The sequence below is a fragment of the Flavobacterium sp. FG139 genome (assembly GCF_057809695.1).
Genome location: NZ_JBMDKL010000004.1, coordinates 173,014 through 230,684, shown reverse-complemented (window position 1 = coordinate 230,684; position 57,671 = coordinate 173,014). Strand labels below are relative to the sequence as shown.

Sequence of the window (57,671 nt, the reverse complement as noted above, 5' to 3'; positions counted from 1 at the left end):
GTTTTGAACACCAGCATCAACATAGGGTTTGTAAATTATTTTAGCATCTCCATTCAATGGGGTAATTTCATAATTGATTACTCCTAATTCGTCTAAATCTAGAGAAAGAAAACGACAAACGTTTACGGCAATTTCAGTTCCGTTTTGTAATGTGGCATTGAAAGAACGATTGTACAAACCTTCTTTCATGTTCAATTCGCGTTTGAAATTAGAAACCGATTTACATTGGGCCAAATCTAGAACTTCTCCATTAATTTCAATGTTAATGCCAATCCAACTTGGGGCGTTCAATACTTTGGCAAAATATTCTGGATAGCCATTTTTCCACCAGCCCACTTTGGTTTTGTCTGGGTAATAAATTCCGGCAATATAGCTTCCTTGAAACGTTTTGCCTGAATAGTATTCTTCAAAATTGGCACGTTGACCCATAGCACCGTTTCCGATACTGAATAAACTTTCTGATGACTTTACTCGTTCTACATCAAATCCTTCTTCAATGATCGACCAGTTGTCTGGTTTTATATAATCTTGGTTCATTTTTATTTTTTTTAAAAAAGTTTCAAGTTTCAGGTTATGTCAAATTTGAAACCTGAAACGAAAAATTAATTTATCAGTGATTCGATAAAAGAAACATCAATAAATGTAAAATCTTTAAATATATATTTTGCTTCGTGTAGAATTTTTTCGTCTCCAATTCCTACACTGGTCATGTTAGCAATATTGGCCGCTTGAATTCCGGCAACAGAATCTTCAAATACTATTGAATTTTCGTTTGAAACATTCAAAAGTTGGGCTGCTCTTAAGAAAACTTCTGGATCTGGCTTGGCATTGGAAACATCATTTCCATCTACAATAGCATCAAACAAATGCAGGATTCCAGTTTTTTCTAAAATTGGCCGTGCATTCTTGCTGGCAGAACCTAAAGCTATCAGTTGATTGTGGTCTTTTAAATAGTGTAAAACAGGAAGTACTCCTGGTAAAATTTCACTTTCATCCATATCCACTAAATAGGATAAGTATTCTTCATTTTTTTGGATGAGCCATTTGTTTTTATCTTCTTGAGAGGCTTGGATGTTTCCAAGTTCTAAGATGATCTCAAGAGAGCGAACACGGCTTACTCCTTTTAATTCTTCGTTGTGTTCGGGTGTAAATTCGATGCCAAGTTGGTTGGCTAATTTTTGCCATGCTAAAAAATGATATTTGGCGGTGTCAACAATTACTCCATCAAGGTCGAATAGGAATGCTTTTTTATTCATTTAATTTTTTTTAACCTGAAATAGCGTTTTTATCAGTAATTAATAAGTTAGATAATCCAGCAATTATTAAAGAAATACCAGCTAAAATCATAGCGTTAATGTGAGCTTCTCCAATTAATTTATACAAATAGTTGATGCCGCCTAATGCCGCAATAATTTGAGGAATTACAATAAACATATTGAATAATCCCATCATCATTCCCATTTTTTTTGGGTTTACCGAACTCGATAACATGGCATAAGGCATAGAAAGGATACTTCCCCAAGAGATTCCTATAAGAATGAAGGAAACTAACAACGTTGATGGCGTTGCAAAAAACATGTATATGAATCCTAATCCACCTAGAATTAAAGAACTCATGTGGATGTACTTTCTGTTTATTTTGTTTTTTATTGTATAAAAAGACAATAATAAGGCAAAAGCCATTGATGATAATCCGTATACACCAGTTGAAGAACCGACTAAATCGGCAGCATCGTTATATACTTTATCTTTCGCTTTGTATTCTTCTTCCTTTGCATTGTTTAGAAATAGAACTTTTTGGTTTTCGTCTTTAAGTTCGTTACCCTCTTTGTCAAGTTTTGCATATTCTTTTACATCTGGTTTTGGAGAATTGAACACATGTTCTGTTAATGCTGGCGTAGATAAACTCCACATTGTAAAAAAGGCGAACCAACTGAAAAACTGAATCAATCCTAATTTTTTCATCGTTGAAGGCATTTCTTTTAAACTTGATAATAAGTCTGGAATGAATCTTGATTCTTTTTTTTCTGACAGAAAAGCTTCTAAATCTTGAGGTGGATCTTCTTTAGTAGTAATTAAAGTATAAATAATACTCGTTATAAAAACAAAGGCACCAATGGAGAAGGCAACAACTACAGATGGTGGTATAACCCCTGCAGCAGCTTCGTTGGTAACACCTAATTTAGTGACCAACCAAGGCAAGTTACTTGCAATCCAAGTTCCAATTCCGATAATAAGGGTTTGAACCACAAATCCGTTAGAACGTTGCGATTCTGGAAGTTTATCGGCAACTAATGCGCGAAAAGGCTCCATGCTAATATTAATCGAAGAGTCTAGTATCCATAATAATCCAGCCGCAACCCATAAAACTGGTGAATGAGGCATGAAAAACAAGGTAACTGAGGCTAAGATTGCTCCAATAAGGAAAAAAGGTTTTCTCCGGCCAAATTTTGGACTCCAAGTATTGTCTGATAAATAACCAATTATGGGTTGAACTAAAAGACCCGTTAAAGGCGCGGCAATCCATAAGCCTGGAATGCTGTCAACATCTGCACCTAGAGTTTGAAATATTCTAGACATGAATCCACCCTGAAGAGCAAATCCAAATTGTATTCCAAGAAATCCGAAACTCATGTTCCAAATTTGCCAGAAACTTAACTTACGCTTTTCCATTATCGTAATTTAGTGATTAATACTACGATAAGCGTGATGCTTATCAAAACTTACTTTTGTTTTCGAAGTAAAGATATAAGCTTTGATTGGGTAAAGATATTAAAAGTTTTGAGTTTTGAGTTTTGAGTTTTGAGTTTTTTGTGGAAATGAGTTACGAAAACGTTTTTTTGTTGATAAAAGGAGCGATTTTTGCAATTAAAAAACGCAACTATGTTGGATTCAGTTGCGTTTTTTTAAGGTATGAATTTAATATTAGCAGGTAGATTCTCGCTCTACTAATTCGGTTTCAATGACTTCTGTTTTGTATTGTTCTTCGTAATCTTCTTCTTCAATTTCTAATTTTTCAATAAGCATTTTTGCTGCTTTTTCTCCCATTTTTACTCCGTTTTGGCTAACAGTTGTAATAGAGGGTGATGAATATTTAGAAATAATTCCGTCGGTAAATCCAATAATTGAAATGTCTTCTGGAACTTTTTTTCCTAATTTAGAAGCTAACTTGATAGCGGTTACTGCAAAAATTTCATTAACAGCGAAAATTGCATCTAAGTCGTGATTGCTCAACATCAACTCAATGTGAGATTCAAAATTATCGGTATCTTCAATTTTTACGATTAAATTTTCATCTACTTTGATGTCGTTCGATTTTAGTGCTTTGAGGTAACCTTCTGTTCGAAGTTTTCCAACACTAACGTAGTCAACGGTAGTTACTAGACCTATTTTTTTAAAACCTTTGTCAATAAGGTATTGTGTGGCGTTAAAGGCGGCTAAATTATCATCAATAATTACTTTATCGCATAAAATATCGTTGGTTACTCGATCAAACATAACTACTGGCATCCCTTGGTTGATGACTTCAGTAATGTGATGAAAATCTCTTTTTTGCTGTGTTTCTTTAGATAGTGACATGATAAAACCGTCAATACTTCCGCTGGCCAACATTTCCATATTAATAACTTCTTTGTCGAAAGATTCGTCAGATAAACATACGATTACATTATAGCCATTTTCATTAGCAATGTGTTCAACACCACTAATAACTGTGGCAAAAAAATGATGAATAATTTCGGGAATAATTATGCAAATGGTTTTTGTTTTTTTGTTTTTTAAACTTAATGCAATATTGTTGGGTTTGTAGTTGTATAATTTGGCAAATGCCTGCACTTTTTGACGGGTATCTTCACTGATTTCTGGGCTGTCTCTGAGTGATTTAGAAACGGTTGAAATGGAAACGTCTAATTCTTTAGCAATTTGCTTTAATGTTACTTTTCTTCTCATCTTGCGATTGTGATAAATATTTAATTTTTAATAAAGATATATTTATTTTCTCATACTATCAATTTTGTTCCAAAAAATATGAAATATTGAGAAAGTTTTCAACACGAAAACGTTTTCGGGACTCCATAATAAAGGTGTCATTTTTTTATCCGAGAAATTATCATAAATTTAACGTTCGAAGTAAAATATAAGCTTAAAAAACAATTTATTAACCTAAACAAAATGTATGAAAACAATTTATAACAAGTTGTTATTTTTATTACTATTACTGCCTTTTAGTGTTTTGGCCCAAAGCACAATTGATGGAGTGGTTGTTGATTCTAAAACCAGACAACCAATTTCTGGAGTAAATGTAGTTGTTCAAGGTGCCCAAATGGGTACATCTACCGATATTGACGGTAAATTTAAATTATCCAAACTTAAAGCAGGAGACAAAATTGTCTTTTCTTTTGTGGGATATAAAAATCAGACTATCAATTTCGAAAATCAAAAATCTTTAACGGTTTCTTTGGAAGAAGAAGCTAATGTACTGCAAGAAGTTGTAGTTCAAATTGGTTATGGTAATGTTAAGAAAAAAGACGCTACTGGATCGGTTGCTGCGCTTGGTGCTAAAGATTTTAATAAAGGGCCGGTTACCACTGCGGAGAATTTGCTTAGTGGTCGTTTAGCTGGTGTTACCGTTAATACGAGTGGGGCTCCTGGTTCAGGCTCTGAAATTAGAATTCGTGGAGGTTCTTCATTAAATGCAAGTAATGATCCTTTGATTGTTATTGATGGTTTGCCTGTTGCAAATGAAGGAAGTGCTGGTTCAACATCTGTTTTGGCAGCATTAAATCCAAATGATATTGAGAGTTTTACAGTGCTTAAAGACGCTTCTTCGAGTGCTATTTATGGTTCGAGAGCTTCTAATGGTGTAATTATCATCACCACAAAAAGAGGTGGTAAAAAATTAACCGTAGATTACAATTTTCAGTATGGTTCTGGTAAAAACGTTAAACAAATTAATGTTTTTGGCGCAGATGAATTTAGAAGTATAGTACAACAACAAAGACCAGGTTTAGCTGGTTTATTAGGCACTTCGAATACCGATTGGCAAAAAGAAATCTACAGAAGAACTGACTTTGTGGATAATAACCTTTCTGTTAAAGGTAATTTGTTTGGAACCATTCCGGCGCGTGTGTCGATTGGTAATACGTATCAAGAAGGATTGCGTTTGACTAACTCATTCAATAGAAATACAGTATCTACAACCTTAAATCCTACTTTCTTGAAGGATCATTTAAAATTTAGATTGAATGCAACGTTCGCTAATGAAAACAACCGTTTTGCTGATGGTGTTGAAGGTTCAGCGATTCATTTTGACCCAACTCAACCCGTATATCAAGCCGGTTCTCCTTTTGGGGGTTATTTTGAGTATTACAATCCTTCAAATGGGAACTTAAATTTAGCTCCAAGAAACCCAGTAGCTCAATTGATGCAAACCTATAATACAGGTAAGAGTAATAGAATCTTTGGTAATTTTGAAACGGATTATAAATTCCACTTTTTCCCAGATTTAAGAGCGGTTGTAAATGTTGGTTTTGATCAATCAAATGGTGTGAATACTAGATTGGTTGATGCTGGTGTTGCAACTGGTGGAAATTATACTGATGGTGCAGGTGTTGTTCATTATATTGGAACGGATGCTACGCAAACATCACTTTTGAGAAATAAATTAATTGATACCTATTTAGCTTACAACAAAAAATTTGGAAATTTAAACGTTGAAGCAACTTTAGGAAGATCATATCAAATTTTCAATCAAGAAAGAACTTATTATGGGGATTTAAGACGCAATCCTGCAACCCCACCAAATCCAACGTACTATAGACCACAAACGGATAATGTGTTAATAGGATATTTTTTAAGAACCAATTTAACATACAATGATAAATATTTACTTACGGCTTCTTTAAGAAGAGATGGTTCGTCAAGATTAGCTAAAGAAAATCAATGGGCTTATTATCCTGCATTTGCGTTTGCATGGAAATTGAAAAATGACTTGTTCAAAGATTCTAAAACTGTTTCTGATTTTAAATTGCGTTTAGGATATGGTATTACAGGAAATCAAGGCTTGGATGCCGCTTACAATAATATATATCTACAACAATATGCATTAGGAGGATTAAACTCTCAATATACTTTTGGTTCAACACCAACACCAATTGGAATTTCAAGACCTTACAATGATATCTTGAAATGGGAGACACAAACTACTTACAATGCAGGTTTTGATTATGGTTTGTTCAATAACAGAATTACAGGAGCAATAGATGTTTTTTACAAAAAAACAAACGACTTATTTGCTGTAGCTCCAGTTGCTGATGGTGGAAACTTTTCTAATTCATTGTTGCAAAATATTGGAAGTTTTACTACCAAAGGAGTTGAATTTAGCATCAATGCTGAAGTAATAAAATCGGCTGATTTTAATTGGAATGTGAATTTCAATGCTACAAAATTTGAAAGACGTATTGCTTCATTAGCCGGTGGTGCTGATGTGTATTATGGAGGAACAGGTGCAGGAACAGGTGGTACTGCTCAAATCTATAGAGAAGGTTTTACTCCAGGATCATTCTATGTTTACAAACAATTATATGATACTGCGGGTCATCCTATAGAAGGTGCCTATGCCGATTTAAATGGTGATGGTATCATCAATGGAAGTGATCGATACATCTACAAAAATCAAGATCCAGATTTTGTTTTTGGTTTCTCATCTTCTATGAATTACAAACATCTTGATTTTTCTTTCAACTTGAGAGCTAATGTTGGAAATAGAGTGTACAATGCAGTTAATGCAGGTAATGCTCAATACGACAATTTGCAAAACAGTACTGCTTTAGGAAATATTCCAACTGCAGTTCAAAATACTGGATTCAATACAACTTCTAACGTGGTATTGTCTGATATTTATGTAGAAAATGCTTCTTTCTTGCGTATGGATAACATTACTTTAGGATATACTTTTCCAAAATGGTTGGAAGGAAAAGCTTCTTTAAGATTGTTTTCAGGTGTTCAAAATGCTTTTATAATTACAAAATATTCAGGATTAGATCCAGAAATTACAGGTGGAATTGATAATACAATTTATCCTAGACAACGTTCTTTCTTATTTGGAGCTAACGTAAAATTTTAAAATAAAAAACTATGAAAAAAATTAAGATTAACGCTTTTTTACTTTTAGTAAGTGTACTTGGGCTCAGCTCATGTACCAACGATCTAAATGTACTTCCAAAGGATCCAACGGTATTCTTATCAGAAGATTTCTTTGCACAACCTGACTCATATAAACAAGGTTTGGCAGGAGTTTATGGTAATTTATCATTAACAGGAACTGATGGAGCTGGTTCTTCTTTTCTAACAGGAATTGATGCAGGAACCAGTCAATACGGTAGATGTTTGTGGTATCTTCAAGACTTAACTACAGATGAGGTTATTTGGAGTTATGAAAATGATCCAGGAACTAAAGAATTGCAAAGAAATATTTGGACTTCAAGTAATCCAGTAATTCTTGGGATGTTCAGTAGAACTATGGCTGAAGTGTCTTTTGCAAACGAGTATTTGAAACAAACTACTCCAGAAAAATTAAGTGGTAGAGGTGTTACAGATGCAACGCTTTTAAATGACATCGCATTGTATAGAAAAGAAGTTAGAGTTTTAAGAGCTATGGCTTACTATAATTTGATGGATTTATTTGGAAAAGCTCCGTTTATTACAGAAAATGATCCTGTAAACACAGCGGGTCCAGAATACAACAGACAACAACTATTTAATTTCATTGAAAGTGAATTGACTGCTGTTTTACCTGACTTGAAAGCGCCTAGAACCAACGAATATGGTAGATTAGATCAAGCTGTAGCAAGAATGATTTTGGCTAAAATTTATTTGAATGCTGAAGTGTATATTGGAACACCTAAATATACTGAGTGTGCTGCACAATGTAATGCAATCATCGCAGGAGGTTATACTTTAAATACTAATTATTTAAATAATTTTAAAGCAGATAATCAAAATTCATCTGAAATGATTTTTACCTTACAATCGGATGGGTTAGTAACTCAAAACTACGGACCTACAACAGTTTTTGTTAATGGTCAAGTAGGTTCTATAGAGCAAAATGGTGCTTCTTTTGGAGTAGGCTCTGGAGGATGGGGTGGAGCTTTACGCTTGAGAAAGCAATTTGTTCAAAAATTTGATGGTCCTAATTTTAGTACTGATACAAGAAAAACAATTATTTCAGGTACAAGAAATATTGATATTGCAGATGTTGCCAATAGAGATCAAGGATATATTTTAGCAAAATTCTCTAACAGAACTTCAGCAGGTGTTCCTGGAGTAAGTACTACTTTCGTAGATACTGATTTTCCATTGTTTCGTTTAGCAGATGTTTATTTAATGTATGCAGAATGTGCCGTTAGAGGTGGAGCTGGTGCTTCAACTACACAAGCGCTTACTTATGTTAACGCATTACGTGAAAGAGCTAACAGTGGATCAACAAGTGCTAATATTTCTGCTGGAGATTTAACTTTAGATTTTATATTAGATGAAAGAGCAAGAGAATTACATTGGGAATCTCACAGAAGACAAGATTTAATTCGTTTTGGAAAATATACTGGTGGAAGCTACAATTGGGCATGGAAAGGAAATGGTTCTAATGGAATCTCAATTTCTAATAACTTAAAAGTGTTCCCAATCCCAGCAGCATCATTATCTTCAAATCCTAATCTAACTCAAAATACAGGTTATTAATATTTAATTAAACTAAAAATTTTAAAAATGAAAAATATATTTATAAAGACTTTTGTAGCTCTAGCTATAGTTTCTAGTTTCACATCTTGTACTGATGAGCAAGATTTGATGATCTCAAAACCACAGAGTTCATTCACCATTTTATCGCCTCAATCTGGCGAAACTGTAACTTTAAATCCTACAACTCCTTTAAATCCTGGACTTGCTTTAACATGGGCAGCAATGGATTATGGTTCTCCAACTGAGGTAACATATACAGTTCAAGTAGATAAAAATGGTGATGATTTTGATACACCTATCGCAATTACTTCTACAACAAGTACGTTTGCAAGTATTTCTTCTGACGTATTAAATGGAGCAGCAGTATCTGCAGGTTTAGTACCATTTACTCAAGGTGCATTAGATGTTAGAATTATGTCTACAATTGGAACAACAGGTTCTCAAGTTGCTTATTCAAACACTATTAATTATTTAGTGACTCCATACACTACAGAATTGCCTAAATTGGCTGTTCCAGGAAACCACCAAGGATGGAATCCACCAACTGCACCTACATTGTCATCTTCTGCTTTTGGAGCAACAGATTATGAAGGTTTCGTTTATTTAGATGGTGATTTTAAATTTGTTGGACCGGATTCAGCTGGTAACTTTAACTGGGGAAATCCAGACTGGGGTGATGACAGTAGTTTTTCAGGAGCTTTATTGTTAACAGGTGAAGTAAACTGTACTGCAGCAGCAGGATATTACAGAGTAAAAGCAAATACTACTACATTAACGTATTCTACAGAATTAACTAACTGGGGAATTGTTGGTGCAGCAACTCCAGGCGGATGGGGCGCAAGTACACCATTAACCTATAATTCTTCTACAAAAAAATGGGAAGGTATTGTAACGTTAACTGCTGGAGAATTCAAATTTAGAGCTAACGATGCATGGACAATCAACTACGGTGGTGATCCAGCTGCGATGACTCAAGACGGATCTAATCTTTCTGTAGCCGCTGGTGGTTCTTACAAAGTAGAATTAGATTTATCTCACGCAAGAAAGTATACTTATACTTTAACATTGCAATAATATAATTTAAAAAAATACCAAAAGGGCTTTCCTAATCGAAGGCCCTTTTTTAAATTTTATGCTATGAAAAAAATACATTTACTTTTTTTCCTTTTGCTTTCATCACTTGGGTTTTCTCAAGTATCATGGCAAGGTGGATCTAACCCAGATGCTACTTCATCAAATCCAGTCATTCTTTTTGACAAAACTGGAACAGCATTAGCAACCTATACCGGAACAATATATGCTCATACGGGTGTTACTTTAAACGGAACCGCGTGGCAAAATGTTAAAGGGACTTGGGGCAATAATACCTCACAACCCGCACTAACACCTGTTTCTGGGAATATATATTCCTTAACATTAACACCAACAATTCTAGGATACTATGGTGTTTCTTCTGGGTCGGTAACTAAAATCAACATTGTTTTTAGAAATGCCTTAGGAAATGCTCAATCGGTAGATTTATCTCTAAATGTTGGGGCTTTTCAATCTAATTTGGTAGCGCCTCTAGAAAGTAGTAACACTATTGTTAATAGTGGACAAAGTTTGACAATTACTGCTAATAATACCAATGGGAATGCTAATTATAATTTGTTGGCTAACGGAGTTAGTATCAATACTTCCGTTGGAGCAACTTATAGTTATACAGATTCCAATATAACAGTTAATAAATCATATGAACTATTAATCAATCAAGGAGCAACTACTTTTTCAAAGAAATTTGGGGTAATCGTTAATGCAGGCACCACTTCACAAGCAATGGCTTCTGGATTAGAGGATGGTATTAATTACAATGCTTCCGATCCTACTAAAGCTACGTTAGTATTAACAGCTCCGGGTAAAGATTTCGTATATGTTGCCGGAAGTTTTAATAACTGGGTGCCGGGTACCAACTATTTAATGAAAACGGATCCTTCTACAGGTAAATTTTGGTTAGAACTAACCGGATTAACTTCGGGTCAAGAATATACCTATCAATATTGGGTGGTTGATCAAACGCCTACAACAAACTCACCAGCTGTAGTAAAAACAGCTGATCCCTATTCAACGTTAGTTGCATCTCCTTTCGATGATCCTTATATTTCACCTGTTTCGTACCCTAACTTGCCTGCTTATCCAAGTGGACAAGAAAGAGAGGTTACCGTTTTAAAAACAGGACAAACTCCTTACAATTGGAGTTCAGCTACTACGAATTTCGTCAAACCAAGTAAAGATAATTTAGTGGTTTATGAAGTATTGATTAGAGACTTCGATGCCAACAGAAATTTTCAAACCTTAATAGATAAAATAAATTATTTTAAAAATCTTAAAGTAAATGCTATCGAATTAATGCCTGTTATGGAGTTTGAAGGCAATGAAGGTTGGGGTTATAATCCAGCATTTCATCTAGCTTTAGATAAATTCTACGGAACAGGTGATAAAATGAAAGAGTTTGTCGATTTATGTCACCAAAACGGTATTGCCGTAATTCTAGATGTTGCTCTAAATCATGCTTTTGGAAGAAACCCTTTAGTGCGTATGTGGATGAAAGATCCTGATGGTGATGGTTGGGGCGATGCAGCTTCAGACAATCCCTATTTCAATGAATTTGCAAAACACAGTTATGGAGTAGGAAATGATTTTAATCATGCTTCTGCTTATACCAAATATTACACCAAAAGAGTGATTAAACAATGGGTGCAAGAATTTAAAATTGATGGTTTCCGTTGGGATTTAACCAAAGGTTTTACACAAGCGTGTTCGGCTGGAGATGATACTTGTACTAATGCATACCAAGCCGATAGAGTAGCAATTTTAAAAGATTATGCTGATTATTCATGGAGCTTAGATCCAAATCATTATGTGATTTTTGAACACCTTGGAATTGATAGCGAAGAGCAACAATGGGCCAATTATAGAATTGGTGAAACACCAAGCAAAGGCGTAATGATGTGGGGCGAAATGACCTATCCATACACTCAATTAATTGAAGGATATTCTACTGGTGCCGATATTTCAAGAATGGGATATGTAAGCAGAGGTTTCACAGGAAAAAGATTGATGGGATATCCAGAAAGTCACGATAAAGACCGATTGATGTATTCAGCGATGACCTACGGAAATGGTAGCGGCGCAAGCCCTGTTTATGGAAATTTAAACAATAGTTTGTACAGAATGTCAGCTATCGGAGCCATTTCTTTATTGGTGCCAGGACCTAAAATGATTTGGCATTTCGCCGATTTAGGAATGAGCGATTCTATTTATACCTGTACTGATGGAACCGTAAATACAGAAACGGATACTACAACTGGTGATTGTAAATTGGCTACTAAACCACAGCCACAATGGGTAAATAACTGGTTGGGTGTTGCACAACGTAGTAAAATTTATAACGATTATGCTAAAATGATTGATCTTAAAAAGAACAATCCGGTGTTTAACGGAAGTTATGCTATTAGTCCAGATTCCAATAACATCAGACAAAGGGTTTATGTGTACGACAATTCGTTGCCAGCTTCTCAATTGAAAAACGTAGTTATTTTAGCTAACTTTTCGGTTGCGGCTCAAAATGTTATTCCAGATTTTCCCTATACAGGAACTTGGGTAAACTTGATGGATAATACCACAATTAACGTTACAAGTACTACAGCTACTATTGCTATCGAGTCTGGTGGATTCAGAATTTACGGCAATCAGCCAGCTTTAGCCAACGACGAATTTAGTGGTGTAAACAATTTAAGTTTGTCGCCAAACCCAGCAGCGACTTATTTTACCTTAAATGGTGATGCCGAAAAAGTTGAAATTTTCTCTATTACGGGACAATTGGTAAAATCATTTTCAGATCTTACCATCAACGATCAATACAATATTGCCGATTTAAATCAAGGGTTGTATTTAGTTAGAGTTGTCGATTTGAATAATCGTCAGAAAACAATGAAATTAATAAAAGAATAATTTTTGAGTTAGTTAAAACAGATTCTTTTAAAAAGACCTTTCTTTAATTAGGAAGGTCTTTTTTTATTCCAACAAGTTGTTATAGCTTTGCATACTAAACGATTGAGCACTAATGAAGAAAATACTACTAAAATCACTGAAAATTTTTGGAGGCACCCTTGGTGTAATTCTTCTAATGATGTTTTTGTTCCCTATAGTTTTTCCTGGAAAAATTGAGCAAGAGATTAAAGAATTTGCCAATCAAAAATTGAATGGAGAACTTAATTTTAAAGAAGCTAATCTTTCTTTTTTCGATCATTTTCCGTCGTTGACGCTATCGCTTACCAAGTTTTCATTAAAAGGTTCAGCGCCCTATAAAGAAGAAACTTTAGTCTCTGCCGATGAAATTTCATTTGGTATCAATCTGAAAAGTTTGATTTTTGATAAAACAGTTGCCATCGATAAAATTTTTCTTTCCGATGCTTTTATGAATGTAAAAGTCAATGAAAAAGGTGAAGCTAACTACAATGTATATGTTTCCGACAGTAAAGAAACTGCCAAAGACACGAGTTCAACTACGTCATTGCGGTTGGAAAAAATCTCGATAACCAATACGCATTTGGTGTATGACGATAAATCAACCAAAATTTTGATTGATGCCAAAGGGTTCAATTATGTCGGGAAAGGCGATTTAACTAAAGCTATTTTTCAGCTGGATACCGAAGCCAAAATAGAAGATTTTAACTTCGCTTTTGGTGGAGAACAATATCTTAAAAATAAATCGGTGAATGCTAATTTGATTACCAAAATCAACACCAACTCGCTGTCGTTTATCTTTGAAGAAAATAATTTAAAAATTAATAAGTTGCCTATCGATTTTGTAGGTAAACTCGATTTCTTAAAAAACGGATACGATTTAGATTTTAAAGTAGAATCACAAGACAGCAAACTGAATGATTTTTTTACTGCACTTCCACCAAGCTACGTGACTTGGCTTGAAAAAACTAAAGTAAAAGGAAGCACCGATTTACTACTTACGTTAAAAGGAAAATACATTGCTTCTACCAACGAAAAACCCGATTTGGCGTTCAATATGAAAATCAGAGAAGGCGAAATCAATTACAAAGAAGCTCCACTTTCGGCTACTAATATTTTTTTAAATTTTGACACCAAGTTGCCTGCTTTAAACACCGAACGTCTTAAAGTAAATATCGATTCAATATTTTTCAATGTTGGAAAAGATTATGTTAAAGCCATTATCAAAACCCAAGGATTAAGCAAACCCACTATTGATGCCCGAATTCAATCGGCAATTGATTTAGGGAAATTAGATCAAGCCTTTGGATTGCAGAACATGGATTTGAAAGGAGTTCTAAAGGCAGATGTTAATTCTAAAGGAATTTATGATGCCAAAAACAAAATACTTCCTATAACGAAAGGAGCAATATCGTTTAAAAACGGTTATATAAAAACCGATTATTATCCAAATCCGATTAAAAATATCAATATTTTGGCAAATGTTTCGGATGATTCAGGGTCGTTAAAAGGTGTCAAAATTGCGCTTAATCCAGCTTCTTTCAACTTTGAAGGAAAACCAATCTATGTTAAAGCCAATCTTGAAAATTTAGAAAATGTAAAGTACGATATTACAGCTAAAGGCGAATTGGATTTAGCCAAAATCTATCAAGTGTTTTCTCAAAAAGGATTGGACGTAAAAGGATATATTAAGGCCGATGTTGCTTTTAAAGGAACTCAAGCCGATGCTGTTGCAGGCCATTATCACAAATTGAATAATAAAGGAACGTTGCTGCTAAGAAATATAAAAACCAATTCAGCGTATTTACCAAAGTCATTTGTAATTAAAGAAGGCGAATTTGTGTTCAATCAAGACAAGATGAACTTCAATAACTTTTCGGCAACTTATGGGCTATCCGATTTTAAAATGAACGGTTACATGCAAAACGTAATTGATTTCGTGTTGTCGGATAAAGGCGTTTTAAAAGGCAGTTTCAATGTCGATGCCAATTACATCAACGTAGATGAGTTTATGTCCAATTCGACCAAAAACCAAGCCAAAGCAGAGCCTAATGGTGCTAATGCTTCAGGAGTTGTGGTGGTGCCGCCAAATTTAGATTTGCAATTCAACTGTTTGGCACAGAAAGTCGATTTTGATGAACTTAAAATGCAAAATCTCAAAGGGAATGTAGTCATCAAAAACGGAAAGTTGCAATTGCATAAATCGGGATTTGATATCATAGGTTCTAATGTTGTGATGGATGTGGTGTATGGCAGTGAATCGCCTGAAAAAGCTTCTTTTGAATTTGAAGTTCTGGCTAAAGATTTTGATGTGAAACGGGCTTATAACGAAATTAAAATGTTTCGTGAAATGGCTTCGGCTGCCGAAAGTGCCGAAGGAATAGTCTCGTTAGACTATAAAGTGGCTGGAAGATTAAACAACCAAATGCAACCTATTTATCCTTCGTTGAAAGGTGGCGGAGTTCTTTCGGTGAAAAATGTCAAGATGAAAGGCTTTAAAATGTTTGGAGCTGTAAGCAAAAAAACAGGAAAAGAAGCGATCAAAAATCCAGATGTGTCCAAAGTTGATATTAAAACTACCATTAAGAATAACATCATTACAATTGAGCGATTCAAATTTAAAGTAGCGGGTTTCCGTCCACGAATTGAAGGAACTACGAGTTTTGACGGCCGTTTGAATATCAAAATGCGATTGGGATTGCCACCTTTAGGAATTATCGGAATACCATTGACAGTTACAGGAACCAAAGACAATCCTAAAGTCAAATTGGGTAGAAAAACCGAAGATTTGCAGGAAACGGAAGATACAGATACTAAAACAGAGCCAGTAAAAAGCAATTAATTTAGTTCAAGACCTTCTCTGTCTAGCCCTGATAGAAGCGACCGCCGTGCGGTGCAGATAGCAGGAATAGGGAAAGCAAAAAAGCCTAAGCCATTCGCTACTAATAAAAAAATGCAAATGTATAAAAACAAAAAACCCGAATCCCGAAGCGTCGGGACTATTCGGGTTTTGTGGTACCTCCAGTCCCGACGCTTCGGGAGAACCATGACACATGGATTTATTGTTTTTTAGATAAAATATCAGAAAGAATCTCTGGTTTTGAAATTATTTTTTCAATAAATGCTTTACTTTTCATTCTCTTGATGAAGTTTTCAAGGTATAAGGCATTATTTCTATCTTCACATTCAAATGATAAAACTAATTCCCAATCATTTGCGATTTTTGAAAATGAGTTAGAGTAAGTGTGTTGGTTATGTTTAGAAATTCTCTCTTGAATGTTATGAGTTTCTCCTACATAATATTTTATGCTTGTTTTAGAATATAGTATGTAAAGAAAGTGTGGCATTATAAATTAATAAAAACAAAAAACCCGAATAGTACTATTCGGGTTTTGTGGTACCTCCAGGGATCGAACCAGGGACACATGGATTTTCAGTCCATTGCTCTACCATCTGAGCTAAGGTACCGTTACAATTTAAAGCATTCCTGCTTGTTGATTGCGGGTGCAAATATAGAATGATTTTTAATTTATCCAAAACAATTTTTAAAAAAAATCTATTTGTAACTTTGCCTCACTAAATCAAGAACCATGCTTTTAGCCATCGATGTTGGAAACACACAAATCAAATCGGCTGTATTTGAACAGAATACACTGGTGCAAAAAGAAATCATACCCGTTTCAGACTGGAAAAATTCGGTAAAAAATAGTTTGAAAAATTTTCCAGAAATCACCAATATTGTGATAGCATCGGTTGGAAAACTCCAAAAAGACGATTTTTTAGGGTTTTCAGAAACTGTTAAGGTGTCTTTTATTTCAAAAGAAAGTGCGTTTCCGTTTCAAAACCTTTACAGCACACCCGATACACTTGGGATTGATCGAATGGTTTTAGCAGCAGGATCCGTGTTGCAATTTCCAAATGTAAGCCGATTAGTAATTGACGCTGGAACGTGTATTACTTATGATTTTATTGATGCTAACAACAATTATCTCGGAGGTGCTATTTCGCCGGGAATCCGCCTTCGATACGAATCGTTGCACAATTACACTGCTAAATTGCCGTTATTGACTATAGAAAAACCAGAAAAATTAATAGGCGATTCTACCCAACAATCCATTCATTCTGGAGTTGTTAATGGAGTTGCCATGGAAATCGACGGTTTTATTAACGCTAATTTAGATAGAAATGATAACTTTATCATAATTTTAACTGGTGGAGACTCAGTTTTTTTGGCTGAACGATTAAAAAATACCATATTTGCCAATCCAAATTTTCTTTTAGAAAGTTTGAATCAAACTTTTCAATACAATCAACAATGATTAAAAAAATTATAGTAAGTATTAGTTTACTTTTTTCGCTGGTTTCGTTTGCTCAAGAAGGCACTTCTTCGCCTTATTCATTTTATGGTATTGGTGATGTTCGTTTTAAAGGAACTATAGAAAATCGCTCGATGGGAAGTATGTCAGCCATTCCAGATAGTATTCACATCAATATTCTAAATCCGGCAATGTATTCTAGTTTAAAACTTACGTCGTTTTCTATTGGAGGTACTTTTGCAGCCAACCGATTGAAAACAAACAGTCAAAACGAAAAAGCACAAAGAACAACGCTGGATTATTTAGCGGTTGGAATTCCACTTAAAAAATTAGGGATTGGATTCGGTTTAATTCCGTATTCATCGGTTGGATATAATATTAAAAATTCAACTTTAAATAATACGGTTACAGCAACCAATTTTTATTCAGGAAGTGGAGGTATGAATAAAGTTTTTTTTGGTTTTGGATACCAATTGACCAAGAAGTTTAGTTTTGGTGCCGATGCACAATACAATTTTGGTAAAGTAGATACCAAGAGTGTTGCTGTACAATATGATGTTGATGGCAATCAAATTCAATACGGAACAAGAGAATTGAATTCATCTAACATTAACGGTGTAAATTTCAACACTGGAGTAGCATTTCATTCTAAAATATACAAAGACATTTCAGTTTTTTCAAGCGCAACCTATTCACCTCAGTCGCAACTTAATATTTCAAACAGCAGAAAAATAGCTGTAGTGCAGGTAGTTGGGTCAAATGATGTTGCTGTTGGCGATGAGCTTACGATTGATGTTGCTAATACCAAATTGAAATTGCCTTCAAAATTCACTTTCGGATTGGGAGTAGGTGATGCTAAAAAATGGATTGTTGGTTCGGAACTTACCTTCCAAAATTCGAGTAACTTTGGGAATCGTTTCAACGACATTAATAATGTGTCGTATGAAAATGCTAAAAGATTTACAGTAGGCGGTTATTATATTCCAAATTACAAATCGTTTTCTAATTATATGGATAGAATTGTATACCGTGGTGGATTTAGATATGAAAATACAGGCTTGGTTATTGATAATAAATCCATTCAAGATGCTGCTTTAACCCTTGGGTTAGGATTGCCTTTAAGAGGTACCTTTTCTAATCTTAATGTAGGTTTTGAAGTTGGAAATAGAGGTACTAAAGACGCTGGTTTGGTTAGAGAACACTATATGAATTTTAGCCTTGGATTATCATTGAACGAGCGATGGTTCCAAAAAAGAAAAATTGATTAATTTAATATAAAATACGTATGAAAACGAAATTGTTTTTCTTGTTTGTATTGGTTTTTTCTCATTTTGCAAAAGCACAAGAGGTAAACTGTAATGATAAGGAAAGTCAATTGCGAAAGTATGTTGTTGATCAAGAATATTCAAAAGCATTGGAGGTTTGGAAAGAAGTAAAAATTTCCTGCCCCAAATACAGCGAACAAATCTACCTTTTAGGAAGTCAGGTTTTACAATATAATATTGAAACCGCAAGTCCGGAAAACAAAGAAAAGCAAGCTAGAGAGTTGCTTAAGTTGTATGACTTATACGATAAAAATTTTCCGAACAATCAAAATGGAAATTTTGAAAAAAGAGCGATGGTATTGTATGATAACAAAGCCGGAACCGAAGAAGAAATCTATAATTTTTTAGAGCTAGCGTTTGAAAAACAAAAAACAACGTTCACCAATCCACAGGCCATTTTTATTTATTTTCAATATTATTTCGAGAAAAACAAATCCAATTTGTCTGCTGCAACCATAGACAAGCTGATTGATAAATACAATGCAGTGAATTCATTGCTAGATGTTAACAGTCAAAAAATCCCAGCAAAAAAAGAACAGTATACTTTAGTGGTAGCTGGATTAGATTCTTATATGAACCCTATTTTAGTATGTGACAATTTAGTTCCGTATGCACAAAAAAATTACGAAGCTAACAAGCTGAATGTAGATTGGTTGTATGCGACAGCTAAAGCTCTTTTTGGAAATTGTAAAACATCCCCAATTTTTGGTACCGTTGCAACACAATTACACAGTTTAAAACCTTCTTCAAAATCGGCTTATTATATAGCCAATTACACTTTATACACTGGAGATCAAAATGTAGCAATAGATTTTTTCACCCAATCGGTTGCTTTGTCAACCGATAAAATGGAAAAGGCAAGTACTGCTTATACAGTTGCTTCTATTTTGTCTGGTTCAGATAAAGGAAAAGCCAAAGAAATGGCACTTGTGGCTATTGATAATGATCCGACCAATGGAAAGTATTATATCTTTTTAGCCAATCTCTATGCCAACAGTATAGAGGAATGCACTACTTCTGAAAACGAAAAAAAGGCCATTTACAAATTAGCTTCCGATACGGTTTTAAAAGGTGCTGTTGTTGAGCCCATGCTAAAAGTAACGTGCGATATGATGTCTAAAGACTATTTAAAAAATGTAGTTTTTGATGCTAAATCAAAGGTTAAAGAAGTTAAAATTGGATGTTGGATTAATCAAACAGTTCAATTTTAATATGATTTCGATATCGAGAAAATCAACGGTTGTTCTTGTCACTGCAGTAGCGGTTTTTTTGTTGCTTTCGTGTGAGAGTAATTTTAAAGAAGTTCAAAAATCAACTTTTGCAGAGTTTACACCTAGTGGTGAAGCCGATTCGATTAATATTAAATACACCGATTCGGGCAGGATTAAATCGATTTTAGTGAGCCCGAAAATGCTCGATTATGCCACAGTAGAATTTCCTTTTACCGAATTTCCCAAAGGTGTTAAAGTGACCATGTATGATGAAAAGGGCAAAAAAACCTTTGTTACTTCTAAATACGCTGTGACTTTTAAAAATACCGATTTGATAGATCTAAAAGGCGATGTAAAAATATCCAACGAAACAGGGCAATTGTTTGAAACTGAACAGTTGTATTTTGATCAAAAAAACGAATGGTTTTATACCGAAAAAAGATATAAATTTACCGATCCAAAAGGCGTTTCTCATGGAGAAGGCGTCGATTTTAGTAAAGATTTTAAAATCATCAACTCTCAAGATATTTCAGGAGAAGTTGAAAACAATAAATAGACATGAATTATTTAAATTTCACAAAATATTTGTACTTGGTTATCGGATTCGTAATGGTAGGCGATGCTATTTCTAAATGGAATAACGTAGAAAAACCATGGCTGAGTGTGGTGTTGGCAGGATTAGCCTTCTTCACTTTTTTCTTTAGAAGAAAATTTGCTAAAAAATTTGCAGACCGTGACAAACAAAATAAATCCAATCCATCCTAAATGGAAATAGTAGTAATCATAGTATGTTTACTTCTTTGTGCCTTTTTCTCGGGAATGGAAATAGCTTTTGTGTCTTCCAACAAAATTTTTCTTGAAATAGAAAAAAAACAAGACAATTTCCTTTCTAAAATATTAACTAAACTTACTGAAAAACCCTCCAAATTTATCGCCACTATGTTGGTTGGTAATAATATTTCTATGGTAGTTTATGGGTTTTTTATGGGTGATTTGTTGATGAAATGGATCAAAACATTTTCGTTTCAATTGTCCGATTTTTCGAGTTTATTGACTCAAACGGTTATTTCTACCCTAATAGTATTAATCACTTCAGAATTTCTACCGAAAGTATTTTTTCAAGTGTATGCCAATAATCTGATGAAGATTTTTGCAGTGCCAAGTTATATCTTTTTTGTGGCTTTCAATTATATTTCTTCTTTTGTGATCTGGATTTCCGATTTTATTTTGAAGAAATTTTTTAAAACGGAAGGCGATTATGTGCCGTCATTTTTTAGTAAAGGCGAATTGGGAAATTACATCAACGAACAAATGAGTACGGTTGAAGATCACGAAGAAGTAGATTCTGAAATTCAAATATTTCAAAATGCATTGGAGTTTTCTGGCGTAAAAGCACGTGATATTATGACGCCTCGAACCGAATTGGTTGCCGTTGATATTTATGATTCGATTTCCGAATTACGCGAATTATTTATTACAACCGGTTATTCTAAAATATTGGTGTATCAAAATTCTTTAGACGATATTATTGGATATGTGCATTCTTTTGAATTGTTCAAAAAACCAAGAAGTATTAAGTCCATCATGATTCCGGTTGAGTTTGTGCCCGAAACTATTTTTATTAAAGACGGATTGAGTTTGCTTACTAAAAAAAGAAAAAGCGTAGCGGTAGTCCTAGATGAATATGGCGGTACTGCAGGAATCATAACTGTAGAAGACATCATTGAAGAACTTTTTGGTGAAATTGAAGATGAACACGATGGCGATGAAGCACTTACCGAAAAACAACTGGACGACAAAACCTATCTTTTTTCGGCTCGATTGGATGTAGAATACCTTAACGAACAATACAAACTCAACATTCCAGAAAACGATTCTTATGGAACTCTTGGTGGTTTTATTGTGAATACTTCTAAAGAAATTCCGCTAAAAGGCGACCAAATCGTAGTTGAAAACTTTCATTTTGTCATAGAAGAAGCTACAAATAAGAAAATAGAAGTAGTAAAAATGACCATTTCGGAATGAGAATAAAAAAAATCACTTTTTATTGCAAATTATAGCACCACAATTGTAATTATTTCATAGATAATTGTATTTTCGCAAACTGAAATAAAATTTAACATATATAGAAATGGCAGTTTTACAAAAAATTAGAAAACGTTCAGGATTACTTTTACTGGCTATTGGGTTTGCCCTTTTGGCTTTTGTTGTTCAGGATTTGTTCACCAAAGGATTTAAAAGTCAATCTAAAGATGTAGGAAGTATAAATGGAAAAGATATTTCTTTTGATCAATTTAGAATTAAAGTAGCAAATGCAGAGAAAAATGGTCAAAACGGTCAGCCAATTACCCAAACACAAGCGGCTAACCAAATGTGGGATCAAGAAGTTGCTATCGCTTTAATTTCTGAACAATTCGAAAAAGCAGGAATTCGCACGAGTGAAAATAACATCATTGAAGTTTTAAAGAAAGATCCAAATATTGGAAATAACCCTGCGTTTTTGAATCAGTTGGGTAAATTTGATTTGGCTAAATTCAAAGACTATTTCAAGAAGAATCCGGAGCAAGCTAAAGCTTTTGAAGAAAGACAAGTAAATGATGAAATCAACGCTAAATTTCAAATTTACGGTTCTATGATCAAAGCGGGTATGTATACTACCAATGCTGATGGTCAATTTAAATACAGATTAGAAGCAGACAAAGTGAATTTTGATTACGTTTCTGTATTGTATTCTACCGTTAAAGATAGTGATGTAAAAGTTACCGATGCGGACATTTTAGACTACATGAAAAAGAACGAGAAAAAATTCAAATCAGAGGAAACTCGTGAAATTGAATACGTTTTGATTGAAGACAAACCATCGGCTAAAGATGAGGCTGAAATGAAAGCTAAAATCAATGGTTACCTTTCTGGAAGTGTGGTTTACAATAAAGAAACTGGAAAATACGATACTATTCCAAGTTTTAGAACGGCTACTAATGTGGCTGAATTTGTGAATCAAAATTCGGATAGACCTTATGATTCTACTTATGTAACTAAACAAAATTTACCAGCTGAACACGCTGATAAATTGTTTGCTTTGCCAATTGGCGAAATCTACGGACCATACATTTATGGAAATTACTACTGCCTTTCTAAAGTAATGGGTAAAAAAGCTGGAGATCAAGTTAAATCTAGTCACATCTTAATTAGTTGGGTTGGCGCTGAAAGAGCAGCACCAAAAGAAAAAAGAACTAAGGAACAAGCAAAAGTAAAAGCAGAAGGGATTTTAGCTCAAGTATTGGCTAATCCATCCATGTTTCAAATGATTGCTTTGACCAATTCTGAAGATCCATCAGTACAACAAAATGGTGGTGATATGGGCTTTATTTCTAGAGAAACAGGTTTTGCTAAAGGATATAAAGATTTCGTATTTAGTAATCCTGTTGGAAAAATTGGAATTGCTGAAACAGAATTTGGATACCATATTATCAACATTACAGATAAGCAAGATGCTATTCGTTTGGCTACACTTGCCGAAAAAATTGAGCCTTCTGAAACTACTACAAATGAGTTGTATACTAAAGCTACTCAATTTGAAATGGATGCTCAAACTAAAGATTTTGCTGCCGTTGCTAAAGCAGCTAAATTAACGGTTAACCCAGCAATCAAAGCGAAAGCAATGGACGAAGCTTTTGGTGCAGCAGGTAACCAAAGACAAATCATTAAATGGGCCTACACTAGCGATACTAAAGTTGGTGATGTGAAACGATTTGAAGTAGTTAACGTTGGTAACGTTATTGCTAAGTTGAAAAAAATCAATGAAAAAGGATTAATGACTGTGGAAGATGCTAAACCAAGTGTAGAAGGCATTATTAAAAACAAAAAGAAAGCAGAGAAAATCATGGCTAAAATGAAAGGTGCTTCGTTAGATGCTATTGCTAAAGCAAATGGGTCTACGGTTCAAAATGCTCCTGCGGCTTCTATTGAAAATGCGCTTTTAGCTAATGTTGGAATGGAACCTAAAGTGGTTGGAGCTGCGTTTGGTACTCCAGTGAATAAAGTTTCTGCTCCAATTGAAGGAAATTCGGGTGTATATGTAGTAATGACTAAATCGGTTACTAAAGCGCCAAAATTGCCTAAGTATGACGACTACGTTAACAAATTGAAAGCAGCCAACGCTCAAGCAGCTGGAAGAGTATTCCCTGCGTTGAAAAATGATGCTAAAATTGACGATAATAGATTGGAATTTTATTAATCGAATTTATATAAAAGGTTATAAAAAATCCCGCTCAATTGAGTGGGATTTTTTTATGCTTTATTGTTATAAAATCATCTCATGGTAGGGAACAACTACTTCAAAACCTCGTTCCTTAAAGTAATCGGTTGGGTTTTTTTTGGAAATAGCTAAAACAAAATCACCGCCCCAAGCTCCTAAGCTTTTAATGACGCCGTCAAAGTCTTCGAAAAGGGCTTCCTGAACGGTTTGTAGTTCGAGTACGTTGCTCATTTCTATTTCGTGTTGTTGTAGTGCGGTAGCAAACTCTTTGGGTTCAGTGGCGTTTACCACGGTTTGTGTTATTTTAGTAATGGTTTTTATGGTTTTGCCGATGTCGCCTTGCTTGTCGAGGTAGGCGGCTATGGCCGATTTGCTGCTTTGCTTGCGGTTGAGGTATACAAAGAATATATTTTTAGTAAAATCGGGATGGAAGGTAATGTTCTCTATTGTGGGTTTGTCGTTGATTAATTGGTAGATGATAGCAGTGTCGTTTTGGGCACAGGCTAGGTCGTAACCGCTGCCACCAAAACTTTTTTTAAGAAGTTCGTAGGCATCTATTTCTAACCATTGAGCCACGTTGTTGATTAGGGTAGAAGAAGTGCCTAAACCCCATAATTTGGGGAAGGTGAGTTGGGTAGTAATGTTATAGCCTTTGCCTTGGATAATGAAATTGGAATTGAGCTTGTAGGCTTCGTGTAGAATTTCAATTAAGGTATTTTTGATGTTATGGGTCACATCGTAGTTTTTCTTTTCTATGATGGAGGAAAACGGTATGGTTTCGTCAAACCAAATACTTCCGTCATAATCGTGGCTTTTCCAGTGGATGATGTTGTTGTTAGCTTCTTCGATGATGAGGTTTTGGCCAAACTTGGTAGGTAATGCTAGTGCTTTGGCGCCATCAAGTACTACATATTCGCCTGTGATGAGTAGTTTTCCGTTGCTGTAGAAGGTTTTTTTCATGATGCAGATTTGGTTCTTATAGTTGGCTGTCTAGCCCCGATTGTAGCGGTATCTTTTTGCCTGATAAGGCATAAAAATATAGCGGAAAGCGGGTATATGGATGGCAAAAATGCCCGTACATTCGCTACTGATTCTTTCTTAAGTTTTCGATTAGTTGTACTGCTGAGGCATGGGTTACGGTGTTGTTTTCAAAATGTTTGGTGATGGCTGTTCGCTCTTGTGGTGTGGCTTGGAATTGGTTGAGTATGTTGTTGAGGTGCATTTTCATATGACCTTCTTGGATGCCGGTGGTGGTTAGGGAACGCAAGGCGGCAAAGTTTTGGGCCAAACCGGTTACGGCTACGAGTTGCATGAGTTGGTGTGCCGATGGTTTTCCGAGAATTTCGAGGGCCATTTTTACCAATGGATGTAGGGTAGTGAGGCCTCCTACGGTGCCCAGGGCTAATGGAATTTCTAACCAAAAAGTAAAAATGCCGTTTTCAATTTTGGCATGCGAAAGGCTGGAGTAGCGTCCGTTTCTAGAGGCGTAGGCATGGACGCCTGCTTCTACGGCACGGAAGTCGTTTCCGGTGGCAAGCACTACAGCGTCGATTCCGTTCATGATGCCTTTGTTGTGGGTTACGGCTCTAAACGGTTCGATTTCGGCTATGTTGACAGCTTGCACAAATTTCTCGGCAAACTCTTGTGGATTTTCTATTTTCTTCTCGGCGAGGTCTGCTATTGGGCAGGACACTTCGGCACGAACAATGCAATTAGGAACGTAATTAGAAAGGATGCTCATGATGACTTGAATGTTCTTTTCGTCATTGGTGAAAGCATCGTATTGCGCCGCTTCTTGGGTGAGTGTTTTGGCAATTTGTTCTAGACACGAATTGATGAAATTGGCTCCCATGCTGTCTTTGGTTTCAAAGGTTACATGCAATTGGAAGTAATTGTTGAGCTCGTTGGTTTTGTTGCGCAATTCTATATCTAGAATACCGCCGCCTCGTTTTTGCATGTTTTTAGTGATGCTTTCGGTTGCGGTATAGCATTTGGGTTTAAGTGAGTTGAAGAAGGCTTCTAGTTTTTGAACATCGCCTTGGTAAATGAAATGCACTTGCCCAATTTTTTCGGAGTTTAGAACGGTGGCTTTGAATCCGCCACGTGTGCTCCAGTATTTGGCCGATTTGGCTGCTGCGGCTACTACCGAACTTTCTTCGATAACCATAGGAATGGTGTGGTAGGTACCGTTAACCAAAAAGTTGGGAGCTATGCCCATCGGTAGGTAGAAGTTGGTAATGGTGTTTTCTATAAATTCGTCGTGAAGTTGTTGCAGTTGTACGTCGCTGTTCCAGTATTGTTTTAGGGTAGCGATGGCTTGGGCTGGATTGGTGAAATATTGGTCGGCAATCCAGTTGATTTTTTCTTCTTTAGTTAATTTAGAAAATCCAGATACGGCGTTGTTCATAGTTATTAGCTTATTGAAATGCAAAGATAAAGTTTATGATTTATAATTGTAAGTTTTGAATGGAGATTGTATAGGGAAAGGCAATGCCGTTTAGATCGAAATGTAAGATTTAGGTTTTTAGCCGTAGTGCCTTTGTTTTATTGTGTAGCTAGCTGTGGTGGATTTTACTCAGTGGTCTCTTTTTTTGTGTTACAAAGCATGTTAAACACTCGAAGTAAACCCGACTTTGAATAATGATTGTATAATATTTAAAAAAAACTAAGTAATTTGTAACCCAATTAATTGATGAATTTATGAAACAACTCTTTATTAATTTGCCAGTACAGGATATTGAGGCATCGATGCACTTTTATACTCAATTGGGTTTTACGATTAATCCGTTGTTTACTTTTGACAATCAGAAATGCATGGTTTGGAGTGACCAAATTTATGTGATGTTGCAAACGCTTGAGATGTTTACTTCAGGCAATAAAAAGAAATTGGCAGATGCTAAGGTTAACTCGATAGCAACATTTACATTACCCGTAGAAAGTTTGGAAAAGCTCAATGAAATAGTTGATAATGGTTTAAAAGCAGGTGGAACAGAGCCAACGACAACCCTTGACGAAGGCTTTATGCAAATACGGAATATTGAAGATTTAGACGGCCATCAATGGGGAATCATCTACTTGGATATTGACAAGTTTAAAGAAATGACTGGTAAGGAATAAATGGATTTGACTTTGAGAGGTTCAGTCACCGATTTTGACAGGCAGTAAAGGAGTGCTTCTCGATACATTTCATAAAAGCTGATCGCATTTTATGAAACACTCGAAGTGACGGAGCTTCTCGATACATTTTTTTATTTCGTTGCACAGCACAAAAAAACACTCGAAGTGATGTTGAAATGGGCTTCTGTTTTTAATGAGGTAAACTTTAAAAATTGTATTTAACACAAAAAACTGCCGTTATTTGCAAATTTTTCACTAAAATTGGAGTCGTTTTATAATCAATCAAAAAAATGAAGTCAATTAAACTTATTGCAGTATTTCTTTTAACCGGAATTTCGGTGGTAGCCCAACAAAAAATAACGGTTGAAGATATTTATACAGGAAGCTTTCGTGCCAAAGGAATGGACGAATTGCAAGCGCTAAAAAGCACCAATCAATACACGGTTCTGAATTCTGACAGAGCTACAAGATCGCAACAAATCGACTTGTACGATTATGCAACCCTAACCAAAGTAGCGACATTAATCGATTCTAAAAACAATAAAGAATTGGCAGATGGTATTGATAGCTACACCTTTAGTAATGATGAAAAATTGATCTTAATTGCCAGCAATAGCAATTCGATTTACCGCCATTCGTTTACTGCAGATTATTATTTGTATAACATTGCGACCAAAGAAATGGGCAAGTTGTTTGATCAAGTGCAAGAGCCTACTTTTTCTCCTGACGGAACTAAAATTGCGTATGCTAAAGCCAATAATTTATTTATTTATGATTTAGTGTCAAGAAAAACAACACAAATCACAACTGATGGTAAGAGAAATGCCATCATTAACGGTATTACGGATTGGGTATATGAAGAAGAATTTGCTTTTGTAAGAGCATTTGATTGGAGTGCCGACAGCAAAAAGTTGGCGTATATTCGTTTTGATGAAAGCGAAGTTCCTGAGTTTTCCATGAATATTTATAAAAAAGATTTGTATCCAACGGTAGAAACGTTCAAGTATCCGAAAGCCGGTGAGAAAAATGCGGTGGTTTCTTTGTTTGTTTATGATGTTGCAACGGCTGCTGCCAAGGATATTACTCTCGGAAATTATTCTGATTTTTATATTGCTAGAATGAAATGGACGAACGATGCGAATGTGTTGTGTGCACAAGTGTTGAATCGTCATCAAGATAATTTGGATTTGATTTTTGTAGATGGAACTACTGGTGTTGCTAAGGTGATTATGAATGAGAAAGACAACGCTTATGTAGACGTTACCGACAACTTAACTTTTTTGAAAGACAACAGCTTTATTTGGACTTCAGAGAAAGACGGTTACAATCATATTTATTTGTTTGACAAAACCGGAAAGTTGAAAAACCAAGTAACCAAAGGCAATTGGGAAGTAACATCTTATTATGGTTTTGATGAGAAAACAAAAACGGTGTACTATCAATCGACTGAAAATGGTTCTATTGTAAGAGATGTTTATAAAATCAGTTTGGATGGTAAAAAGAAGGTGAAATTGTCACAACAAGTGGGAACGAATAGCGCAACTTTTAGTCCGAATTTCGAATACTTTATCAATACCTACTCTTCTGCAACCGTGGCTCCAACCTATACATTGAATGCTTCTAAAGATGGAAAACAGGTTAAAGCTATTGTAGACAATCTTGCTTTGACAGACAAATTGAAAAAATACAATTTGCCGACTAAAGAATTCTTCGAACTGACTACCGAAAAAGGCAACAAATTGAATGCATGGATGATTAAACCAAAAGATTTTGATGCCACTAAAAAATATCCTGTTTTTATGTACCAATATTCGGGTCCGGGTTCGCAACAAGTAGCTAACGATTGGTTAGACACTAACGATTATTGGTTTATGATGTTGTCGCAACAAGGCTATATTACGGTTTGTGTAGACGGTAGAGGAACCGGTTTTAAAGGAGCCGCATTTAAAAAATGTACGCAAAAAGAATTAGGAAAATATGAAGTAGAAGATCAAATAGATGCCGCTCGAGTACTTGGAAATTATTCGTACGTAGATAAAACTAGAATTGGTATATTTGGCTGGTCGTTTGGTGGATTTATGGCGAGTAACTGTATCTTAAAAGGAGCCGATGTGTTTAAAATGGCTATTGCGGTTGCACCAGTTACCAATTGGAGATTTTATGACAGTATTTACACCGAGCGTTATATGCAAACACCGCAGGAAAATGCGAATGGTTATGATTTGAATTCGCCAATAAACTTTGCTGATAAATTGAAAGGAAATTTCCTTTTAGTTCACGGAACGGCTGATGACAATGTGCATTTTCAAAATTCGATGCAATTTATTGAAGCTTTAGTACAAGCCAATAAACAATTTGATTGGGCAGTATATCCAGATAAAAACCACGGTATTTTTGGGGGTAAAACCCGTATTCAGTTGTTTACTAAAATGACCAATTTCATAAAAGAAAAACTATAATAAACAAACTATAATTAAATTAGACTACTATGAGTGAAACTAAAGTAAATACAGGACATCCAAAAGGACTTTGGGTATTGTTCGGAACCGAAATGTGGGAACGATTTAACTTCTATGGGATGCGAGCATTGTTGGCTCTTTTCATGGTTAATTCTTTGAAATATCTTGAATCCGATTCCGCTATTTTTTACGGTGGGTTTTTAGCTTTATGCTATCTAACACCAATGTTAGGAGGTTTTGTTTCAGATAGATTTTTAGGAAACAGAAATTGTATTTTACTTGGAGGATTGTTAATGGGTATTGGCCAATTATTTTTGTTCTTTAGTGCAACCGCTTTTAGTACTAATTTAGATCTTGCTAAAACCATGATGTGGTTGGGATTGTTTATTATTATTTTTGGGAATGGATTCTTCAAGCCTAATATTTCTTCAATGGTAGGAAGTCTATATCCAAAACAAGAGAAATCTAAATTGGATACAGCGTTTACCATTTTCTATATGGGTATCAATTTAGGTGCTTTCTTAGGACAATTTATTTGCCCAATTATTGGAGATGTTAAAGTAAACGGTGTTCAAGATCCATTCGCATTCAAATGGGGATTCCTAGCTGCTTCTGGAGCTATGTTTATGGGTACTTTAGTATTCTTTTTCTTGAAAAATAAATATGTAGTAACTCCAGAAGGAAGACCTATTGGAGGATTGCCAAAGCACAATACTTCTGAAGATTTTGAAGAAGGAGAAGCGCAAAAAGCTGATTTTAAATCTTCTTCAATCTACTTAGCACTGGGTGTTTTTGTGGCTATGTTTTTTGTATTTAGATATTTACTTGTAGGTGAATTCGGTATCACTAATTTTGATATGGGTACACTTGTAAAGGGACTTATCTATCCTTTTATTTATGGTGCTGGAATTGCATTGGCAACTTTAATCGTATCGGATACTTCAATTACTAAAGTTGAAAAAGATAGAATTTTTGTAATTTATATTGTATCATTCTTCATTATTTTCTTCTGGGCTGCTTTTGAACAAGCTGGTTCATCGTTAACTTTTATTGCATCTAATCAAACAGATAGACATTTTTTCGGATGGGAAATGCCAGCTTCTATGGTGCAAATTTTTAATGGATTGTTTGTTGTGATTATGGCTGTTCCGTTTAGTATTCTTTGGGACAAATTGAGAGCTTCTGGTAAAGAACCAGTTTCTCCTTTAAAACAAGCTATAGGACTTTTCTTAATTGCAATAAGTTATTTTATTATTGCACACAATGTAAAAGATTTAGGGTCAAGCGGAATGTTGGCTGTTAAATGGTTGATTTTATTATACTTAATTCAAACTGCTGGTGAATTGTGTTTGTCTCCAATTGGACTTTCATTGGTGAGTAAATTAGCGCCTAAACGTTTCTCATCTTTATTATACGGAGTTTTCTTTATAGCTAATGCCGCTGGTTATGCCTTAGCTGGAACTTTGGGAGCAATTATGCCTGCAACCGGAGATAAATTTATTGCTGCTGAAAAGCAAAATATCGATTTGCAATCAATTTTAGATAATAAAAAAGTTGCTGATGGTCAACAATTATACGCTTTAGCTCAATTGCAAATTGCTAAAATTGATAAAGAGAAATCAGAATTATATAAACTAAATGTAGACAAAAGAATCAAAAAAATTGCTGAACTTAAAAGTCAAAAAGATTTAGCAGAAAAAAACAAAGTGCCTTTTGTTAATAATTTCAAAGCTCAAGATACTACTTTCACTAAAGCGGAATTTGATTTGATTAAAGATAAAAAAGTAATTTCTGTTGAATATCCAAAATTTGCGAGTTTTACAATTAAAAACTTATACGAATTCTTCATGGTATTTGTGGTTCTATGCGGAATTGCAGGAACAATATTAGCGTTGATTTCTCCCAAGTTGAAAAAAATGATGCACGGAGTTAATTAATCTATTTAAAATATTTTTATACCTTTCAAACCTGCAAGAAATCCTTGCAGGTTTGCCTTTTATATAAAACACAATGGAACAAAATCAAACGTTAGAACAAATTCAAAATTTTAAAGGCAAATACCCAAAACAACTGTGGTACTTGTTTTTCAGTGAAATGTGGGAACGCTTTAGTTTTTATGGTATGCGCGGTATGTTGTACTATTTTATGGTACACCAATTATTCATGAAAGATGACTTGGCTAATTTGCAATATGGCGCCACTCAAGCTTGGGTTTATGCCTTTACTTTTATCGGAGGACTATTTGCAGATAAAATTTTCGGGTTTAGAAAATCGCTTTTTTGGGGTGGTTTATTGATGATTTTGGGCAGTTTTATTCTGGCTTTTGATCCTAAACAATACTTTTTTTTAGGCGTAAGTTTTACAATTGTAGGCACTGGATTTTTCAAACCTAATATTTCGTCAATGGTAGGAAAATTATATAATGATAATGATAACAGACGAGATGCTGGTTTCTCGTTATTTTATGCAGGAGTCAATTTAGGAGCGCTTATTGGTGGCTACATATGTATTGCAGTTGGAAAAGGAGAAATGTTTGCTCGATGGATTCCAGAAAATTTGCGATGGAATTTTGCTTTTGGTTTTGCCGCTGTAGTGATGATTATTAGTTTGTTGACCTTTACTCAAACTCAAAAAAGTTTAGGGGAAATAGGTTTGTCACCTTTAATGCATCTGGAAAAAGGTAAGAGAAAATTCTATGAAATAGTTACGTATGTTGGGTCAATTTTAATCATTCCAATAATTATTGTAATGGTTTCAAATACTAAATACACCGACTATTTTATGTATGCCATTGGGCCAATTGCCATCTTATATTTAGTTTATGAAATGAGAAATTTCTCATTAGCTCAAAATAAAAAGTTAATTGCAGCATTAATATTTATGTTGTTTTCAATTGTTTTTTGGGCTTTTTTTGAACAAAGTGGCGGTTCGTTAAGTGCTTTTGCAGCAGATAATTTAAATACGACTGTTCTGGGCATTCATTTAGACCCAAATGGAGTTAATAATTCGGCAAATTCGTTGTTTGTCATCATATTTGCAGCATTAGTGGGCATGGTTTGGTTGTGGATGGCAGCCCGAAAAATAGAACCAAATACGATGATAAAATTTGGTTTATCGTTTTTATTTCTAGCGCTCGGATTTTATGTGTTTTATTATACCAAGTTTTTTGCAGATGCATCTGGAAAAACTTCTCTAGATTTATTTACCTTCGGATGGTTTGTGATTACGTTTGGAGAATTGTGTTTGTCACCTATTGGAATGAGCGCTATGACCAAACTTTCACCACAAAAAACACAGGCAGTCATCATGGGTATGTGGTTTTTGGCAAGTTCTTATGGTCAATATTTTGCAGGTTTACTTGGAGCCAATATTGCAAAAGCTTCTGAACATGCATCCAATGCAGATAAATTAATCGTATATGCAGATGGGTATAAGTTATTAGCTATTTATGCACTAATCGCTGGTGTAATTTTAATAGTAATTTCACCATTAATTAAAAAACTAATGCAGGAAGTAAAGTAACTGACAATTTTAGTTTCTGATTTTATATATATTTGTAAAAAATAAAAAAGATGAAAAAAATAATTTTAATTTTATTGTTGGTTGTCTCAGGGATGACAGCAAAAGCGCAAGAAGGATTAACTTGGTATACCGATTTAAATAAAGCTGTTGAAGCTTCACGTCAAGAGCAAAAACCTTTGTTTTTGTTTTTTACGGGTAGCGATTGGTGTGGTTGGTGCATACGTTTACAAAATGAAGTTTTTAAAACTCCAGAGTTTATCGCTTGGGCAAAAGATCACGCAATTTTAGTAGAGCTTGATTTTCCAAGAAGAACACCGCAATCGGATGAAATTAAATTGCAAAACAATCAAATGCAACAAATGTTTCGAGTGCAAGGGTATCCAACGGTATGGTTTGTAAAGCCAACAGTTGCCGATGGAAAAACAAATTTTGAACAGTTAGGCAGCACAGGTTATGTCGCTGGTGGTCCTGCTAAATGGTTGGAAGGCGCGAATTCCATTATTGCAAAATATGTCCCAGACCCAAAGCCAGAACCGGTTAAAAAAGCAAAAAAGAAAAAAGCGAAGAAAAAATAATCGTACTTACAATTTATAAAATCCCTTTTCTGCAGTGTCATGAAAAGGGATTTTTTCTTTAACACAAGTAGCTTTCCAGGTTTTAATATAGCTTTTAAAGTTGGAGGCATCAGCTACAATTTGTTCGGGTTTATGGGTTTTAAAAATACGCTCCAAGTTTATTTTTGGCGAATTGGTAAGGATGACAACATCAGGTTTTGCTTCCTGAGGATAGGTTGCCGAATTATCCAACAACAATATCTTTTTACCTTTAAAATAATAGGTATTAGTCAAGTCTTTTTTCTTGTTTACGCGGCAAAAGTTTGCCACTAAATACGATTTTAAAGCCAAATTATCGCTGGCAGTTTTCAAGATGCTGTCATTGCTGAATAGCGTTACGTTGTTGCCCAGTCTTTCTGTGATAATCGTGTTTTTCTTTTTACTAAAAACTATAAATTCAATTTTGTTTTGATTGGAATAATTGGCTTCAAAAGTCACTAATTGCAATAGTATTATCGTACATGAACTAAGAACTAATTTTTTATAAGTAGGTTTTTTTATCCAAATTATCCAACTAAAAATGAGCAGATAACAACTCCACATCATATAAGAATTAAAGGAGATATCTTTTAAAATAAAATTCTCAAACGATGCTATCCAAGCAATAGTTTTATTCAATAACCCAATGCTCCATTCTAACAAATTTAATAAGGGCATCCACACAAAATCGAATGCAGCCATTACCATAACGATAACTCCCAATCCGAGAATTAACGACATTCCTGGAAGTATAACCAAATTGGTTACAAAAAACAATCCAGGAAACTGATGAAAATAGTAAATACTCAAGGGCAGTGTTCCAATTTGGGCCGCAAAAGAAACCGTGATGATGTCCCAAAAATAGGCGGTGATTTTATATTTTGGTTTCCAAATAGCACTAAGTAGTGGCTGTAGCCATACGATAAAGAACAAGGCTATGTAACTCAATTGAAAACCAATCTCGAATAGAAATGATGGTTGGAACAGCAAAATAAGAAAAGCTGAAACGGCTAAGGTATTGTAAATGTTAATGCTTCTGCGCAAGTGCATTCCAATTGCTACAAACGAAAACATGGTAACAGAACGCACCACAGATGGTGCTAAACCAGCCAAGATTCCGAAAGCCCATAAAGATAATATTACAATGATAAGTTTTATTAATAAGGCACTTTTAGTGTTAGGAAAAGGCTTTAACAGAAAAGTGATAAAGAGTAAAATAAAGCCAACGTGCAATCCAGAAACAGACAACACATGCACAGCACCAGCGTATTGATAATCGCGAACTATTTCGGGTGAAATATCTTGTTGTTGCCCTAAAATCAGCGCTACAACAACACTCAACTCCGATTTGCTAAAGTGATTTTTTTCTAAATTTTGTATGATTTTATTTCGCAATCTACTCGCGTAATAAAAAATATTTTTGTCAATATTTGGATTTATTTTGATGTCATTGGCATCGGCATACAACTGAGCATAAATTTGTTGGTTTTCCAAATAACTACCATAATCAAATTGATTTGGGTTGTTTGGTGCTCTGTTTTTATACAATGAACCAAACACTTTAAGATGCGAGCCAATTTCGATAGTAGGTTTGGCAGTTTCTTTTCTAATATTTAGGATAATTTTTCCGTAGCTACTTTTTCCGTTCAATTGGATCATGTTGACTACATATCGATCGTTGTTTCCTGTGTTTTTGAGTTTTTCTTTAACTACAACTTCCGACGTATACTCAGCTTTATTAGCGGTTAAATGATGGATATAATGATTGGAATCTAACGTTTGATTACTGTTTGTCAAAGTAAAAATTCCAAGAAAAAAGGAAGTAGTTAACGCTAAAAAATCAAAGCTAAAACTCAATTTTATTTTAGAAATAAAGTAAGAAATTACTAAAAGAGAAAGACCAATCATAAGGCCAATTAAGGTCCATAGAAAAGGAGGATTTGTATGATGGGCAACAAAAATGCCCAATACAAAACAACCCGTAATTTTAATTAAAGGAAATTGTAATACTTTCATTATCATAAAAGTATTAAAAAAGAAACGTCCTACAAAATTATTTTTTTTGTTTGGCAGCTGTACTAAATCCAAAAGGAACATAAAGCGGACAAAAACTCACAAAACTGGTAACAGCGAAAACTGCTGCTATTACCAAGAAAACAATTCCTAGGGTTCCAGAAAGGATGCCCATAAAATATAAAACAACAATTATTGCGGCAACCATTAACCGAATCAACTTGTCGGCACTACCCATATTTTTTTTCATAATTGATAGCATTAAATTACTAATTACCATCAAAGGTAGGAGGTAATAATTGTATTTGAAGTAACAAAAGTTACATAAATCATTCAATTATTCTATTGGCTTGCGCAAATGATTTCCCGTAGTAGGGTTCTTTGGTTGAAGAAATAATTACACCCAATTGTGAGGAAGAATGTATGAACTTAATTTCATCGTCATTAACGTCAACGACTAATCCAACATGATTAATTTCGCTTTTTCCGTTGGTTTTAAAAAAGATTAAATCGCCTTTTCGAATGTCATTTTTACTGATAACCCGACCGGTTTTCGACATGTCAATCGATTTTCTTGGAAGTGAAATGTCAATTTTTTTGAAACTCATAAAAACCAATCCAGAACAATCAAATCCTTTTTTGTCGATGCCACCTGCTTTGTAAGGACTTCCAAGATTTTCACTAGCTTCTTCAATGACTTGTTTTGCTTGTCGGCTTACTTCTTTTGAACTGGTTTCTTTTTTGGAGGTTCGTATGGTTGATGTCGATTTACACGAGATCAACAACATCGAAATCAGTGCCGTGCAAAAAATGTATTTTAAAAATCTCACAGAATATCGCTTATAATTAATTTTGCTGTTTTTTCACTGGCGCCCATTCCGCCAAGTTTTTGTTCCAACTCCTCGTATTTTTTCAATAATGATTTTCGATGGTTTTGGTCTAAAATCTTAGTTAATTCAGCTTTTATTCGTTTCGGATTGCATTCGTTTTGAATCAACTCGGTTACTACTTCTTCGTCCATTATTAAATTGACTAACGAAATGTATTTTAGCGTGATGATGCGTTTGGCTATTTGATAGGAAACCCAACTTCCTTTATAACATACCACTTCGGGAACTTTAAATAGTGCCGTTTCTAGAGTTGCTGTTCCAGATGTAACCAAAGCCGCATGAGCATTTGATAATAAATCGTAGGTTTTGTTGGCTACAAATTTGATGTTTTTTCCTTTTAAAAAGGTTTCGTAAAAAGCGTATTCCTGACTTGGTGCGCCTGCAATTACAAATTGATACTCAGAAAAATCATCCACAACACTCAGCATTAAGGTCAGCATTTTAGAAATTTCTTGCTTGCGACTGCCTGGAAGTATTGCAATGATTGGTTTTTCGTCAAGATTATTTTCAGTTCTAAAAGAAACCGAATTGGAGGTGGTTCTATTGTGAATGGCATCGATTAATGGATGACCCACAAATTCCACTGGAAAATGATGTTTCTTTTCGTAAAAATCTTTTTCAAATGGCAAGATGACATACAATTTGTCAAAATCTCGTTTGATGTCTTTTATTCGACTTTCTTTCCATGCCCAAATTTGAGGTGAAATGTAATAATGCGTTTTAATACCCCTCTCTTTGGCCCATTTTGCAATACGCATATTAAATCCGGGATAATCAATAAAAATGATTACGTCTGGATGGAATTTTTCAATATCGGCTTTACAAAATTTAATGTTATTTAAAATCGTTTTCAAATTCAAAACTACTTCCGCAAATCCCATAAAAGCAAGTTCACGGTAATGTTTGACTAAAGTTCCACCAGCTTGTTGCATTAAATCGCCACCCCAAAAACGAATATCCGCATTAGCATCTTCTTGATACAACGCCTTCATCAAATTGGAACCGTGTAAATCTCCAGACGCTTCGCCGGCTATGATGTAATACTTCATATTAAATAAATAGTGTTAGTATTGCTAATGTAATGGTTGCCAGCACAACGCCGCGTGCCATTACTTCTTTGTTTTTTTTTAATAAAATGAAGAAGATAATTACGTTTAGAATGGCTCCCAACGTAATAACTTTTCCCAAAAGGCCTTCTGCTTTAATGTATTGTAGATCGGAAAAAGACCGGAACTTGGTCAAGGCCAATACGATACTAATAACTCCCAAAAATGCGGCTATAATTCCAATACAAAACCCAATTAGTACATCTGTTTTCTTCATTTTTTAGATCTAAAATTAAAATTCCCAGGTATTCAATGTTTGAATAGCGTGATGTGCTGTCAAATCGTAATGAACTGGCACAATGGAAATGTAATGATGTGCCAGTGCCCATTCGTCAGTGTCTTCGCCTTTGTCTAAGTTCACAAATTCTCCAGTAAGCCAATAGTATTCTTTGCCGAAAGGCGTAACGCGTTTGTCAAATTTTTCTTGCCACATGGCTTTGGCTTGGCGGCATATTTTTATTCCTTTGATGTCTTCGGTTTTTAATTTTGGAAAATTGACATTCAGAATCGTTCCATCAGGCAAACCATTTTCTAAAACTTGTAACGCAATTGTTTTGATAAACGGTTTGATGGGTTCAAAATCGGCATTCCAATTGTAGTCTAGTAACGAAAATCCGATGGCGGGTATGCCTTCAATTCCGGCTTCAACAGCAGCACTCATCGTACCCGAATAAATTACATTTATAGAAGAATTCGATCCATGATTTACGCCAGAAACACACAAATCGGGTTTTTGTTTTAGGATTTCGTTCACAGCCATTTTCACACAATCTACTGGTGTTCCCGAGCAACTGTATTCGGTAATAGGTGCGTTATCTGCGGAAATTTTATTCAAATGTAAGGTATTGTTGATGGTAATGGCATGTCCCATGGCACTCTGCGGACTGTCGGGTGCCACAACCACTACATCACCTATTTCACTCATAACTGCAATTAAAGCACGTATACCAGGTGCCGATATTCCGTCGTCATTGGTAATAAGAATTAAAGGTTTTTTAGACATGTGTAGCTTTGGATTAGTGTAACAAAAGTAATTATTTTGCGACTTATTCCGATACAATTTTTATAACTTTGAAACCGAACGATGGTTTTAACAAAAAATTATGCGCAACACCATTTTAATGGCATAGTTTTTTATGTATTTTAGACAAAAAATTAATGAATGCAATTCTTCAATTTATGAAAAGAAATTATAAAATAATACTAGTTGTAGTAGCACTTTCTGTTGGTTTGTGGAGTTTTATGCCAAAATCTAAAGGAAGTGATCCTGAAAAAGACAAGCTTCTGCTTGAACTTCTAACGTATGTTATAGAGAAAGGACATTACAATCCAGCGGCTATAGATGATGCTTTTTCAAAAGGGATTTATAAAGATTATGTGACGGCATTAGATCCATCAAAACGATTCTTTTTACAATCGGATATCGATGAGTTTTCCAAATATGAAACACAAATAGACGATCAAATTAAAAATAAAGACCTTACCTTTTTTGACTTGACCTATGCTCGTTTGATGAAACGCATGGACGAATGTAAAAATTATTATAAAGTAGCTCTAGAAAATCCAATTGACTACTCGGTTAATGAAGAAATCAATACCGATTATGAAAAAGCACCTTATTGTAAAAATGTAGCTGAGTTAAAGGAACGTTGGAGAAAACAAGTAAAGTTATCGACTTTAGCTTCTTTGGTGGAAAAACAAAAAATTCAGGACGATATTGTTAAAAATAAGAATAAAACGCCAGAAGAAAAATTAAAAGAGTTTAGAGCGAAACAAGGCGATAAATTAACGAAAGAGGCAGAAGATAAATTCAAAGAGAGTTTAAATAAAGCAGACAATTTTCAAATAAAACCTTACGATCAACTTGAAAAAGAAACTCGTGAAAGCACGCTTAAATCGTTAGATGACAATTTTGCTTTTATCAGTAAAGAACTAGATCGAGAAGATTGGTTTTCGGTTTATGTAAATGCCATTGCTTCGCGTTTTGATCCGCATACTTCGTATTTCGCTCCTGATGAAAAAGAGCGTTTTGATGTGAGTATGAGCGGTAAATTAGAAGGAATTGGCGCTAGACTTCAAAAGAAAAATGATTACACCGAAATTACAGAATTGATTTCGGGTGGTCCAGCTTGGAGAGAAAAAGAATTGGAATCGGGTGATATTGTATTGAAAGTAGCACAAGGCGATAAAGACCCAGTGGATGTGGTTGGAATGCGCTTGGACGATGTAGTTAAGAAGATTAAAGGACCAAAAGGAACTGAAGTTCGTTTAACCGTTAAAAAAACAGATGGTTCTATCAAAGTAATTTCGATCATCAGAGATGAGGTTGAAATTGAAGAAACCTATGCTAAATCAAGTATTGTTGAGAAAAATGGCGTGAAATACGGCATTATTTATTTGCCAAAATTCTATATCGATTTTGAAAACAAAGACAGTAGAGATGCTGGTAAAGACGTAGCTATTGAAGTAGAGCGTTTGAAAAAAGAAGGTGTTCAGGGCATCATCATGGACGTGAGGGATAATGGTGGAGGTTCGTTGAAAACAGTGGTTGATATCGGAGGTTTGTTTATCGAACAAGGTCCAATAGTACAAGTAAAATCATCTGCAGGCAGAAAAGAAGTACTAACTGATAAAGATCCAAAAGTGGAGTGGGATGGTCCATTGGTGATTATGACCAATGAATTCTCGGCTTCGGCTTCAGAGATTTTAGCAGCGGCAATGCAAGATTACAAACGTGCGGTTATCATTGGAAGCAAACAGACGTATGGTAAAGGAACTGTTCAAAATGTAATCGATTTGAATCAGTTTGTGAGAGGAAATACTTTAGGTGATTTGGGTGCTTTGAAAACAACTACTCAAAAATTTTATAGAATTAATGGTGGTTCTACGCAGTTGGAAGGTGTTAAAAGTGATATTGTGATGCCTGATAGTTATGCTTATCTAAAAATGGGTGAAAAAGATGTAGACAATGCTATGCCTTGGGATAAAATTGATGCTGCGGATTATAAGTTGTGGGACAAACAACAAAATTTTGATTTGGCCATTGCAAATAGCAGAAAACGAATTGAAAATAACTCTCAAATGAAATTGATTGATGAAAATGCAAAATGGCGTCAAGAACGAAATGAAGAGAATGTGTACAGTCTTCAAATTGACAAATTTAAACAAGAGCAAAAGCAATTAGAGGATACTAACAAAAAATACAAATCGATTGCAGATTATAGTAATACTTTAAAATTCAAATCGCTGGCGTATGAAGAAGATCAAATGAAAAAAGATGTTACGCTTAAAGAAAAACGTGACAGATGGCACGAAAGTTTGTCTAAAGATATTTATGTTGAAGAAGCCATTCATGTATTGGATGATTTACAAAATGGTGCTCCCAAAAAAGAATTAAGTACCAAACTGAAAAAAGAAAAAGCAATTAAATCATAAATAAAAAAGGCTCCAAATATTGGAGCCTTTTTTATTAGTTTAATTTTTTCAATTTCTTTTGCGCTTTTTCTAAGTCTTCTTGCGCTTCTTTTATTTTTAGTTGTTGTTTAGTAATATCAACATTTCCTTTTTCAATCTCTACAGGTGAAAGCTTTCCTTTAGATTTGGCTTTTTCAAATTTAGCCTGCATCTTCTCTAAATTCTTGGTTTCTTTTTCAATTTTATTTTGATATTTTTCTACATCTTCTTGAGCATTTTTAATTCGTTTTTGTTCTTTTTCAAACTTCTTTTGTTCTTTTTCAAGTTTGTTTTGCTCTTTTTCAACTCTTTTGGCATCTTTCTCTGCTTGTTCTATTTTCTCAGCAGCCGCTTCTTGTTGTTTTAACGCCTGCTTTTGCTGTTTTAATTGCTGTTCTAAAAGTTCTTTTTCATTAGACTTTTGTTGTTCCAAATCGATTGCTGGAGTTTTTGAAGAATCTTTTACAATAGTTTCCTGAGCGTAATAATTGTGAAAACTAAAAAGTAGGATTGTCGACAGGATTATTTTCATTTTCATGATTGTTGATTTTAGGGTTATTATTATTAAATAAAGAAATTTTAATGAACTATAAAATTAACTAAAAATCAACTAGAAATAAAGAACTTTATTGTCTAATTTTTTCTACAGTATTTTCTTAATGTAGTTTGAATGAAGGATTACCACTCATTTACTTTGTTGGCATCCATTTTTAGGAAGATAAAAAGCAATATAGTAAAGCCCCAAAGTCCGGACCCTCCATAAGAAAAGAAGGGTAGTGGTACGCCAATAGTAGGAAAGACGCCAACAACCATGGCGATATTTACAAAGAAGTGAATGAACAAAATACCAGCAGCACAATAACCATAAACCCTACTGAACTTAGTTTTTTGCCGTTCGGCTAAATACACAATTCTTAAAATTAAAGCTACAAATAGACCAATTACAAATACAGAGCCTAAAAACCCCCATTCTTCACCAACGGTAGTAAAAATGTAATCGGTATGTTGTTCGGGAACGAATCCACCTTTAGTTTGCGTCCCTTCCAAGTATCCTTTCCCAAACCAGCCACCAGAACCAATAGCTATTTCCGATTGATTGGTGTTGTATCCGATGCCTTTCATATCAACTTCTTTTCCCAAAAGAATATTGAATCGATCTCTGTGATGTTGCTTAAAAACGTTGTTGAAGACATAATTTACCGAGAAGGAAAATCCTGAAATAATGATCAGCATAATCAAACTAGCAATGATGTTTCGGTCCACTAGTCGACTTCTAAAGTAATTGATAACAAGTACTATTGCGGTCAATCCAATTACGATAAATGGATTATTGGTTGCCAAAGTCAATACAAATAAAATGATTGCGATGAAACCTGTCATCAGGTACCAGCCTGGTAAACCTTCTCTAAAAAGCACCACAAAGAAAATACTGTATATTAAAGCACTTCCTGGATCGGGTTGTGGTAGAATAAGCATTACAGGAAGAAAAATTACTATAAGGGCTTGTATTTGACGATTCACATCTTTCAAATTTACTTGCACATCACTCAAGTATTTTGAGATGGCTAAGGCGGTGGCTGCTTTTGCAAATTCTGAAGGTTGTAGTGTAAAACTCCCAAATCCGTACCAACAGCGTTGGCCTGCTATTGTTTTTCCAAAAATGAATAGTCCTGCCAATGATAGTAGTGATATGGCAAAGATGATTATGGAATATTTTTCGTAGAATTTTGCTTCCACTGAAACCACAATAAAGATGATCGGAATTGTTAGTAAGATGAATAGAAATTGTTTCCCATAGATTTGCGTAAAATCAAAAATTGAGGATTCTCCGGTTACAGTTGATAATGACGAAGAATAAATGTTCAACCAACCCATTACGACCAACGTAATGTATATGGCAACACTTATCCAGTCAATATTGCTTGTTATACTTTGATTTCTCATTTTTTGGCTACTATTGTTTTTTAATAGTGTCTTTTTTTACTTCTTTTTTGGGTTTGGTACCATTTATAGAATCTTTACGGTTCTTCACTTTTGCCAAACTATCTTTGAGTTTGTTGTTAATGATTGAGATGCTATCTTGGTGTTTTTTTGGGTACAATTTACTATACTGATCTTTCAAACTGCCTTCCAGCATTCGTTTTTCAAAATCGACACGGGTAATTTTACGTTTTAAATATTTTTCAATCATTAACGTTGTAATTGGACCAGCCCATCGTTTACCCCAATATCCATTTTCAACAAATACAGCAATGGCAATTTTGGGATTGTCTTTTGGAGCGAATGCCACAAAAATTGAGTGATCTTGAAGCTTTACACGTTTTCCGTTTACTTTCAAATAGTTTTCGGCGGTACCTGTTTTTCCACAGATGTCAATTCCAGCAACTCCAAGTCCAAAGGCAGTACCTTTATTGTATACATCAAACATTCCGCTGATAACGGGTTCAAAATATTTTCGATCAATTGTTGTAACGTGTTTGGTTCTAAATTTTTTATCTAAAACTTCACCTTTAATTTTTTTAACGATATGAGGTGTATAATAATAACCTCGATTGGCAACGGTTGCCATTAAGTTAGCTAACTGAATGGGGGTCATCAACACCTCTCCTTGTCCAATTGCATTGGATACAATAGTTTTTCCATCCCAATTCCAACCAGGATAAATCTTTTTATAGGTTTTTGAAGTAGGAATCTTTCCTCTTTTTCCAATTGGTAGATCATAGCCCATAAAATCACCTAAGCCAAAACTTTTTAGGTGATTACTCCATTTATCTACAGCATAGGAATGGTTGTTGTATTTGTTGATGGTTTTAATGTATACATTACCAAAATAGGTGTTACACGATTCATAAATACCATTATGCAATTGCATTGGACCACCATGACAGTGACATTTCATAAATCGTCCTCTGGCATAACTAAAACCATGATGACAAACAAATGTGGTGTTTTCGTCGATAACACCTTCTTGAAGCGCTACTAATGCGGTTAAGATTTTAAACGGAGAGCCTGGAGGATATTCTGCTAAAAGGCCTCTGTCGTATAACGGTTTTGCAATAGAATCGTTGTGTAAAAGGGTGTAATTTTTCGATCTTTTTCTCCCAACAAGCAAGGCTGGATTGTAGTCTGGTGCACTTACAAGTGCTAAAATTTCTCCTGTTTTAGGCTCAATAGCAACAATTCCACCCCATTTGTTGACCATTAATTCTTCTCCATATTTTTGAAGTTCACTGTCAATCGTTAAGGTTAAATCATCACCTTGTTTTGATAAAGTATCGTATTTTCCTTCTTTATAGGAGCCTATTTCACGATTAAATTTATCTTTTAAAATGTATTTAACCCCTTTCTGACCTCTTAAAAAAGTTTCGTAACTCTCTTCAATTCCTTGTCGACCAATTAAATCTCCACCCACATAATAAGGGTTTTTCTTTACAATTTTTTCGTTTACTTGCGTAATGAATCCAAAAACATTGGCACCATAGTCAACTTGGTAATCTCTCAACGAACGTTTTTGAATGTAGAAACCACTAAATTTTCTAATTTTTTCTTGAAATGCTGCATATTCTACTTTGTTTAATTGAGGAAGAAAAACAGAAGGTAGCATCGGACTGTAAACTTTTGCTTTTTTCATTTTTTCATTGAAAAACTCCTCAGATATATCTAGTAATGAGCAAAATTCGGCAACATTCATTTCTTTTTCTTTAACATCTTTTGGGATTACCATAATGTCATAAGAAGGCTGATTGGCGATTAAAAGTTTACCATATCGATCATAAACGTAACCTCTTTCAGGGTAGTCATATTTAATTTTGATGGCGTTGTTTTCCGACTTTAATTTGAAGGAATCATCTATAATTTGTAAATAAAAGAGACGTATCAACAACAAAGATGCTGTGATAATAACAATAGCTGGGAGCAATGCTTTTCTCATCGTTTACTTGGCTTGATTAAGTAAATTATTAAGATACAAATTATAATAGTAAAAAGAGTACTGACAATGGTTCTTAAAATGATATCCCACAGGAATTCAAAGGTAAATACTTCTAAAACAAATAGTGATAAATGATGAATAATTACCGCTAAAAGGATGAAAGAAAATCGTTCTGGAGTTAATACGTCGTTCAATCGAACCGTTTGATATTCGTAGCTTAGTCCAAACGAAAATTTGAACAGTGAGGGTCTAAAGTAGGCCAGCATCAAACAAGCTGCGGCATGAACACCTCCTGAATTGCAAAACAAATCCATGGTCAATCCTAAAAAAAAGCTGGCTGCCAACAATCCGTATTTATTGCCGTTTACAGGGTAAAGGATGATGAATAAAATGTAGGGAAACGGATTTATATATCCCAAAAAATTAAAATTATTGAAAATAATCACTTGTGCTGCAAGCAGCAAAATGAATCGGGCGATATTATATAACATGGCACTATTCATTCTTTTGGTTCTTTTTTTCTAAATTTAAAATTTCGTCTCTATCCTTATTTTTAATGATGTAAACATGGCCTAAACTAGTCATGTCATTAAATAATTTTACATCAATAGTGTAAAAATTCGTTTGGTTGTCGATGTAAATTTTGTCTATTGTTCCAATGCCAATATTTTCTGGAAAAATCGTAGATTGTGCTCCGGTCACAATGGTATCACCTTTTCGAACTGAGGCTAATCTAGGAACGTCAACCAACTGAACAAAGCCAGTGTTTTTGCCATTCCAAGTTAATGATCCAATATGGTTGGATTTTTTAATTTTAGCATTAATAGGTGATTCGGTATTAAGAATACTCAAAACCGTACAATAATTGGCTGAAGTATTTTCAACAACGCCCACAATTCCCAAACTATTAATAACGCCCATTTCGGGTTTAACGCCTTGCTTGTAACCAGTATTAAGTGTTAAAAAGTTTACTTGATTGCTATAAGAGTTCTTGATAACTTTAGAAATGATAATATCAATTTTCTTAACGCCTTTGATAGAATCTAAATTCGGAACTTTAGTGGTGTCTTTGATATTGAACAACAAACTTTTTAAACGCGCATTTTCTTTAGCGAGTTCTTCGTTTTGTATTTTTAAATTAAAATAACCCTCGACATTGCTCGTCATTTGATAGACGCCACCAGTAAAGAAATTAGCAGAACTAATGATTTTGCTTTTGTGGTACGAATGCGACTGAACGGTTAGCAATAAGGCTATTACCATAAGCAGCAAAAACAGCATACGATAGCTGTTTTTAAATATAAAATTAAATATTTGCTGCATCTTTTAAGTGTTCAGTGTTCGAAGAAATCAGTGTTCAGTATTTTATTTTAAAAATACGTTATTTGATCAGTATGCTTCTGAATTTTGGGATGTTTTTCAATGCCATTCCAGTTCCTCTTACAACGGCTTTCAACGGATCTTCAGCAATATAAACTGGTAAATCTGTTTTTAATGAAATACGTTTGTCTAAACCACGAAGCATCGATCCACCACCAGCTAGATAAATACCAGTATTATAAATATCAGCTGCTAATTCAGGAGGAGTTTGAGATAATGTTTCCATTACTGCATCTTCAATACGTTGGATTGATTTGTCTAGCGCTTTAGCAATTTCTCTATAAGAAACTTCCACTTGTTTTGGCTTACCGGTAAGTAAATCTCTACCTTGAACCGACATATCGTCTGGTGGAGTATCAAGAGCATCTGTAGCAGCTCCGACTTGAATTTTAATTTTCTCAGCGGTAGTCTCTCCCACAAACAAATTGTGTTGCGTTCTCATATAATAGATGATGTCGTTTGTAAAAACGTCACCGGCAATTTTAACCGATTTATCACATACAATTCCACCAAGTGCAATTACAGCGATTTCTGTTGTTCCACCACCAATATCTACAATCATGTTTCCTTTTGGTTGCATAATGTCGATGCCAATACCAATTGCTGCTGCCATTGGTTCGTGAATTAAGTAGACTTCTTTACCGTTCACACGTTCACAACTTTCTTTTACCGCACGCATTTCTACTTCTGTAATTCCAGACGGAATACAAACGACCATACGCAAAGCTGGAGTGAACATTTTTTTCTTTAAAGCTGGGATGCTTTTGATAAACATGCTAATCATCTTTTCAGACGCATCAAAATCGGCAATAACTCCGTCTTTCAATGGTCGTATGGTTTTGATGTTTTCATGAGTTTTACCCTGCATCATGTTGGCTTCTTTACCAACCGCGATGATTTTTCCAGATACTCTGTCTCTGGCAACAATAGAAGGGCTGTCAATTACAACTTTGTCGTTGTGAATGATTAGCGTGTTAGCGGTACCAAGGTCAATCGCTATATCCTCGGTCATGAAATCAAAAAATCCCATACTTAATAAAAGGGTTTTAGTTTGTTATAAAAATTTTAAGCCTACAAAAATAATAAAAATACTGTTGGTATTGTGTTTTTATTCGGAAAAACAAAAACAATAAACGTGTTCTTTTTTAATGTTTAAAATGACGTGTTCCTGTAAAGACCATTGCTACATTATTTTCGTTGCAATAGTTAATACTCAACTCGTCTTTTATCGAGCCGCCTGGCTGAATAACAGCCGTGATTCCGGCGTGATGTGCAATCTCTACGCAATCCGGAAACGGAAAAAAAGCATCACTTGCCATCACAGCTCCATGTAAATCAAATCCAAAAGTTTCTGCTTTTTCAATTGCTTGTTTTAAGGCATCGACTCTCGAGGTTTGTCCCGTTCCAGAAGCGACTAAAGTGCCATTTTTGGCAAAAACAATCGTGTTTGATTTGGTGTTTTTACAAATTTTAGAAGCAAATAATAAATCGTCTATTTCTTGTTCGGTTGGAACTGTAGTGGTAACGTTTTTTAGATGCTCTTTAGTATCGGTGATGTTGTTTTTATCTTGCACCAACAATCCATTCAAACAAGTTCTTACTTGGCGTTGAGGTAAAGGTACATCATTTATAACCAATATGATTCGGTTCTTTTTTTCTTGTAAAATATTTAACGCTTCAGCATCATAACTTGGTGCAATAACCACTTCACAGAATAGGGAATTGATTTCGTTTGCTGTAGTAGTGTCTATGTGACCGTTCGCCATCAAAACCCCACCAAATGCTGAAGTTGGGTCGCAAGCCAAAGCAGCAACATAAGCTTCTCTCATGGTTTTTCTTGTCGCCAATCCACAAGCATTATTGTGTTTTAAAATGGCAAATGTTGGATCATTATCTTTAAATTCGGCAATCAAATTCACAGCGGCATCAACATCTAACAAATTGTTGTACGACAATTCTTTTCCGTGTAATTTGGTAAACATGGCGTCAAAATCACCAAAGAAAAATCCTTTTTGGTGTGGATTTTCTCCATAACGAAGTACTTGACCGTTGGCAATACTTTCTTTGTAATACGTAGCTTCGGTATTGAAATAATTGAAGATAGCGGTATCATAATTGGAAGAAACATGAAACGCTCTAGTCGCTAAATATTTTCGTTGTGCTAAAGTTGTTGCTCCGTTTCCTTCGGTAATCATTCCTAAAAACAATTCGTATTCAGCTACAGAAGGAACAATTACGGTGTCTTTAAAATTCTTAGCCGCAGCACGAATTAATGAAATTCCACCGATGTCAATTTTTTCAATAACATCAGCTTCATTGGCTCCAGAAGCCACCGTTTTTTCAAACGGATATAAATCCACAATCACCAAGTCGATTTGTGGAATGTCAAATTGTTTCATTTGTTCCACATCGGTTGGGTTGTCTTGACGGTTCAAGATGCCACCGAAAATTTTAGGATGTAAGGTTTTTACTCTGCCGCCAAGAATTTCTGGAAAAGCGGTGATGTCTTCTACAGGAACTACTGGAATGCCTAGATTTTTAATAAATTCTTCAGTTCCGCCAGTCGAATAAATAGTGGCGTTTTGTTGGTGAAGTTGTCTCACGATGGGCTCCAAACCGGTTTTATCAAATACCGAAATTAGAGCAGATTGAATGGTTTTTGTAGTGCTCATTGTAGTTGTGTTGTTAAGCACGCAAAAGTAGTTTTTTTTAATCTGATTTCATTTCAGATTTTGGAAAATATTTTAACAATAGTGGAAGTTTTTTTACAACGTGTCAGTAGGCATTTTTGTATGCCATGTTCCTGCTTTTCGTTGCAATCTTGTTTCATTTTTATAAAATAAAACAAGGATTTTCACTGCAATCAGGGTTAGGGAGTAAATTGTATTGAATTTCTGTAACAATTCCATCATTCTATTTACTAATATCTTAAATTTGACAGAGAAAATACATCCAACATGCTTGTTTACCTTCGATTATTGAGTGAAAGTTTCGGCTTTGCAATGAATGCTTTGCGAAATAACAAGTTGCGTACCTTACTTTCGCTTCTTGGTGTAACCATTGGGATATTTTCTATTATTGCGGTGCTTGCAGCTGTCGATTCATTAGATAGAAAAATCAAAAAAGATTTAAGTAGTTTAGATAAAAACACCATTTATTTATTCAAAGGTAGTTTTGGACCATCTCAAGTGCCTAGATGGAAGCGTGAACAATTTCCGGAGGTAAAATATACCGAATACGAATATTTAAAAAGTGCGCTACCTGAAGCACAAGAAATGGGGTACCAACTTTTTGTGAAGAGTGAAATTATTAAATACGATACCAAATCGGTTAGTAGTGTCAATGTAGTTCCAGTATCACACGAGTTTATTGATATTCAAGGATTAGAGTTTGCCGAAGGACGTTTTTACAACGAATCGGAAGCCAATTCGGGTGCTGCCGTTGCGGTTATTGGCGATCAATTGGCAACCAGTCTTTTTGAAAATGTAGATCCAATTGGCAAGCAAGTGCGCTTATATGGGCAGCGTTTTACCGTTATTGGTGTGTTGAAAAAACAAGGTGCTGGGATGTTTGGTGACAGTAATGATACCTCGGTTTTTATACCAGTAAATTTTTTAAGAAGAATGTATGGCGATAATAACGATTCGATGACACCTGTAATCATTATCAAGCCTCAAAAAGGAATTGATATGGAAGCTTTTAAAGCTGAAATTTCTCAAAAATTACGTGCTTTTCGCGGAGTTAAAACAGGTGAAATAGATAATTTCTTTATCAATGTACTTTCGGGATTCACCGATTTATTAGATGGTATTATTGCCAATATGAATTTTGGAGGTTGGATTATTGCTGGATTTTCGTTGCTCGTTGGTGGATTTGGAGTGGCAAATATCATGTTTGTTTCGGTAAAAGAACGCACCAACTTAATCGGAATTCAAAAATCGTTGGGTGCTAAGAACCGATTTATATTGTTCCAGTTTTTGTTTGAAGCCGTAATTCTATGTTTGATTGGCGGCTTGATTGGAATCTTCTTGGTTTGGATTATTGCCATGGGCTTAACCAAACTGCTGGAGTTTGACTTTGTATTGAGTTTTAGTAATATTATACTGGGCTCTGGATTGGCGATTGCAATTGGCTTAATTTCGGGTATTTTACCTGCGATTTCTGCTGCAAAACTGGATCCAGTAGAAGCCATTCGTAGTGGGATGTAATTTTTTAAGTACGAAATTAGAAGTACAAAGAATGAAGTTTTTAATAGAGCTATATAAAAAAAACACAAAGCAATTGCTTTGTGTTTTTTTTTTGTTTTATGTGATTTGAATTTTTATCTAATTTCTTGATTCAAGATTAAGTCAAGGTATAAATTGATTTTATCTTTCAATTCTTTTCTTTGTGAAATAAAATCTAAAAATCCGTGTTCTAATAAAAACTCAGAGGTTTGGAATCCTTCTGGTAAATCTTTCCCGGTGGTATCTCGCACCACTCTTGGTCCTGCAAAAGCAATTAAAGCTCCAGGTTCGGCAATATTAATATCACCTAACATGGCGTAAGAAGCGGTTGTTCCACCTGTTGTTGGATCGGTACATAATGAAATATACGGAATTTTAGCTTCGGCAAGTTGCGCTAATTTGGCAGATGTTTTAGCCAATTGCATCAATGAATAGGCGGCTTCCATCATACGAGCACCACCCGATTTTGAAATCATTACAAAAGGTACATTGTTTTTAATAGAATAATCAATACCGCGAGCAATTTTTTCACCTACAACAGCTCCCATCGAACCTCCGATAAAAGCAAAATCCATACAACAAACTACTAAATCTTTTCCTTTAGATTTTCCAACACCAGTACGAACCGCATCTTTCAATTTGGTTTTGTCCATCACGTCTTTCAATCGATCAGAATATTTTTTAGTATCCACAAAGTTCAAAGGGTCTTTAGACGTCATTTTGGCGTCCAATTCTTTAAATTCGTTGTTGTCAAATAAGATTTCGAAATATTCTTTACTGCCAATTTTAACGTGAAAACCGTCTTCTGGGCTCACCCATAGATTGCGTTCCAATTCTTCTTGGTCAATAATTTTTCCGGTAGGTGATTTGTACCAAAGTCCTTTTGGAACATCTTTTTTATCTTCTGTTGGAGTAGTAATTCCTTTTTCTGTTCTTTTAAACCAAGCCATAGTTTATAATTATGAATTATAAATTATGAATTATGAATTAAGTCAATTTCGTAATTCGTAATTCGTAATTTTTATAATGTGTTTACGTTGTTTAAGTCAGCAAATGCTTGCTCTAATCTTGAGTTGAAAGTAACTTCACCTTCGCGAACCCATTTTCTTGGATCGTAGTGTTTTTTGTTTGGAGCATCGGCACCAGTTGGATTTCCAATTTGAGTTTTCAAATAGTCAATATTGTTAACCATGTAATCGCGAATTCCTTCGGTAAATGCAAATTGTAAATCGGTATCGATGTTCATTTTAATTACACCATAAGAGATAGCTTCTTTAATTTCTTCTGCTGTAGAACCTGAACCTCCATGAAACACAAAATCAACTGGGTTTTTTTCAAGGTTGTGTTTTTTCTGAATATAATCTTGAGAATCCCTAAGTATTGTTGGTGTTAATTTTACGTTTCCTGGTTTGTATACACCGTGAACGTTTCCAAATGCTGCTGCAATGGTAAAACGCGGACTAACTTTCATTAATTCTGAGTAAGCATAATCAACATCTTCAGGAGTAGAATATAATTCCGAATGGTCAACATTAGAATTATCAACACCATCTTCTTCACCGCCTGTAATTCCTAATTCAATTTCTAATGTCATTCCCATTTTGCTCATTCTTGCTAAATAGGTTTTACAGATTTCAATGTTTTCATGCATTGGTTCTTCCGACAAGTCAATCATGTGAGAAGAAAACAACGATTTACCAGTTTCTGCAAAATGTTTTTCAGAAGCATCTAACAAACCGTCAATCCAAGGTAATAATTTTTTAGCACAGTGGTCCGTATGTAGAATTACGGTTGCGCCGTATGCTTCTGCTAAAGTATGAATATGTTTTGCTCCAGCAATGGCACCAAGAATAGCCGATTTTTCACCAGCATTTGATAAGCCTTTTCCAGCATTAAATTGCGCTCCACCATTTGAAAACTGAATGATTACTGGTGCATTTAATTTAGCAGCAGTTTCTAAAACACCATTTATGGTGCTAGAACCCGTTACGTTTACTGCAGGAAGTGCAAATCCTTTTTCCTTTGCATAAGCAAATATCGCTTGAACTTCATCTCCGGTTGCAACTCCTGGTTTAATGTTATGTGACATCTTCTAGTTATGTTTTTTGGTTAAGTGTACAAAAGTAATAATTTCTAAAATTAGAACGGATAATTTATCCCAATATTTAATACGGCTTGTGATAAATTGATTTCTTTCAGCCATTTTTCAGCATTTGGCTTGGCTGGATTATACGTTTTAAATCCAAGGTCGAAACGAACTACAAATAGCCCTTGGTCGTATCGAAGTCCGAAACCACTTCCCACAGCAATATCTTTTAATGATTTTAATCCGTTAAAGGTATAAGCCTCATCGGTAACGTTGTCAAAGACGTTCCAAATATTTCCGGCGTCGGCAAAAAAGGCACCGTTAAATTTTCCGGAAAGATTGAATCGAAGCTCGGCATTCATCGATAATTTCATATTAGCTTCGTTAAAATCGTTTAATCCACCGCTTCTTCCAGGTCCTAAACTGTAGGGTTGCCAAGCTCTATTGTCGTTGGAACCACCCGAAAAATAACTTCGTGAAAACGGAATACTTTTCGAATTGCCATACGGTACTGCCATTCCAGCAAAACCTCTAACCGCAACGACTTTTTTGCCCGACAATGACCAGTGTTTGATGTACTCAAATTCGCCTTTCAAATATTGTGAATACTCCACTTGGAAAAATGTGTTGGCACCGCCTTGTTTGTCTAATTGCTTAGAAGCTCTAGCCAAGATAGAAAGTAAATTTCCTGCCGATTCTACTTTGGTTTTGAACGAATAAAAATTATTGTCTAATAATCCTTTGCTAGTGGTTTTGGAATAACTAAAACTGGATGCAAAAATTAAATTATTTTCGGTCAATCGTTGACGTCGTTCTTCAATGCTTCGAATGGTTTTTAAATCTTGTTCAGTAATATTGAGCGAAGTAGTTCCTAAAGCCGCATTTATAAATGCATTGGTGCCGCTTTCAATGATTAAATGATTATCGCTAAAACTAGAAGGACTGGTAGTGCTAAAATTGTAATTATTAGCCAAAACATCTAAGGCATTATACGACGATTGATAGATGTTAAAATAGTTTCCAGTATTTACATTTTTTACAAATTGGATATTAAATAAATCATAGCGTATAGTAATGTTTTTTTTCGGAGTCCAATTGTATGAAAAAGTACTGGTGAAATTTTGTTTGTCCAATCCGATGTTTCTTTGTTTGGCAAAACCAACGCTTAATGAAGTAGACGGAATCATGCTTTTTGGAATGATTTTATCAGTATTGAATGGGAAAAAGATTCTAGGAAAATTCAATCGAGCGTCCACTCCAATTTCTGAAATATTGAAAAAATTATTATTTGGGTTAGACAATGCTCTCGACGCACCCACATTGCCTCTAAAACCAACATCAAATGTTTCGGCGCCATTAAAAACATTTCGAATTCCCAGCGAAGCATTTCCAGAAATACCAAAATCCTGAATGGTCGAGTGCGTGAAATCTACAGCCGGATGAAAGGTGTATTTTTTTCTCGGCGTTAAATATACATTGGCAATTAAAGCACTATCATCTTTTGGATCAATTTGATATTGAATGGTTGGATAATTAAACACTTTTAAATTACTTAAATAACGTGTTGTAAGTATCGAATTATTGTCAGAAAACCAACTGCCTTTGGTGATAAAAACCGCATCGGTTATGGCTTTTGGGCGGTACTTTAATTTTTTTTCACTGTACAAAAAGAAGTCTTTGTATTGCAGACTGTCTTTTATTTTAACATCATTTTTGCTGCTAGATTGATCGGTAAACAAATTGACTCTGCTAATTTTATACAATTTAAACGGAGCTGTTTTGGCCGTGTCATTTTCACGATAAGCAAAGTCTTTAATAATCAAAGTAACATTTACTTTTTTGCCAGTATTTATTGTATCTAGCGAATAGGTAATGTAGTTTTGTTGGAATAAATAAGCGCCGTTATTTCTAAATTCAGAAGTGATTCTGCTTCTTTCGTTGTTCAAATTTTCGGTATCGTATTGTTTGCCCGATTTGATAATCGAATTATTTTTTCTAATTTGATATAACGAATCCAATGCCGGAGTAGCAATTTTTGTTTTAATGCTGTCAACTATATAAGAATTATTTAATTTAACATTGTATTTTACATCAATTCGTTTGAGCGCTGTCGTGTCTTTAGTATAAGAAGCCTTAACGTCAAAGTAACCTTTGTTATAGTAATAAGCCTCTAATCTTCTAAGGGATTTTTTTGTGCTTAAAGAGTCAAAAATAACTGGAGCTTCACCTGTTTTCATTAAAAAATTACTCCAGCCCGACACTAAGAACGATTTCCCCAATCGCTGTACTTGTTTTTCGGAAAGTAGTTTCGCTAATCGAGCGTGTCTTTTCGGATTCTTTTTCAGCCATTTTGCATAAGAAGTATCGGCATTTTTTTTGGCTAAATTGTATAAGTTTAAACGGAGACGGTATTTAATTAAAGGCAGCGAACTGTTGGGTTTTTGATACAATTGATAAAAAACATTTTCGTCTTTGGTTGATTTGTCATCAATGGAGATTTCGTTTTTCATCAATAGACGCTTTCCGTCTGGAACACGTTTGGTTACATTACAGGAAACAATTATAAGTCCTATTAAAATAAATAATGATATTTTTGCAATGTGTTTTCTCAATGGGTTCGAAATTTAATTCAAAAGTACATTTTTTTATGCTTAGTAAAAACCAAATAAAGCTAATTACGAGTTTACAGCAAAAAAAATTCCGACAAATTAACAAATTGTTTCTAGCAGAAGGTGTAAAAGTGATTCAAGAGCTGTTACAATCCAATTTCGAGTTGGAACATTTGTATGTAACGGAGCCGCTTTTTGAGACCATAAAGACATCCCAAAAGACCATTATTTCTGAAGCCGACTTAAAAAAAATATCGTGTCTTTCAACTCCAAATAATTGTTTGGCGTTGTTTAAGATTCCATATCAAAAACCAACGTCTTCTAAAGGGTTGATTGTGGCTTTAGACGATGTTCGCGATCCAGGAAATTTAGGAACTATTATTAGACTTTGTGATTGGTTTGGTGTGGAACAAATCATTTGCAGCGAACAAACCGTAGATGTATTTAATCCTAAAGTAGTGCAGGCAACTATGGGTTCTATTTCTAGAGTAACGATTTCGTATTTGGATTTAGAAAATTATATTAAAACCGCTAAGATTCCAGTTTTTGGTGCTTTTATGGATGGTAAAAACGTGTATCAAGAAACGTTACCTCAAGAAAGTGTTTTAATTTTAGGCAATGAAGCCAATGGTATTTCCGAAAAACTTGAGCGATTGATTTCCAAAAGGTTATCGATTCCTAGATTTGGTCATTTGCAACAAACTGAAAGTTTGAATGTAGCCACTGCCACTGCAATTTTCCTGAGTGAATTTAAACGAAATTCTTAGTGGAAGGTAAAGTTTACAAATATTCCACGTGATTTCATGGAGCCAATATTACCAGTCCAAGGGCTATCCGGATTGTTATCGCGAATTAATTCATCATTCAATCCAAAAACGCCTCGGATGGATGGTGAAAATTTGAAATATTCCAGATATAAATCAATTCCAAATCCCAATTCGTAGTTTTGTGTCCAAGGCTTTACTCGAAAACGTTGTTGGTAATTGTCGTCAATCGATTTAGAATTACTGGCTAAGTTTAAAGTAGCCGAAAAACCACCAACTAAGTACGGTCTTACATTTCCAATTCTTTTAGACGAAAATTTTAATAATAAAGGAAAGTCAATGTAGGTAGAGCGTACTTCGCGTTCTCGGTCTATTTGTCTTGTAAGTTCCGTGTATACTAGGTTTCTTTGGGTGTAGTACAATCCGGGTTCAAAACGTAAATTGATGTATTCGTGCAGTCGTAAATCACCAACCAATCCAACATTAAAACCAGTGCTTGTTTTTGAGATGATGTCTGCGTTTGGCGGATTAATGTAATCAAACTTGAAGTCGTAGGTGTTAAATCCTAAATAATAGCCCCAATAAACTCGTTGCTTGTCAAAGTTTTCCAAATTGATGATCGGATCTCTTGAGAAAATTCCTTTTGTTTGAGCAACACTTTGTAGGCTCAAAAGGAGTATGATAAAATAAAAAAGTTTCTTCATTTTTAGTAGTAACAACGAAGTGTTATTTTTTTGATGCTGAATAAATGGTTGCAACGCCAAATGTTTGTGGCATGGCAACTACATCTATAAACCCAATTTTTCTCAAAATATTGTTTAACGTTTCTCCATACGGAAAAACAGAAGCGGATTCTGATAAATAACCGTAAGCAACGTTGTCTTTCGAGAAAAGTTTGCCAATGATAGGCAAAATATTTTTAGTATAAAAACGATAGCCTTGTTTGAACGGTGTTTTTTCTGGAACTGAAGTTTCTAAAATCACAAAAATTCCGTTTGGTTTTAGCACTCTTAAAATTTCCGAAAGCCCTTTTTCTAGGGTTTCAAAATTTCTAATTCCGAAGGAAACCGTAATGGCATCAAAATGATTGTCTGGAAAAGGCATGTTTTCAGAATCACCAATCACCATGTCGATGATATGATCTAGTTTTTTGTCTGCTATTTTCTTGATGCCTACTTCTAGCATCCCAGCAGAAATATCCAATCCTATGATTTTTTTGGCTTTGGTTTTGGTCATTAAAATGGCTAAATCGCCTGTGCCAGTAGCAATATCAAGTATGTTTTCTGGATTTTTGTCAGCTACTAATTTCAATACTTTTTTACGCCATTTTACGTCAATTCCAAAGGATATCACACGGTTCAAGCCATCGTAGTTGCCCGAAATGGTATCAAACATTTGAGTAACTTGTTCTTTTTTACCTAAAGAGGAATCTTTATATGGAGTAACGTTTTTTGACATTTTTACAGCATTTTTTGAGCGTACAAAAGTACAAATAATAAAATTTGAAACACCAATAAACAAATGCCAAATTCTAATTAACAAATTTTAAACTTTTACAAAGGTTTGAAACGTAAAATCGAAATTGTGTTTTTCGTCTTGAGCATGTTTTTCTTCAAAGATAAGTTTCCAATCGCTAAGATTTATTTCCGGGAAAAAAGCATCTGCTTCAAA

46 protein-coding genes and 1 tRNA gene (2 of these 47 only partly in view) are annotated in these 57,671 nt (G+C 34.8%); 20 read left to right on the top strand and 27 right to left on the bottom strand.

The genetic code is table 11. The annotated features are described in order from the left end of the window. From ACODSI_RS05285 to ACODSI_RS05270, 4 genes are all read right to left on the bottom strand, one after another. Positions 1-537, bottom strand: the beginning of a protein-coding gene (locus ACODSI_RS05285) for a glycoside hydrolase family 65 protein (protein ID WP_488915805.1). It extends 1,794 nt beyond the left edge of the window; only the first 537 of its 2,331 coding nucleotides appear in the window; the start codon lies at positions 535-537; its stop codon lies off the left edge, out of view. Positions 538-602: 65 nt separating this feature from the next. Then, positions 603-1,256 (bottom strand): beta-phosphoglucomutase, encoded by a 654-nt coding sequence (gene pgmB, locus ACODSI_RS05280; RefSeq protein WP_488915804.1) that lies wholly within the window; start codon positions 1,254-1,256, stop codon positions 603-605. A gap of 10 nt (positions 1,257-1,266) precedes the next feature. Further along, positions 1,267-2,673: an MFS transporter gene (locus tag ACODSI_RS05275; RefSeq protein WP_488915803.1), complete on the bottom strand. Its 1,407-nt coding sequence runs from the start codon at positions 2,671-2,673 to the stop codon at positions 1,267-1,269. A gap of 252 nt (positions 2,674-2,925) precedes the next feature. Continuing rightward, positions 2,926-3,948 carry a LacI family DNA-binding transcriptional regulator gene (locus ACODSI_RS05270; RefSeq protein WP_488915802.1) on the bottom strand — a complete coding sequence of 341 codons (1,023 nt, stop codon included), beginning with the start codon at positions 3,946-3,948 and terminating at the stop codon, positions 2,926-2,928. Between the two features lie 226 nt (positions 3,949-4,174). On the opposite strand from ACODSI_RS05270, the gene ACODSI_RS05265 reads away from it, so the two are divergent. The 5 genes from ACODSI_RS05265 to ACODSI_RS05245 all read left to right on the top strand — a co-directional run bounded on the left by ACODSI_RS05265 (position 4,175) and on the right by ACODSI_RS05245 (position 15,583). Beyond that, positions 4,175-7,123 carry a SusC/RagA family TonB-linked outer membrane protein gene (locus ACODSI_RS05265; protein WP_488915801.1) on the top strand — a complete coding sequence of 983 codons (2,949 nt, stop codon included), beginning with the start codon at positions 4,175-4,177 and terminating at the stop codon, positions 7,121-7,123. A gap of 11 nt (positions 7,124-7,134) precedes the next feature. Then, the gene (locus ACODSI_RS05260) at positions 7,135-8,736 is read left to right on the top strand and encodes a RagB/SusD family nutrient uptake outer membrane protein (RefSeq protein ID WP_488915800.1); all 1,602 of its coding nucleotides are present in this window, start codon (positions 7,135-7,137) and stop codon (positions 8,734-8,736) included. Positions 8,737-8,763: 27 nt separating this feature from the next. Continuing rightward, positions 8,764-9,810 (top strand): SusE domain-containing protein, encoded by a 1,047-nt coding sequence (locus ACODSI_RS05255; protein ID WP_488915799.1) that lies wholly within the window; start codon positions 8,764-8,766, stop codon positions 9,808-9,810. 63 nt (positions 9,811-9,873) lie between these two features. Further along, the gene (locus ACODSI_RS05250) at positions 9,874-12,726 is read left to right on the top strand and encodes an alpha-amylase family glycosyl hydrolase (RefSeq protein ID WP_488915798.1); all 2,853 of its coding nucleotides are present in this window, start codon (positions 9,874-9,876) and stop codon (positions 12,724-12,726) included. A 112-nt stretch (positions 12,727-12,838) separates the two neighbouring features. Continuing rightward, positions 12,839-15,583 (top strand): hypothetical protein, encoded by a 2,745-nt coding sequence (locus ACODSI_RS05245; RefSeq protein WP_488915797.1) that lies wholly within the window; start codon positions 12,839-12,841, stop codon positions 15,581-15,583. 217 nt (positions 15,584-15,800) lie between these two features. Here the strand turns inward: ACODSI_RS05245 and ACODSI_RS05240 are convergent, their stop codons facing one another. After that, the gene (locus ACODSI_RS05240) at positions 15,801-16,088 is read right to left on the bottom strand and encodes a GIY-YIG nuclease family protein (protein ID WP_488915796.1); all 288 of its coding nucleotides are present in this window, start codon (positions 16,086-16,088) and stop codon (positions 15,801-15,803) included. A 48-nt stretch (positions 16,089-16,136) separates the two neighbouring features. Continuing rightward, positions 16,137-16,209: transfer RNA gene (locus ACODSI_RS05235), tRNA-Phe, on the bottom strand. A 122-nt stretch (positions 16,210-16,331) separates the two neighbouring features. Here ACODSI_RS05235 and ACODSI_RS05230 point away from each other — a divergent pair. The 7 genes from ACODSI_RS05230 to ACODSI_RS05200 all read left to right on the top strand — a co-directional run bounded on the left by ACODSI_RS05230 (position 16,332) and on the right by ACODSI_RS05200 (position 23,830). Continuing rightward, on the top strand, positions 16,332-17,060 hold the full coding sequence (locus ACODSI_RS05230; protein WP_488915795.1) for a type III pantothenate kinase: 729 nt from the start codon (positions 16,332-16,334) through the stop codon (positions 17,058-17,060). Next, positions 17,057-18,325 carry a BamG family beta-barrel-assembly machinery protein gene (gene bamG, locus ACODSI_RS05225; protein ID WP_488915794.1) on the top strand — a complete coding sequence of 423 codons (1,269 nt, stop codon included), beginning with the start codon at positions 17,057-17,059 and terminating at the stop codon, positions 18,323-18,325. The genes ACODSI_RS05230 and bamG overlap by 4 nt, the downstream gene beginning before the upstream one ends. A gap of 17 nt (positions 18,326-18,342) precedes the next feature. Beyond that, a complete protein-coding gene (locus ACODSI_RS05220) occupies positions 18,343-19,593 on the top strand; it encodes a hypothetical protein (RefSeq protein WP_488915793.1) in 1,251 nt (416 codons plus the stop codon). 1 nt (position 19,594) lies between these two features. Beyond that, positions 19,595-20,149, top strand: a complete 555-nt coding sequence (gene lptC / locus ACODSI_RS05215; protein ID WP_488915792.1) for an LPS export ABC transporter periplasmic protein LptC — start codon at positions 19,595-19,597, stop codon at positions 20,147-20,149. A 2-nt stretch (positions 20,150-20,151) separates the two neighbouring features. Continuing rightward, positions 20,152-20,358, top strand: coding sequence for a hypothetical protein (locus tag ACODSI_RS05210; RefSeq protein WP_488915791.1), 207 nt, complete (start codon positions 20,152-20,154; stop codon positions 20,356-20,358). Beyond that, positions 20,359-21,618: a hemolysin family protein gene (locus ACODSI_RS05205; protein WP_488915790.1), complete on the top strand. Its 1,260-nt coding sequence runs from the start codon at positions 20,359-20,361 to the stop codon at positions 21,616-21,618. It begins immediately after the preceding gene. A gap of 106 nt (positions 21,619-21,724) precedes the next feature. Next, the gene (locus tag ACODSI_RS05200) at positions 21,725-23,830 is read left to right on the top strand and encodes a peptidylprolyl isomerase (protein ID WP_488915789.1); all 2,106 of its coding nucleotides are present in this window, start codon (positions 21,725-21,727) and stop codon (positions 23,828-23,830) included. A gap of 66 nt (positions 23,831-23,896) precedes the next feature. Here the strand turns inward: ACODSI_RS05200 and ACODSI_RS05195 are convergent, their stop codons facing one another. Both ACODSI_RS05195 and ACODSI_RS05190 read right to left on the bottom strand, forming a co-directional pair. After that, positions 23,897-24,811 carry a GYDIA family GHMP kinase gene (locus ACODSI_RS05195; protein ID WP_488915788.1) on the bottom strand — a complete coding sequence of 305 codons (915 nt, stop codon included), beginning with the start codon at positions 24,809-24,811 and terminating at the stop codon, positions 23,897-23,899. A 124-nt stretch (positions 24,812-24,935) separates the two neighbouring features. After that, the gene (locus tag ACODSI_RS05190) at positions 24,936-26,258 is read right to left on the bottom strand and encodes a hydroxymethylglutaryl-CoA reductase, degradative (RefSeq protein WP_488915787.1); all 1,323 of its coding nucleotides are present in this window, start codon (positions 26,256-26,258) and stop codon (positions 24,936-24,938) included. 293 nt (positions 26,259-26,551) lie between these two features. Here ACODSI_RS05190 and ACODSI_RS05185 point away from each other — a divergent pair, with 293 nt between their 5' ends. The 5 genes from ACODSI_RS05185 (at position 26,552) to ACODSI_RS05165 (ending at position 33,524) form a co-directional block, all read left to right on the top strand. Continuing rightward, positions 26,552-26,968 (top strand): VOC family protein, encoded by a 417-nt coding sequence (locus ACODSI_RS05185; RefSeq protein WP_488915786.1) that lies wholly within the window; start codon positions 26,552-26,554, stop codon positions 26,966-26,968. A gap of 290 nt (positions 26,969-27,258) precedes the next feature. Next, on the top strand, positions 27,259-29,427 hold the full coding sequence (locus tag ACODSI_RS05180) for a S9 family peptidase (protein WP_488915785.1): 2,169 nt from the start codon (positions 27,259-27,261) through the stop codon (positions 29,425-29,427). Positions 29,428-29,456: 29 nt separating this feature from the next. Continuing rightward, positions 29,457-31,364: a peptide MFS transporter gene (locus ACODSI_RS05175; RefSeq protein ID WP_488915784.1), complete on the top strand. Its 1,908-nt coding sequence runs from the start codon at positions 29,457-29,459 to the stop codon at positions 31,362-31,364. 73 nt (positions 31,365-31,437) lie between these two features. Then, complete coding sequence (locus ACODSI_RS05170; RefSeq protein ID WP_488915783.1) at positions 31,438-32,949, top strand: peptide MFS transporter; 1,512 nt, start codon at positions 31,438-31,440, stop codon at positions 32,947-32,949. A gap of 50 nt (positions 32,950-32,999) precedes the next feature. Continuing rightward, positions 33,000-33,524, top strand: a complete 525-nt coding sequence (locus ACODSI_RS05165) for a thioredoxin family protein (RefSeq protein ID WP_488915782.1) — start codon at positions 33,000-33,002, stop codon at positions 33,522-33,524. Positions 33,525-33,530: 6 nt separating this feature from the next. Here ACODSI_RS05165 and ACODSI_RS05160 read toward each other — a convergent pair whose 3' ends face one another. From ACODSI_RS05160 to surE, 6 genes are all read right to left on the bottom strand, one after another. Further along, positions 33,531-35,558 (bottom strand): ComEC/Rec2 family competence protein, encoded by a 2,028-nt coding sequence (locus tag ACODSI_RS05160; protein ID WP_488915781.1) that lies wholly within the window; start codon positions 35,556-35,558, stop codon positions 33,531-33,533. Positions 35,559-35,595: 37 nt separating this feature from the next. Continuing rightward, positions 35,596-35,805 (bottom strand): YgaP family membrane protein, encoded by a 210-nt coding sequence (locus ACODSI_RS05155; RefSeq protein WP_488915780.1) that lies wholly within the window; start codon positions 35,803-35,805, stop codon positions 35,596-35,598. 79 nt (positions 35,806-35,884) lie between these two features. After that, on the bottom strand, positions 35,885-36,385 hold the full coding sequence (locus ACODSI_RS05150) for a C40 family peptidase (RefSeq protein WP_488915779.1): 501 nt from the start codon (positions 36,383-36,385) through the stop codon (positions 35,885-35,887). Then, complete coding sequence (lpxB, locus tag ACODSI_RS05145) at positions 36,382-37,494, bottom strand: lipid-A-disaccharide synthase (RefSeq protein WP_488915778.1); 1,113 nt, start codon at positions 37,492-37,494, stop codon at positions 36,382-36,384. Before lpxB ends, ACODSI_RS05150 begins: the two co-directional genes overlap by 4 nt. 1 nt (position 37,495) lies before the next feature. Next, positions 37,496-37,768 (bottom strand): hypothetical protein, encoded by a 273-nt coding sequence (locus ACODSI_RS05140; RefSeq protein WP_488915777.1) that lies wholly within the window; start codon positions 37,766-37,768, stop codon positions 37,496-37,498. A 15-nt stretch (positions 37,769-37,783) separates the two neighbouring features. After that, positions 37,784-38,554, bottom strand: a complete 771-nt coding sequence (gene surE, locus ACODSI_RS05135) for a 5'/3'-nucleotidase SurE (protein WP_488915776.1) — start codon at positions 38,552-38,554, stop codon at positions 37,784-37,786. Positions 38,555-38,709: 155 nt separating this feature from the next. Here surE and ACODSI_RS05130 point away from each other — a divergent pair, with 155 nt between their 5' ends. Beyond that, complete coding sequence (locus ACODSI_RS05130; protein WP_488915775.1) at positions 38,710-40,986, top strand: carboxy terminal-processing peptidase; 2,277 nt, start codon at positions 38,710-38,712, stop codon at positions 40,984-40,986. Positions 40,987-41,020: 34 nt separating this feature from the next. Here ACODSI_RS05130 and ACODSI_RS05125 read toward each other — a convergent pair whose 3' ends face one another. From ACODSI_RS05125 to purH, 7 genes are all read right to left on the bottom strand, one after another. Further along, on the bottom strand, positions 41,021-41,536 hold the full coding sequence (locus tag ACODSI_RS05125) for a hypothetical protein (protein ID WP_488915774.1): 516 nt from the start codon (positions 41,534-41,536) through the stop codon (positions 41,021-41,023). Positions 41,537-41,682: 146 nt separating this feature from the next. Further along, complete coding sequence (rodA, locus tag ACODSI_RS05120) at positions 41,683-42,948, bottom strand: rod shape-determining protein RodA (protein ID WP_488915773.1); 1,266 nt, start codon at positions 42,946-42,948, stop codon at positions 41,683-41,685. A gap of 10 nt (positions 42,949-42,958) precedes the next feature. After that, entirely contained in the window at positions 42,959-44,935 is a 1,977-nt protein-coding gene (gene mrdA, locus ACODSI_RS05115) for a penicillin-binding protein 2 (protein WP_488915772.1), read from the bottom strand. After that, positions 44,932-45,438, bottom strand: a complete 507-nt coding sequence (locus ACODSI_RS05110) for a rod shape-determining protein MreD (RefSeq protein WP_488915771.1) — start codon at positions 45,436-45,438, stop codon at positions 44,932-44,934. Before ACODSI_RS05110 ends, mrdA begins: the two co-directional genes overlap by 4 nt. Continuing rightward, on the bottom strand, positions 45,431-46,258 hold the full coding sequence (gene mreC / locus ACODSI_RS05105; protein ID WP_488915770.1) for a rod shape-determining protein MreC: 828 nt from the start codon (positions 46,256-46,258) through the stop codon (positions 45,431-45,433). The genes ACODSI_RS05110 and mreC overlap by 8 nt, the downstream gene beginning before the upstream one ends. A gap of 58 nt (positions 46,259-46,316) precedes the next feature. Further along, entirely contained in the window at positions 46,317-47,345 is a 1,029-nt protein-coding gene (locus tag ACODSI_RS05100; RefSeq protein WP_481790572.1) for a rod shape-determining protein, read from the bottom strand. A gap of 115 nt (positions 47,346-47,460) precedes the next feature. After that, entirely contained in the window at positions 47,461-48,987 is a 1,527-nt protein-coding gene (gene purH, locus ACODSI_RS05095) for a bifunctional phosphoribosylaminoimidazolecarboxamide formyltransferase/IMP cyclohydrolase (protein ID WP_488915769.1), read from the bottom strand. A gap of 285 nt (positions 48,988-49,272) precedes the next feature. Between purH and ACODSI_RS05090 the strand changes: the two genes are divergently transcribed. After that, a complete protein-coding gene (locus ACODSI_RS05090) occupies positions 49,273-50,523 on the top strand; it encodes an ABC transporter permease (protein WP_488915768.1) in 1,251 nt (416 codons plus the stop codon). Between the two features lie 113 nt (positions 50,524-50,636). Here the strand turns inward: ACODSI_RS05090 and accD are convergent, their stop codons facing one another. The 3 genes from accD to tamL form a co-directional block, all read right to left on the bottom strand. After that, a complete protein-coding gene (gene accD / locus ACODSI_RS05085; RefSeq protein ID WP_488915767.1) occupies positions 50,637-51,491 on the bottom strand; it encodes an acetyl-CoA carboxylase, carboxyltransferase subunit beta in 855 nt (284 codons plus the stop codon). A 71-nt stretch (positions 51,492-51,562) separates the two neighbouring features. Continuing rightward, the gene (gene fbaA, locus ACODSI_RS05080) at positions 51,563-52,630 is read right to left on the bottom strand and encodes a class II fructose-bisphosphate aldolase (RefSeq protein WP_488915766.1); all 1,068 of its coding nucleotides are present in this window, start codon (positions 52,628-52,630) and stop codon (positions 51,563-51,565) included. Between the two features lie 50 nt (positions 52,631-52,680). Continuing rightward, a complete protein-coding gene (gene tamL, locus ACODSI_RS05075; protein ID WP_488915765.1) occupies positions 52,681-55,239 on the bottom strand; it encodes a translocation and assembly module lipoprotein TamL in 2,559 nt (852 codons plus the stop codon). A gap of 35 nt (positions 55,240-55,274) precedes the next feature. Between tamL and ACODSI_RS05070 the strand changes: the two genes are divergently transcribed. Then, positions 55,275-56,003 carry a TrmH family RNA methyltransferase gene (locus ACODSI_RS05070; RefSeq protein ID WP_488915764.1) on the top strand — a complete coding sequence of 243 codons (729 nt, stop codon included), beginning with the start codon at positions 55,275-55,277 and terminating at the stop codon, positions 56,001-56,003. Here the strand turns inward: ACODSI_RS05070 and porT are convergent. The 3 genes from porT to ACODSI_RS05055 form a co-directional block, all read right to left on the bottom strand. After that, positions 56,000-56,704: a type IX secretion/gliding motility protein PorT/SprT gene (porT, locus tag ACODSI_RS05065; protein WP_488915763.1), complete on the bottom strand. Its 705-nt coding sequence runs from the start codon at positions 56,702-56,704 to the stop codon at positions 56,000-56,002. The two genes, ACODSI_RS05070 and porT, sit on opposite strands and share 4 nt — an antisense overlap. A gap of 22 nt (positions 56,705-56,726) precedes the next feature. Beyond that, complete coding sequence (ubiE, locus tag ACODSI_RS05060) at positions 56,727-57,458, bottom strand: bifunctional demethylmenaquinone methyltransferase/2-methoxy-6-polyprenyl-1,4-benzoquinol methylase UbiE (protein WP_488915762.1); 732 nt, start codon at positions 57,456-57,458, stop codon at positions 56,727-56,729. Positions 57,459-57,545: 87 nt separating this feature from the next. Beyond that, a protein-coding gene (locus tag ACODSI_RS05055; protein WP_488915761.1) for a dihydrofolate reductase crosses the window boundary here: on the bottom strand, positions 57,546-57,671 show its end. Its footprint extends 357 nt past the window's final position; 126 of the gene's 483 nt are visible here — the last part of the coding sequence; its start codon lies beyond the right edge, outside the window; its stop codon occupies positions 57,546-57,548.

Excerpts from the sequence above, each read along its gene's own strand:
- pgmB (WP_488915804.1), bottom strand. The coding sequence starts at position 1,256 with ATGAATAAAAAAGCATTCCTATTCGACCTTGATGGAGTAATTGTTGAC.
- ACODSI_RS05275 (WP_488915803.1), bottom strand. The coding sequence starts at position 2,673 with ATGGAAAAGCGTAAGTTAAGTTTCTGGCAAATTTGGAACATGAGTTTC.
- ACODSI_RS05270 (WP_488915802.1), bottom strand. The coding sequence starts at position 3,948 with ATGAGAAGAAAAGTAACATTAAAGCAAATTGCTAAAGAATTAGACGTT.
- ACODSI_RS05265 (WP_488915801.1), top strand. The coding sequence starts at position 4,175 with ATGAAAACAATTTATAACAAGTTGTTATTTTTATTACTATTACTGCCT.
- ACODSI_RS05260 (WP_488915800.1), top strand. The coding sequence starts at position 7,135 with ATGAAAAAAATTAAGATTAACGCTTTTTTACTTTTAGTAAGTGTACTT.
- ACODSI_RS05255 (WP_488915799.1), top strand. The coding sequence starts at position 8,764 with ATGAAAAATATATTTATAAAGACTTTTGTAGCTCTAGCTATAGTTTCT.
- ACODSI_RS05250 (WP_488915798.1), top strand. The coding sequence starts at position 9,874 with ATGAAAAAAATACATTTACTTTTTTTCCTTTTGCTTTCATCACTTGGG.
- ACODSI_RS05245 (WP_488915797.1), top strand. The coding sequence starts at position 12,839 with ATGAAGAAAATACTACTAAAATCACTGAAAATTTTTGGAGGCACCCTT.
- ACODSI_RS05240 (WP_488915796.1), bottom strand. The coding sequence starts at position 16,088 with ATGCCACACTTTCTTTACATACTATATTCTAAAACAAGCATAAAATAT.
- ACODSI_RS05230 (WP_488915795.1), top strand. The coding sequence starts at position 16,332 with ATGCTTTTAGCCATCGATGTTGGAAACACACAAATCAAATCGGCTGTA.
- bamG (WP_488915794.1), top strand. The coding sequence starts at position 17,057 with ATGATTAAAAAAATTATAGTAAGTATTAGTTTACTTTTTTCGCTGGTT.
- ACODSI_RS05220 (WP_488915793.1), top strand. The coding sequence starts at position 18,343 with ATGAAAACGAAATTGTTTTTCTTGTTTGTATTGGTTTTTTCTCATTTT.
- lptC (WP_488915792.1), top strand. The coding sequence starts at position 19,595 with ATGATTTCGATATCGAGAAAATCAACGGTTGTTCTTGTCACTGCAGTA.
- ACODSI_RS05210 (WP_488915791.1), top strand. The coding sequence starts at position 20,152 with ATGAATTATTTAAATTTCACAAAATATTTGTACTTGGTTATCGGATTC.
- ACODSI_RS05205 (WP_488915790.1), top strand. The coding sequence starts at position 20,359 with ATGGAAATAGTAGTAATCATAGTATGTTTACTTCTTTGTGCCTTTTTC.
- ACODSI_RS05200 (WP_488915789.1), top strand. The coding sequence starts at position 21,725 with ATGGCAGTTTTACAAAAAATTAGAAAACGTTCAGGATTACTTTTACTG.
- ACODSI_RS05195 (WP_488915788.1), bottom strand. The coding sequence starts at position 24,811 with ATGAAAAAAACCTTCTACAGCAACGGAAAACTACTCATCACAGGCGAA.
- ACODSI_RS05190 (WP_488915787.1), bottom strand. The coding sequence starts at position 26,258 with ATGAACAACGCCGTATCTGGATTTTCTAAATTAACTAAAGAAGAAAAA.
- ACODSI_RS05185 (WP_488915786.1), top strand. The coding sequence starts at position 26,552 with ATGAAACAACTCTTTATTAATTTGCCAGTACAGGATATTGAGGCATCG.
- ACODSI_RS05180 (WP_488915785.1), top strand. The coding sequence starts at position 27,259 with ATGAAGTCAATTAAACTTATTGCAGTATTTCTTTTAACCGGAATTTCG.
- ACODSI_RS05175 (WP_488915784.1), top strand. The coding sequence starts at position 29,457 with ATGAGTGAAACTAAAGTAAATACAGGACATCCAAAAGGACTTTGGGTA.
- ACODSI_RS05170 (WP_488915783.1), top strand. The coding sequence starts at position 31,438 with ATGGAACAAAATCAAACGTTAGAACAAATTCAAAATTTTAAAGGCAAA.
- ACODSI_RS05165 (WP_488915782.1), top strand. The coding sequence starts at position 33,000 with ATGAAAAAAATAATTTTAATTTTATTGTTGGTTGTCTCAGGGATGACA.
- ACODSI_RS05160 (WP_488915781.1), bottom strand. The coding sequence starts at position 35,558 with ATGAAAGTATTACAATTTCCTTTAATTAAAATTACGGGTTGTTTTGTA.
- ACODSI_RS05155 (WP_488915780.1), bottom strand. The coding sequence starts at position 35,805 with ATGAAAAAAAATATGGGTAGTGCCGACAAGTTGATTCGGTTAATGGTT.
- lpxB (WP_488915778.1), bottom strand. The coding sequence starts at position 37,494 with ATGAAGTATTACATCATAGCCGGCGAAGCGTCTGGAGATTTACACGGT.
- ACODSI_RS05140 (WP_488915777.1), bottom strand. The coding sequence starts at position 37,768 with ATGAAGAAAACAGATGTACTAATTGGGTTTTGTATTGGAATTATAGCC.
- surE (WP_488915776.1), bottom strand. The coding sequence starts at position 38,554 with ATGTCTAAAAAACCTTTAATTCTTATTACCAATGACGACGGAATATCG.
- ACODSI_RS05130 (WP_488915775.1), top strand. The coding sequence starts at position 38,710 with ATGAATGCAATTCTTCAATTTATGAAAAGAAATTATAAAATAATACTA.
- ACODSI_RS05125 (WP_488915774.1), bottom strand. The coding sequence starts at position 41,536 with ATGAAAATAATCCTGTCGACAATCCTACTTTTTAGTTTTCACAATTAT.
- rodA (WP_488915773.1), bottom strand. The coding sequence starts at position 42,948 with ATGAGAAATCAAAGTATAACAAGCAATATTGACTGGATAAGTGTTGCC.
- mrdA (WP_488915772.1), bottom strand. The coding sequence starts at position 44,935 with ATGAGAAAAGCATTGCTCCCAGCTATTGTTATTATCACAGCATCTTTG.
- ACODSI_RS05110 (WP_488915771.1), bottom strand. The coding sequence starts at position 45,438 with ATGAATAGTGCCATGTTATATAATATCGCCCGATTCATTTTGCTGCTT.
- mreC (WP_488915770.1), bottom strand. The coding sequence starts at position 46,258 with ATGCAGCAAATATTTAATTTTATATTTAAAAACAGCTATCGTATGCTG.
- ACODSI_RS05100 (WP_481790572.1), bottom strand. The coding sequence starts at position 47,345 with ATGGGATTTTTTGATTTCATGACCGAGGATATAGCGATTGACCTTGGT.
- purH (WP_488915769.1), bottom strand. The coding sequence starts at position 48,987 with ATGAGCACTACAAAAACCATTCAATCTGCTCTAATTTCGGTATTTGAT.
- ACODSI_RS05090 (WP_488915768.1), top strand. The coding sequence starts at position 49,273 with ATGCTTGTTTACCTTCGATTATTGAGTGAAAGTTTCGGCTTTGCAATG.
- accD (WP_488915767.1), bottom strand. The coding sequence starts at position 51,491 with ATGGCTTGGTTTAAAAGAACAGAAAAAGGAATTACTACTCCAACAGAA.
- fbaA (WP_488915766.1), bottom strand. The coding sequence starts at position 52,630 with ATGTCACATAACATTAAACCAGGAGTTGCAACCGGAGATGAAGTTCAA.
- ACODSI_RS05070 (WP_488915764.1), top strand. The coding sequence starts at position 55,275 with ATGCTTAGTAAAAACCAAATAAAGCTAATTACGAGTTTACAGCAAAAA.
- porT (WP_488915763.1), bottom strand. The coding sequence starts at position 56,704 with ATGAAGAAACTTTTTTATTTTATCATACTCCTTTTGAGCCTACAAAGT.
- ubiE (WP_488915762.1), bottom strand. The coding sequence starts at position 57,458 with ATGTCAAAAAACGTTACTCCATATAAAGATTCCTCTTTAGGTAAAAAA.